The organism is Glaciihabitans arcticus (assembly GCF_004310685.1).
Taxonomy (GTDB): Bacteria; Actinomycetota; Actinomycetes; order Actinomycetales; family Microbacteriaceae; genus Conyzicola; species Conyzicola arctica.
Genome location: NZ_SISG01000001.1, coordinates 510,771 through 568,441, shown reverse-complemented (window position 1 = coordinate 568,441; position 57,671 = coordinate 510,771). Strand labels below are relative to the sequence as shown.

Below are 57,671 nucleotides of genomic sequence, written 5' to 3'. Positions count from 1 at the left end.
GTGCGGGAGACCACGCCGTGGCTCGTGATTCCCTGCGGCTTGTCGACGAGGAGGATGCCGCTGCGGCTGCCGGATGTCTCCTCGTTGCCGCTCTCGTCGTTCACCGTTCGAGTTTAGGCTGTCCCCATGCGGATCGGGGTCATCGGGGCGGGTGCCGTGGGCGGGGTTCTGGCCGCGCTCCTCGACCGCGCCGGGCACTCGGTCGCCGTGACCGCTCGCGGCGCGCACCTTGCGGCAATTCAGGACTTGGGCATCACCCTGAGCGGCGCGTGGGGGTCCCACGTGGCGCGGGTGGACGCGACCCCTGAATTGCCAACGGGGGTGGACCTGGTGCTCGTCACGACGAAGGCGCAGGATGCCGCCGCGGCTCTCGGCGCGCACGCTCATCTGGACGGGGTGCCGGTGCTCGTCATCCAGAACGGGCTGGAGGCGATCAGCACCGCGACCCGACTGCTGCCGCACTCCCCCGTCGCCGGCGGGCTCGCGCTGTTCGCGGCATCGTTCCTCTCGCCGGGAGTCGTCTCGGTTACCGCCGCGCAGCCGCTGTATCTCGGCGGCGCGGTCGCACCGTTCGTCGATCTGCTCTCTCCTCTTCTGCCGGTCACTGTCGTGTCCAACTTCGCCGGCGCGCAGTGGACGAAGCTCATCGTCAACCAGCTCAACGCGTTGCCCGCGATCACCGGGCTGAGTGTGCAGGAGACGATCGCACATCCCGGGCTGCGACGGGTGCTCACGGCAAGCATGCGCGAGGCGGTGCGGGTCGGTATCGCGGCCGGCGTGCGATTCGAGTCGCTTCAGGGTCTGACGGATGCCTCGCTCCGCCGTTTCGCGCGGCAGCCCCTCTGGGCGGCGCAGGCCCTGCCGCTCAGGTTCGCGCGGACGTTCGGCGACGTGCCCAACCCCGGGTCAACGCTCCAGAGCCTGCGCCGCGGGCAGCGCACCGAGATCGACTACCTGAACGGTGCGGTGGTGGCGGCCGGTAGTGCGCCGATCAACGCTGCGCTGGTGGCGCTGGTGCATTCCGTCGAGAAGTCGGGGGTGTTTCTCGCGCCCGCAGAAGTCGTTCAGCAGCTGTCGGCGAAGATGCGGCGTGGGTGGTCGTAGTCGGAGTTGTCGATGAGCGCGGTCGCGTGGGACGACGGCTTCGCCTCCTTCTTGTACAGCTTCTGGCCGTCGGAGTAGCGCGCGCTCACGCCGTTGTCCCCGTCCCGTTCGATGAGCCGCTCCATTGCGACCTCGGCAGGGACCTCGAGCCAGATCGAGTAGTTCCAGATGCCGCGCAGCTCCGGGCGGTTGAGGAAGATGCCGTCGACGAGCAGGATCGCGTCGGCCGGTGCAGTGATCCACTTCGGCTCGACCTGGTTGTTGCTGCGGTGGTCGAATGCAGCGGTGACGAACGCCGCGCTGCCGCCCATCCTGAAGGGCTCGATGAGCACGCGGCGGAAGGTCGCGTAGTCGTAGGAGTCGCGGTAGAAGCCCTCGGCCGAGTCGCGGCCGCGAGCGTGCCGCTTATCCCTCGGCCGGTGGAACCCGTCGATCGAGGCCTGCACCACCGCGTGACCCTTCGACTCGAGTGCGTGGGCGAGATCCGCGGCGAAAAGGGTCTTGCCCGCTGCATCCACACCGTCGATCGCAACGATCACGCGACCCTTGCCATAGTTGTGCAGGATGTCGTCGACCAGTGCTGCGAGAACGTCCTTCTTCTGCGGGGTCCACCTCATGCTGCTCAGTCTAGGTCGCGCGTTTCGGCAGACGCTGGGGCGTTTACTGTGGAATCGTGAACATTCCCGCGGCCGTCATCGACTGGTTCGCCGCCAACGGTCGCGACCTGCCGTGGCGCAGGCCGGGATATCCCGCGTGGGGCACCCTCGTCAGCGAGTTCATGCTGCAGCAGACGCCCGTGGTGCGGGTGATCCCGAGGCTCGCCGAGTGGCTCGAGCGCTGGCCGACGCCCGCTTCACTGGCGGCCGAGCCCTCGGGCGAAGCGGTGCGCGCGTGGGATCGCCTCGGCTACCCGCGTCGCGCCCTCAACCTGCACGCCGCCGCGGTCGCAATCACCGACCGGCACGGCGGGGTGGTCCCCTCGGACGTCCCCTCCCTCCTGGCCCTGCCGGGCGTCGGCGACTACACGGCTCGCGCCGTCTCCGTCTTCGCGTTCGGCGAGCGGCACCCCGTCGTCGACGTCAACACCCGGCGCGTCATCGCGCGCGCGATCACCGGCAACGGTGAGCCGGGGCCGGCACACAAGCGCGACCTCGCCGACATGGAGGCCATCCTCCCTGAAAGCGATCGGGATGCCCAGCTCGCCAACATCGCCTTTATGGAGCTTGGCGCGCTCGTCTGCACGGCCCGGTCACCACGCTGCGACGTGTGCCCGATCGTCGAGGCCTGCGCCTGGCGCAACGCGGGGTACCCGGAGTTTGCGGGAAAACGAGCGCCCACGCAGAAGAAGTTCGCGGGCAGCGACCGGCAGGTGCGCGGGCTCATCATGGCGGAGTTGCGCGCCTCGGAGGTTCCCGTCACGCTCGCCGAGATCGACGGTGTCTGGCCGGATGACGTGCAGCGCGCCCGCGCCCTCGCCGGACTGCTCGCCGACGGGCTCGTCGTGAGCGTGCCGGGCGGCTTCGAACTGCCGAGCTGACTCGAACGCCTCTGTAGAGCGTGCCGGGCTAGGCTCAACTCGTGCCGACACCCTCGCTCCGTCTCGCCCGAGCCGCGACCGGCGAGCTGGCAGCGGCTCTCGCCGCAATCCCGATCGAGCTGGGCCTGCCGCGCGACTTCCCGGCCGAAGTGCTCGCTGCGGTGCCGAGCCCGGCTCTCCCCGAGCTCGACCTGACCCACCTCGAGTTCGTGACGGTCGACCCCCAAGGAGCGACCGATCTCGACCAGGCATTCCTGCTCGAGCGCGCGGGTGACGGCTATCGGGTGTACTACGCGATAGCCAACCTCGCGGCCTTCGTCCAGCCGGGCGGGCCGATCGACGTGGAGGCGCGACGGCGCGGCCAGACGATTTATGCGCCGGACGGCCGCATCCCGCTGCACCCGCCGGAAATCAGTGAGGACGCGGCGTCGCTCCTCGCGGGCGTCGACCGCGGTGCCTACGTGTGGGACTTCGAGCTCGATACTGCTGCATCGGTCACCTCCTTTTCGGTCAGGTTAGCCACCATCCGATCGCGGATGCAGCTGACCTACGAAACTGTGGACATTCCACTGCTGGGCGAGATTGGGGAGAAGAGGATCGCTCTCGAACGGGCACGGGGTGGCGCGAGCCTCACTCTTCCGGAGACCGAGATCGTCGAGAGCAACGGCACCTACACGCTCGTGCGCAGGCGGCCGCTGCGCGCCGAGGCCTGGAACGCGCAGCTCTCGCTTTTGACCGGCATGGCCGCGGCGGAGCTTATGCTCGGGGCGGGCGTCGGGATTCTACGCACCATGCCGCCTGCGCCTGCGGAGGCCGTGGACGAATTCCGGCTGCGGGCGCGGGCGCTGGGACATCCCTGGCGCGAAGACATGCCGTACGGCGACTTTCTGCGGTCACTCGACCTCAATGACCCCGCCCAGCTGGCGATCATGCATGCTGCCGCGTCGCTATTCCGCGGAGCCGGGTACACGGTGTTCGACGGCTCTGCTCCGGGTGTCACCACCCAGGCCGCCGTCGCCGCGCCCTACGCGCACGCGACAGCGCCACTGCGGCGACTCGTCGATCGGTTTGTGCTCGCGGCGTGCGAGGCGATCTCTGCGGGACGCCCCGTGCCCGAATGGGTACGCGGAGCGCTGCCGTCGCTGCCGAGCCTGATGTCGGCTTCGGGCGCGCTGGCCGGACAGGTCGACCGGCTCGCGATCGATACCGTGGAGGCCGCGCTGCTCGCTCCCTCTATCGGCGCGATTTTCGACGCGACCGTGATCTCGGCACGGGCCACATCAGGCACGATCCAGTTGCTATCCCCGGCCGTTTCCGCCTCGTGCGATGGCGCGCTCGTCGCCGGGTCGCGCATCAGTGCCCGGCTCGACATCGCGGATGTCGCCACCGCCACGGTCCGCTTCACCGCGATTCAGGATGCCGCGGCGCCCGGATCACCCTGACTCGCCTTCCGCGGCTCCTCCTCCACCTCACGGTCGGCACGGAACCTCTCCACAGATGTCGAGAAGTCCATTCGAAGCTATGTTCGCGCGGCAAGAATTGTTGTATGACATCGACACCGGTTCTCGAGCCCCTCAGGGCAGCACTCGCCGCCCTCGAGGGTGCGCCGGCCCTGACGTTGCGCGATCTGTCGGATGATGACTTCGCCGAAGCTACCCGCTTGACCTCGGCCCTACTTCGGGCGGCGCAGGCGCGGTCAGCAGCGGTCGCCGGGGAGGTCGCGTATCGCTCTCGCCCGGAGCTGGGATCGGTGGGGCTCGCGCATCGGTTGGGGCATAGGACGCCGGAAGCAATGATCCGCGCCGTGACCGGTTCGACGACCAAGGAGGCCTTCACTGCCGTGCGCGTAGGGCGGCTGGTGGCGACCGACCCGGAGCGACCCTGGCTGGATCCGGTCGGTGCGGCAGTCGCCGACGGCACGCTCACTGTCTCTGGTGCGGATGCCATCTCGACCGGTTTGGGTGGTCTGGGTGGGGCGGTAGATGAAGCGTCCCTCGCGGGCGCTGCGGCCACACTCGCTACCGCCGGCGCGGACCTGGATGCGGACACCCTGCAGCGACTTGCCCGCCAAGCGCGGGACGACATCGACGAGGCCGGGATCGGAGATCGGGAAGCCGCCCGGTTCGCCCGCCGCTCCCTCACCGTCAACCGGCAGTCCGACGGCATGGTCAAACTCATCTGGCTCCTCGACCCGGAATCCGCCGCTACCGTCCTCGAGGTCTACGACCGGGCGACGTCGCCGCGGCGGGGAGGTCCGAGGTTCGTTTCCGGCCCGAACAAGGACCACGCCGACCGGATCACGGCCGACCCTCGCTCCACGGCTCAGATCGCCTCCGACACCTTTGTGCACCTGATCGACGCGGGCAGCACCGTCGATGACAGCCAGCTCCTCGGCTCCGGAGGTCCCGTGATCCGCATCCTCACGCCCTCAAGCATCAACGGCAGCAACGAGGAAGACAGTCACGGTTTCATTGAGGGACAGCCCGACCCGATCGGCTCGGACACTCTGGAACGCCTGGCCTGCACTGGCGCCACCACACGAGTCACCATCACCGACACCGGGCCGCTGGATGTTGGACGAGAGCAGCGCCTCTTCACCCGCAAACAACGCATCGCCCTCGCCGCCCGCGACGGCGGCTGCATGTGGCCCGGCTGCGACAGACCGGCATCCTGGACCGAAGCCCACCACATCGACCACTGGAAAGACGACCACGGATCCACCGACATCAACGACGGCATCCTGCTCTGCACGTTCGACCACCTCACCCTGCACAACAACAAATGGAAGATCATCCGCCACGGAACCACCTATGGGCTCATCCCACCACCCGACATCGACCCCCACCAAACTGCCATCCAACTCCACAGCAAAAGCCGCGCCTGGACCGAAGCCCAACGGACGGTCGCATGAGCAACTGGGGAGAGAGCTCTGCCCGTGCTTGGGAGAGCAGCGGCGCATGCGGTCGGACCTAGTGGCTGTGGCGAGCTTCCGGGTGGGTGGCCACGAGGATCGAAATGGGCCGACCATCGGGGTCGGCAGGCCGGTCCGCGAATTCGAGCAGCACCTGCGTCAGGCGCTCCTGCAGTTCGCGCTCACCCGCTTCGTTGAGCTTCACGCCCAAGCGGGTGATGTCCAGATCGTCGGCCGGGACATCCCGAATCTCTTCAAGAAAGGTCTGCACCAGCACCGGACCGATCTGCGGCACCGGAAACCGCCATGAACGTCGGGTGGCGGAATACGGGATCTCCAGTGCACCACGCTTGCCCACCCGGGCCGGTTCGGCGGCCAGGAAGCCCGTATCCAGGAGCGTGCGCACGTGGTGCAGGCTCGTCCCCGGATTGAGTTCGAATTCTGCCGCGATCTCGCGGTTCGTGTGGGCCTCGTGCAGGCAGAAGCGCAGGATGCGCATCCGTAGAGGAGAGGTCAGGGCGCGGGCCATCGCCTGCTGTTGTGCGTCATCCACATCCGTCATGAACCCAGCCTAGGCGAAGCAAGATGAGCCATTGGCATATCTCAATCACTCGTGCATAATGGTGCGATGACCAGACCGGAGTCGGGCGGGAACATCGATCCACCACCACGTCGGGCGGAGAGCCTGTGGCGGCACGGTGGCTTCCTGAGACTGTGGGGCGGCGAGACCACGAGCCAGCTAGGCGCGCAGCTGGGCGGGCTGGCAATCCCCGTGATCGCGGTGGTGGTGCTCCACGCCAGCGAGTTCGAGGTCGGGGTTCTCGGCGCGGCCGGTACTCTGGCCTTCCTCGTCGTCGGACTGCCCGCCGGTGCGCTCATCGACCGAATGCTCAAGCGCCGCGTGATGCTGCGCGCGGACCTCGTGCGGGCGCTGGCGATGGTCGCGATTCCGGTGCTCTGGCTGGCCGGACTGCTGCAGATGTGGCAGCTCATCGTGCTCGCGACCATCACCGGTATCGCCCGGGTGTTCTTTGATGTCGCCTACCAGAGCTATATACCCGTGCTCGTGAAACGGGATCAGATCGCCGACGCCAATTCTAAACTCGAGACCACGTCGCAACTCGCCGCGATCGGCGGCCCGGCCCTCGGCGGAGCGCTGCTCACCATCATCCAGGCGCCGCTGATCATCGCCGCGACCGCCGTCACCTACCTCGTGTCGTTCGGGATGCTGCTCAGCATTCGCGACACCGAGGTACCCGCACCGAAGGAGGGTCGCAGGCCGCTCGCCGTCGAGATCCGCGAAGGCGCGGCCTTCGTCTGGGACCAGCCGCTCCTGCGCCGCATCGTGAGCTACACCGCCCTGAACAACCTCTTCACGGGCTTGGCCTTCACCATGCTGCCCGTGCTGATCCTGCGCGAACTCGGGATGCCGGTCGCCGTGCTCGGCGCCTCCATCTCCGTCGCGGCCGTCGGTGGGCTGCTGGGCGCCGCATCATCCAACCGGCTCGGAGCCTGGCTCGGCGAGGGCACCATCATCGTCGTCTCGGCGGTCGGCAGCGGAATCGCCGCACTGGTGTTCGCCGCGATGACCGTCGTCCCGCCGGAAGCAGCCGTTCCCGTGTTCATCGCTGCCGAGTTCCTTATGAGTTTCACCGTCGTCGTCTACAACGTGTCGCAGGTGTCGTTCCGGCAGCGCATCTGCCCCACACCGCTGCTCGGGCGGATGAACGCGTCCATCCGCTTCGTCGTCTGGGGTGTGCTGCCGATCGGCGGATTCGCGTCCGGCGTGCTGTCGACCGCGATCGGGGTGATCCCCGTGGTCTGGATCGGTACGATCGCCGCATTCCTCGCCTGTGCGCTCGTTGTGTTCTCACCGTTGACCCGCATGCGCACCCTCCCCAGCGAGATCGTTGAACAGGCGGCGGACGTCGCTGCCGTCGTCCAACAGAACGCGGAAGCACACGACCGCGAGCCAGACGGGGACGCGCGGGAGAGCTAGTGCGGGGAACGAAAGCCCGTGCCTACAGCGGACGGGCCGACGGGATCTGCTCGGTCGCCTCGATCAGCACCACGAGCGAATCGACCAGCGCGCGCGATGAGCGCTGCTCGCCCGGCGCCCACTGTACGGCCTGCTCGGGTTCGAGCACGATGGTGCGGGGTGCGTCATGCGTATCGTCGGAGCCCGTCACCTCGACGAGACCCGACAGCACGTAGAACACCTGCCAGGTCTCGGCGGGATGCTCCCCCAGACCGCCACCGGCCAGGATCCGCACCGTGTTGATCGAACTCACTGCCGGACCGAGCAGGAAGCTCATGTCCACCCCCGAGCTGCCGAGTGCGCCCACGGAGCGCGAGGTGATCCGGTGCTCGATCATGATCGGTCCAGGTGGTTACGGGCGGGGGCCGGACTCGTACACGGCGTCGTCGTCATCATCGAGATCGTCATCCTCGTCGTCGTCATCATCAGAGATGACGCGAGGCTTGACGTACGGGTCTTCGTCACCGGCGTACTGGGCGGTCTTCGCGAGAGTCTCGACCTCCGTGTCGCGATTGCGCGCCTCGGCGAGCAGCGACTCGATGAGGGCGGCGTTCTCGGGGATTCCGTCCGCGATGAACTCGATCGACGGGGTGAGACGCGCGGTCAGGTTCTTGCCGACCTCGCTGCGGATCATGCCGGTCGCCGACTTGAGGGCGACAGCAGAGTCGAGGCGCTCCTCGTCGGTGCCGTAGACGGTGTAGAAGATCGAGGCGTGCTGGAGGTCGCCGGTGACCCGGACATCCGTGATGGTGACGAAGCCCAGGCGAGGATCCTTGATCCCGCGCTCGAGCACCTTCGCAACGATCACCTTGATGCGGTCCGCCATCTTCGCGGCGCGTGCTGCGTCAGCCATGTCTCTCTCTTCTCTCTTGCTTCTTCTTCTATGACGATGGGATGAAACTACACGCGTTAAGCGAAAGGAGGCTGGCGCCGGTATCGGGCTAAGCAGACTCGGGGTAGGGGTCCCGTTCTGCGTGCCCGATGCCAGCGCCAGCCGACACCCTGGGATTAAACCCGCGGCTTCTCTTTCATCTCGATCGTCTCGATCTCGTCACCGATCTCGATGTCGTTGAACTTGCCGAGGCCGATACCGGCTTCGAAGTCCGTTCGCACCTCGGTGACGTCATCCTTGAACCGGCGGAGCGACTCGATGGCGAGGTTATCGCCGACGACCACGCCGTCGCGGATGACGCGGGCCTTCGCGTTGCGCGTGATGATTCCACTGCGCACGATGACACCGGCGACGTTTCCGAACTTGGAGGAGCGGAAGATCTCGCGGATCTCCGCAACACCGCTCTGAACCTCTTCGTACTCGGGCTTGAGCATTCCCTTGAGGGCGTTCTCCACGTCCTCGAGGGCCGCGTAGATGACCGAGTAGAACCGCACGTCGACACCCTCGCGCTGGGCACGGTCGCGTGCCTTCGGGTCGGGGCGAACGTTGAAGCCGATGATGATGGCGTTGTCGACGGTCGCGAGGTTGACGTCGCTCTCTGTGACAGCACCGACACCGCGGTGGATGATGCGCAGCTGAACCGAGTCGTCGACATCGATCTTGAGCAGCGACTCTTCGAGTGCCTCAACGGCACCGGAGACGTCACCCTTGATGATGAGGTTGAGCGATTCGACCTTGCCGTCTTCGAGGGCCTTGGTGAAGTCCTCGAGGCTGATGCGCTTGCGGCTGCGAGCGAGGAGAGCGTTGCGCTCCACGGCTTCGCGCTTCTCGGCGATCTGGCGAGCGGTGCGGTCGTCGTCGGTGACGAGGAACGTGTCACCGGCGCGCGGCACGGACGTGAGTCCGAGCACCGACACGGGGCGGGCGGGCGTTGCGAACTCCACAACGTTGCCGTTCTCGTCGAACATCGCGCGAACGCGGCCGTAGGCCGTTCCGGCGACGATCGGGTCTCCGACCTCGAGCGTTCCCGACTGGATGAGCACCGTAGCAACGGCACCGCGACCCTTATCGAGCTTCGCCTCGATGGCGACACCGCGGGCGTCCTTGTTCGGGTTGGCGCGCATGTCGAGTCCGGCGTCTGCGGTGAGCAGCACAGCGTCGAGCAGTTCGCGGATACCGATGTTGTTGAGCGCCGAGACGTCCATGAACATCGTGTCTCCGCCGTACTCTTCCGCGACGAGACCGAATTCGGTGAGCTGCTGGCGAACCTTTGCGGGGTTGGCGCCGTCCTTATCGATCTTGTTCACGGCGACGACGATCGGTACACCGGCGGCCTGGGCGTGGTTGAGCGCCTCAACGGTCTGCGGCATGATGCCGTCGTCCGCCGCGACCACGAGGATCGCGATGTCGGTGACCTGCGCACCACGGGCACGCATGGCGGTGAACGCCTCGTGGCCCGGTGTGTCGATGAAGGTGATGGCGCGTTCGATTCCCTCGTGCTCCGTGACGACCTGGTAGGCACCGATGTGCTGCGTGATTCCGCCGGCTTCGGAGGCAACGACGTTGGCGTTGCGGATCGCGTCGAGGAGACGCGTCTTTCCGTGGTCGACGTGACCCATGACCGTGACGACGGGGGGACGGACTTCGAGGTCCTCGTCGTCTTCGTCTTCGAGCTCCTGGTCGAGGTCGATGTCGAAGCCGCTCAGCAGCTCGCGGTCCTCGTCCTCCGGGGAGACCATCTGGATCTTGAAGCCCAGCTCCTCACCGAGGATGTCGAAGGTCGCCTCATCGAGGGACTCGGTCGCCGTCGCCATCTGCCCCAGGTGGAACAGGACGGTGACGAGGTTTCCGGGACTCGTGTCGATCTTGTCGGCGAAGTCGGTGATCGATGCGCCGCGACGGAGACGGATGACCGTCGTGCCGTCACCACGGGGAACACTGACACCACCGAGCGACGGGGCTTCGCGGAGTTCGAACTCGGCGCGCTTCGTACGCTTCGACTTGCGGGCCTTACTCTTGCCGCCACCGCGACCGAAGGCTCCAGCGGTTCCACCGCCGGGTCCACGACCGCGACCGCCGCCGCCTGCGGGGCGGTTGGGTCCGAAGTTGGATCCGGGTGCACCGGCCGGTGCTCCACCGGGACGGAATCCGCCACCGGCTCCACCCGGACGCGCTCCTGCGCCACCGGGACGGAAACCGCCGCCGGCTCCACCGGGACGCTGGCCGAAGGCCGGCGGGCGAGGCGCCTGGCCGGGTCCACCGGGACGCGGAGCACCCGGGCGGGGTGCGCCGGGACGCGGGATGTTCGAGGCGCCGGCTGCTCCGCCGGGACGGGGCATGCCCTGGTTGCTCGAGAACGGGTTGTTGCCGGGGCGTGCGGCGCCGGGGCGCTGCATTCCCTGGTTGCTCGCGAACGGGTTGTTGCCCGGGCGGGGAGCGCCGGGGCGCGGGATGCCGGACGGGCTTGCTGCTGCATCCGGAGTCTCGGCGGCCGGAGCTGCGGGGGCTGCTGGGGCTGCTGCTGCAGCCTCGGCCTGGGCCTGGCGCTCGGCGACGGACAGCGGGGCTGCCTGCACCGGCACGTCGGATACGGGTGCGTCGTGCTCTACCTCGGCGACCGGCGCGGCGGGTGCTGCGGGGGCCGGGGCGGGCGCCGGACGCGCGGGTGCCTTTGCGGGCGCCTTGGCGACGGGTTCGGCCGGGGGCTTGATGCCTTCGGCCTCGAGCGCTGCCTTCACCTTGCGGGCGACGGGCGGTGCGATGCTGGAGGACGGTCCCTTGACGAACTCGCCCATATTCTTGAGTTGTTCGAGAACAACCTTGCTTTCAATGCCGAGTTCTGCTGCGATCTCGTGCACGCGTGGATTAGCCACAAATACTCCTGTCTGGGCCTGCACCCAGCGCTTGGAGAAGCGCAGCGGGGCAGGCGATTACTGGACGGAACTCATTTCGAGCCGCTCATTAGTTGTCCATAGGTCAATCAGCCTGTTCGTTCTGGGCACCACCGGTTGGTGTGCCTACCGTGGTCAGTAGCTGCTCTGGCGAAAGCGCGACGTCCGATCGCAGTGCACGCACAAAGGCGCGTCTTTTGATCGAAGCTTCGACGCATTCGGTGGTGGGATGAACCCACGCACCTCGGCCGGTCATGGTCGCGGACGGATCCGGGACGACGACACCATTACGCGCCACGACTCGCAGCAAAGCGGATCGTTCTGCGCGCGCACGGCAGCCAAGGCAGGTTCTAACGGGATCCATACTACCCCTTTCCCCCTACTCGGGTGCCGTGGTTCGGTAAACGCCAAGCCGTGGTGCTTTTCTGAGTCGTGGATGCAACAGCGCTCGTTACGCGTCGTCCTCAAGAATCGAGTCGGGCTGGATATCGATTCGTGCACCCGTCAGCTTCGCGGCGAGACGGGCGTTCTGGCCCTCCTTGCCGATCGCGAGAGAGAGCTGGTAGTCCGGCACAAGGGCCCGAACTGCTTTCGTCGCCGCGTCGATGACAAAGGAGCTCGTCACCTTGGCGGGCGAGAGCGCGTTGCCGACGAAGGTCGCGAGGTCCTCCGAGTAGTCGACGATGTCGATCTTCTCGTTGTTGAGCTCGGCGGAGACCGCGCGCACGCGCTGGCCGAGCTCGCCGATGCAGGCGCCCTTGGCGTTGATGCCGGCCTCGGTTGCGCGGACGGCCATCTTGGTGCGGTGACCGGCCTCGCGGGCGAGCGACGTGATCTCGACGAGCCCGGAGGCAATCTCGGGCACCTCGAGGGCGAAGAGCTTGCGCACGAGTGCGGGGTGAGTGCGGCTCACGGTGATCTGCGGACCCTTGAGTCCCTTCGACACGCTCGTGACGTAGACCCGGATGCGTGTGCCGTGCGAGTAGTTCTCGCCGGGAACCTGCTCCTCGGGAGGAAGCACCGCCTCGATGGTGCCGAGGTCGACCTGGATCATGCGCGGGTTGGGACCCTGCTGGATCACACCGGCGACGATGTCGCCTTCGCGCGCCTTGAACTCGCCCATGACCGCGTCGTCGGCGAGGTCGCGTAGGCGCTGGTTGATGACCTGCTTGGCCGCGAAGGCGGCGATGCGGCCGAAGTCGCTCGGGGAGTCCTCAGATTCGCCGATGACTGTTCCGTCTTCGTCGCGCTCGGCGACGAACACACTCACGTGACCGGTCTTGCGGTCCAGATGTACGCGAGCCTCCGAGGGCAGCACGTCTGTCTCCTTGCCTTCGCCTTCACCGGAATGCTTGAGATACGCGGTGAGGATGGCCTGCTCGATGATGTGTACGAGCTCTTCGAACGGGATCTCCCGCTCGCGTTCCATGAGTCGCAGCACGCTCAGATCGATGTCCACTGAGGGCCTCCACTATTAAAATGTCCGATGGCGCCACAACCGGTGGTCCGCCACCCTCTACGGTACCCGAGCGCGCGGGGGCTGACTACCAGCTACCAGGGCTTATCGGTGTAGCCGCTTCCCCCTTCACCCTCGCCGCGATCCCGGGCTTCGCCGTCGGCTTTCTCCTGGGCGCCCTGGTCTTCTTGGTCGCCGAGTTCGTCGAGTTTGTCGTCGGTCGACCCCTCGCCTTCCTGACCTTCGTTCTGGGCGTCCCGACGCGCTTCGGCGTCTTCTCGCTTCTCCTCGACGCGGTCGCCCGCGGCATCCAGGTCGTCACTCGACTGCTGCGGGGGCGTGCAGTCCTCGCCGCCCTCGGCGATCACCGCCTCGGCCGTCTCGTAGAGCAGCACGGCGCCCTGGAAGAAGCCGCCCTCCGCGTAGATGTCGCCGAGGGTCTCCCAGCTGAGGGCGAGATTGACCCGCACGTCGCACTTCTTCGCCTCGGGGGCGAGCTCGAGGGCCTTCTCGAAGTCATCGATGGATTCGACGTAGAACTCGGCGGCGGCGTACGCATCCCCTCGATTGAAATAGGGGATCCACGGTTCGATGATGTTCGTGTCGAGGAGCGACTCGGAGTACTGCGCGCTCGTCTCGAAGGCGCCGCGGTTGTAGGCGGAGATCGCGGACTGGGTCGTCACCGAGAGACCGATGAGCTTGAACGCGATGACGAGGAGGACGAGCACGAGCGGGATCGTCCAGAGGTACCATGCGAGTCTCTTCTTCACGACGTGGCCCGCTTCCTGCGCGGGGAGCGCAACTCGATGACGGCCGAGGCGATACGCGCGGCCTCGAACAGGGCGATCAGGCCGAACGGGATAGCGAAAATCCAGTACAGCTCGACGGGGCTGCCGGGCTCGCCATCGGCGACGGTCAGCTCTCCCACGTCGATGCCGGCGAGGGCCTCGTCGACGCTCGCGCCTGCTGTGCGATGCAGGTAGCTCAGTCCCAGCTGGCTCGCAATGGTGCCGAGCGCCGCTTCGTCGATGCGCGAGATCGCCTCTACCGGCGGTGTCACGGAGTAGTCCTGCAGGTAGGCGACCTCGGAGTCGTCGTCGGCGTAGCCGTCGAACTCGAGCATGGGCGCGCCCTGCTCGGTGCCGTAGCCGAGCACCGCTCCCCCGCTGAGGAAGGGCAGCAGGGTCTCGAATGAGCCGGGCTGGGTCGCCGTGGTCTGCTCGCCGTCGCCGAGGTAGAACAGCACGCGCTGCTGGCCCGGGTTCTCCTCACTCGCCTCGCCGAGCAGCTGCTCGAGCAGGGGCACCGCCTCGTCGATCGTGCTGCCGCGTGAGTAATAGGAGACCTCGGGGGTGATCACGGACGCGGCGCCCGCGATCGCCGTGGCGTCCGTCGTGAGCGGCACCCGCTGCACGGCGGCCGCGTCGAAGGTGACGAGGGAGAACTGCGCACCGGCCAGGGTCTCTGCGATGGCGGCGATGTCAGACTTAACCCCGACGAGGCGCGGCTGGCCGCCGTCCCAGTCCTCGGCCGACACGCTGCTCGTGGTGTCGACGACGAAGTAGACCTCGAGCCCGCCCGAGGCGCTCGGGCCGCTCTGGGTGGCCGGGATGACGGGTCGCGCGGCGATGACGACGAGCAGCAGCACGAGCACGATGCGCAGTCCCCACGACAGCTTCGCGCTACGGCCGCGCGCGACGATCAGCTGCCAGAGCGCGAAGCCGATGAGGATGACGGCGAACAGCACGAGCAGCACACCGGGAAGTACGGGCTGGAGGATCATCGGCGCAGCCTCCAGGCGAGAACGAACAGCCCCGCGACGCCGAGGAACGCGAGGAGTACGAAGAAGCCGGGCTCGTCGGTGCGCACGAGCTGCACGGGACCCTTCATGAGCGCCGCCTGCTCCGCGGTGATCGCGTCGACGATGGCCGGGATGTTCTCCGGGTCCTCGAGCGCGAAGTATCCCCCGCCGGTCGCCTCGACCACCTGCTTGAACTCCGTCGCCAGCTCGTCGAGGTACGACTTGGCGCTCGAGTCGCCCGGGTTGATGCCGTAGACGCGCACGTTCCGGTCCGCGGCGAGCTGCCCGGCCTCCGGCAGGGTGAAGATCTGCTCCCCGGCGATGAGGTTGTCGGTGACGAGGATGACGGAGCGCGAGCGCGGGTCATCCGGAGCATCGAACTTGGTGGCGCAGGAGGCCAGGCCGTCGCCGACGAGGGAGGAACCGTCACCGATCAGAGTGCCCTCGTAATAGGACTGGTCGGGCGAGACGAACTCCTCCTGCAGCTTGGCGAACTGGCGCTGGATGTAGTCGTAATCGCTCGTGAGCGGAAAGTACGTAACGGCCGACGCGTTGAAGATGACGAGGCTGATGCGCTCACCCTCGAACTCGTCGGCGAGGTCGCTGAACACGTCGACCACCTCGCTGTCGTAGTCGATCATCGACCCGGAGACGTCGAGACAGAGCACGATGTCCCGGCTCTTGAGCTCGGGCTGGCGCACATCGACCGAGGCGAAGCGCATCGTCAGGCCGATGCCGACGAGCAGCAGGATGACGATCGACGCGCAGACCCCGGCGAGCAGCGCACGGTAGCGGCGCAGCGCCCGCGCATAGCCGGGGAGGCTGGTGAGTCGCTCGCTGTTCGCGATCGGCAGGCTCGAGGAGTCCGCGCCCGCGCGCTTCCTGCGCAGCCAGAGCAGCACCGCCACGACTCCGGCGATGACGAGAAGCCAGAGCAGCGGCATCCACCAGAAAATCACTTCCATTCGGACACCAGCGTCTTCGCTCGCTCGACGGCCGCCGCAACGGGCTCACCCTCGAGACCCGAGAACGCGCCCGGGTAGAAGTCCTCGATCGTGTCGGCGAGGGGCTTGTGCCGCGTCGCCTTCAGCTCGTCGAGGTTCATGTAGGGCGCGCGCACACCGCGCGCCTCGAGCGCGAAGGAGCGCACGATGATGGACAGTTCGTGGTGCGCGTCGACGTAGCTCGTCTCTCCCGCAGCGTGCCGGGCACCGACTCCGTCGATGAATCCGAGGAAGCGCTGGCGCACCGTCACGGTCAACTGCGGAACGTGCTGAACAGCGGACGGCTCGATCGGTTCGGGCTTCTTGCGGGTCAGGAACCAGATCAGGAAGTAGCCGACCGCGATCAGAAGGAAGATGCCGATGCCGAGCAGCAGCCACAGCGGCGAGTACTGCACGGGCGGGTAGAAGACCTCATCGCCTTGCATGACGGTGCACCTCCAGCAAGCGGAACAGCCCGTTCACGACGTCCGCCTCGGCCGAGACGCGTCCGCTCGAGATGGCGAGCCCGTCGAACAGGTCGGAGTGGCTCGTGGTGCGCTCCTCGACCTTGGCTTCGAACTCGGCACGCAACTTCGGATCGGAGCGCAGGATGCCGGGCAGCGCGGCCGCGTGCTCCACGTCGTGCATTCGCTTGTCGGCCCAGTCGGCCTTCATCAGGTCGGCATCGGCGATGGTGAGCCAGAGCACCTCGTGCTGCACGCCCAGGCGCTTGAGCAGGCGCACCTCGGTCTCGCCGAGCTCGCGGTCGTCGGAGATCACGAACACGATCATGCGGCGACGGAAGGCGGTGCTCGCGTACTCGAGCTGGCGGGCGAGACCGCTCGCCGGGGACTCCGCGGTCGTCGACGAGTGGATGCGTTGCAGGATCCGCTCGAGATGGGCCTCTGTCGAGCCGGGCTTCACGAACACCGTGTGCTCGGTGTCGCCCGCGACGAGGGCGACCCGATCGCCGTGACGTGTCGCCATGTAGGCGAGGGTGCCCGCGGCCAACACGGACAGGTCGCGCTTGCTCTCCCCGCTCTCGGCGAGGGCGGCCATTGCGCGGCCGGTGTCGACGATGAGCAGGAGGGTGTGCTTGCGGGCGGCGATGAAGCGCTTGATCATCGGCGAGCCGAGGCGAGCGGTCGCCTTCCAGTCGATGTCGCGGATCTCATCCCCGGCCACGTACGGCCGCAGGTCGTCGAACTCGAGGCTGCGCCCGTGGAATACCGAGAAGTATTCTCCCTCGAGTAGTCCACGCACCCGACGGTGTGCGTGAATCGAGATCGTCGTCTTGACGCGACGGAGAAGACTGGTCATGGCGCGAAGTCAGGTGGCCGCTACGGCGCCTGCACGGAGTCGAACACGGCGTCGATGATCGTCTCGGGGGCGATGTCGTCGGCGATGGCCTCGAAGTTCAGGATGATGCGGTGACGCAGCACCACGTGACGCAGCGTCTTCACGTCTTCCGGGATCACGTGGTCCCGGCCGTTGATCAGCGCAAGCGCGCGGGCGGCCCGGCTGAACGCGATCGAGGCGCGCGGTGACGCCCCGTACTCGATGCATCCGGCGAGCTCGGGCGAGATGTACTGGGCGGCGTGACGCGTCACATAGACCGTCGACACGATGTAGTTGGTGATCGAGTCATCCACAAAAACGCGTTTGGCGGCCTCCTGCAGGAAGAGCACATCCTCGATCGAGGCCGTCGCGGCCGTGGCCCCGTCGGTGTCGTACACACCGGAGTCGATGCGCGCGATGATCTCGATCTCCTCGTCGAACTCGGGGTAGTCGAGCACTTCCTTGAGTAGGAAGCGGTCGAGCTGCGCCTCGGGCAGGTGATACGTGCCCTCCTGCTCGATCGGGTTCTGGGTCGCGAGCACCAGGAACGGATGCGGCACGGGGTAGATGGTGCCGCCGATCGTCGTCTGCTTCTCCTGCATGGCCTCGAGCATGGCGCTCTGGGTCTTCGCGCTGGAGCGGTTGATCTCGTCGAGCAGCACGAAGTTGGCGTGCACGGGGCCGAGCAGCGTGGAGAAGCTCGCCGTCGCCGCGTCGAAGATCTGGCTGCCGATGATGTCGCTCGGCAGCAGGTCGGGCGTGCACTGAACGCGTGAGAAGCTCGCATTGACCGCGTCGGCGAGGGCCTTCGCAGCCGTCGTCTTGGCGAGCCCTGGCACGCTCTCGAGCAGGATGTGCCCGCCCGTCATGATCGCGATGAGCAGGCTGCGGCGCAGTCCCTGCTGGCCGACGACCTTTTCCTCGTAGGCCGAGGTGATGGTCGAGAGGATGCCGGTCGCACGCTCGAGTTCGGCCGCGCTCAGTCGTTCGGTCATGCCTTGCTTCCCACCCTCGTGATCAGGTCTGCGACGGAGAGCTGTTCGCGCTCCCCCGTGCGGCGGTCCCACAGTTCGACGATCCCGTCGACGGCACTGCGGCCGACGATCACGATCGTGGGCACGCCGAGCAGCTCGGCGTCGCCGAACTTCACTCCGGGCGAGACCTTGGGGCGGTCGTCGAACAGCACGTCTTGGCCCGCGTTCTCGAGGCCTGCGACGAGCGACTCGGCGACCTCGTAGACGACCTCGTCCTTGCCTGCGGCGATGACGTGTACGTCGAAGGGTGCGACGTTGTCGGGCCAGATGAGGCCCTTCTCGTCGTTGTTGGCCTCCGCGAGCACGGCCATGATGCGGGTAACGCCGATGCCGTAGGAGCCCATCGTGACGGTGACGAGCTTGCCGTTCTCGTCGAGCACCTTGAGTCCGAGCGCTTCGGCGAAGAAACGGCCGAGCTGGAAGACGTGACCGATCTCCATGCCGCGCGCGAGCTCGACCGGGCCGGAGCCGTCGGGAGCGAGGTCACCGACGGTGACCTCGGCGACCTCGACGATTCCGTCGGAGACGAAGTCGCGACCGGCGACGAGTCCGAAGACGTGCTTTCCCTGCTCGTTGGCGCCGGTGATCCAGACGGTTCCCTCCGAGACGCGCGGGTCGAGAACGTAGCGAATCTTTGTGGATGACGCTTCGCCGAGCACGGCTCCGGCGGCACTCCACGGTCCGATATAGCCCTTGACGAGCCCAGGGTTCCTGGCAAAGTCACCCTCGTTCGCCGCCTCGACCTCATTCGGCGAGAAGGCGACCTCGGCGCGCTTCATGTCCACTCCGCGGTCGCCGGGCAGGCCGACGACGACGAGCGAGCGGTTGCCCTCGGGGTCGGTCAGGGCGAGCACAACGTTCTTGAGGGTGTCGGCGGCGGTGTAGCCGCGGTCGGTGTGCACCTCGTTCGCCACCGCGACGAGGGTGTCGATGGTCGGGGTGTCGGGGGTGTCGTGCACCTCGGCTGCGGGAAGTCCATCGAAGGGCACCGCGTCCGGTGCGACGGTGGTGAAAGCCTCGACGTTGGCCGCGTAGCCACCGGCGGAGCGCACAAAGGTGTCCTCGCCGACCAGCGTCGGGTGCAGGAACTCCTCACTGCGGGCGCCGCCCATCAGCCCGCTGTCGGCCTTGACGATCACGTACTCGAGCCCGAGACGGGTGAAGATGCGCTCGTAGGCGTCACGGTGCTGCTGGTAGCTGAGGTCCAGGCCGGCGTCCGTGTAGTCGAAACTGTAGGAGTCCTTCATGGTGAATTCGCGACCGCGCAGCAGGCCGGCGCGGGGGCGTGCCTCATCGCGGTACTTGTCCTGGATCTGGTACAGCGAGAGCGGCAGGTCCTTATAGGAGGAGTACAGGTCCTTCACGAGCAGGGTGAAGACTTCTTCGTGCGTGGGGGCCAGCAGGTAGTCCGCTCCCTTGCGGTCCTGCAGGCGGAAGATGCCGTCGCCGTACTTGGTCCAGCGGCCGGACTGCTCGTAGGGCTCGCGCGGCAGCAGTGCCGGGAAGTGCACTTCCTGTGCGCCGAACGCCTCGAGTTCCTCGCGGATGATGTTCTCGATCTTGCGGCGCACGCGCAGTCCGAGCGGCAGCCACGCGAACACACCGGGGGCCTGGCGGCGGATGTATCCCGCCCGCACCAGCAGGCGGTGACTGGCGACCTCGGCGTCTACCGGGTCGTCTCTGAGCGTGCGGACGAAGAGCTGTGAAAGGCGAGTGGACACGGGTGCAAGCCTATCCTCGGCGCGGCTGTGAGCTTACCTCCAGAGTTCTGGCAGGTCACCCGTTCGCGCCGACGCTCGCGTTGGCCCGAATACCGATGTTCGGAGCCGGATCACGCCGGACCTTTCCGATTGAATCCGCTTGCGCCCGACTGTGTCCGAAACGGACATCGGCCCGCCCGAGAAGGTCCGATCCGCGCGCCACCTTCGGGTCGCGGGCACGACGAAGGGGTCCGGAAAAATCTCCTCGCGGAGGCTCCGGAACCTACGAGGTGGTGACGACGGGCGAACCCGTCGCGCTCGCCGGCATCTCGGCCGCGAGACGGTTGGCCTCTTCGATGAGGGTGGCGACGATCTCGGACTCGGGCACCGTCTTGATGACCTCGCCCTTGACGAAGATCTGTCCTCGACCATTGCCGGATGCCACGCCGAGGTCGGCCTCACGCGCCTCGCCGGGACCGTTGACGACGCAGCCCATGACCGCGACGCGCAACGGCACAGTCATCTTCTCGAGACCCGCGGTGACATCGTTGGCGAGCTGGTAGACGTCGACCTGGGCGCGGCCACAGCTCGGGCAGGAGACGATCTCGAGCTTGCGCTCGCGGAGGCCCAGCGACTGGAGGATCTGCAGTCCGACTTTGACCTCCTGGGCGGGCGGGGCGGAGAGCGAAACACGAATGGTGTCGCCGATGCCCTCCCCCAGCAGCACACCGAATGCGGTGGCGCTCTTGATCGTGCCCTGGAACTCGGGGCCGGCCTCGGTCACACCGAGGTGCAGGGGCCAGTCGCCGCGCTCGGCGAGCAGCCGGTAGGCGCGCACCATGGTGACGGGGTCGTTGTGCTTGACCGAGATCTTGAAGTCGTGGAAGTCGTGCTCCTCGAACAGCGATGCCTCCCAGACGGCGCTCTCCACGAGCGCCTCGGGCGTGGCCTTGCCGTACTTCTGCAGCAGGCTGGGCTCGAGCGATCCTGCATTGACGCCGATGCGGATCGAGACGCCGGCTGCCTTGGCGGCGGCGGCGATCTTGCCGACCTGGTCGTCGAACTTGCGGATGTTGCCGGGGTTCACGCGCACCGCGCCGACACCGGCGTCGATGGCCGTGTACACGTAGCGCGGCTGGAAGTGGATGTCGGCGATAACCGGGATCTGGCTCTTCGACGCGATGATGTGCAGCACGTCGGCGTCATCCTGGTGCGGCACGGCAACGCGCACGATATCACAGCCGGTGGCGGTGAGTTCGGCGATCTGCTGCAGCGTCGCGTTGATGTTGGTGGTCTGCGTCGTGGTCATCGACTGCACGCTCACCTGCGACTCGCTGCCGACGCCCACCTTCCCCACGGAGATCTGGCGCGTCTTACGGCGAGGGGTCAGTGTTTCGGGAGCTTTCGGCAGACCCAGGTTGATTGCAGGCACGCACCGAGTTTACCGGTCGCGGCTGGGCGCCCGCTGGCCCCGCGCTGAACACGTAGGGAGCGCTAGAGCAGCGAGATCGGTTTGACGATGTCGGCGTAGATCAGGAGCAGGGACATCCCGCCCAGCAGAATGACCACGGCGAGCGTCAGCGGAATGAAGCGCGCGATGTCGACCGGCCCCGGATCGGGCCGGCGGAACAGCTTCGCGAAGAAGCGCCGGATCGCCTCCCACAGCGCACCCGCGACGTGCCCGCCGTCGAGCGGCATCAGGGGGACGAGATTGAAGACGAACAGCGCGATATTCAGCGAGGCGATGAGCTGCACAAGAGCCGCGGCGCGCTCGGCGACCGGAACGGTGTTGAGACTCGTGATCTCGCCCGCGATACGCCCGACGCCCACGACGCTGATCGGACCGTTCGGGTCGCGTTCCTCGGGGCCGAAGGCGGCGTTCACGACGTCGATAAGGCGCTGCGGCAGGTTGAGGATGAGGTGGAATACCCGGCTGATGTTGTCGCCAACCGCCGGGAGCACCGCGCTGGCGGGCTGCTGGGCGATCTCATTGGCGAAGGTGATGCCGAGAATACCGACGGTCTCGACGAGCGGGTCGCCGTTCTCATCCTCGGCGATCGAGCCGTCCTCGGCCTGCACGTACTTCTCGGTGAGCCGCGGCGTGGCCTCGATGGTGAGTGTCTTGCCGTCACGTTCGATGCCGAGGGCGAGCTCCTGGCCCGCCGAAGCGTTGATGATCGGTGAAGCCTCGGCCGCCTTGGTGACGGCCACGCCGTCGATGCTGACCAGCTTGTCACCGGGCAGCAGGCCGGCGGCATTGGCCGGAGCGGGCTCGGCGTCATCCGTGCACTCCTTGACCTCCTGCGAGGCGGGGACCAGGCACTCGTTGACCGTGCCGATCGTCGAGCTGGCCTGCGGGATTCCGAAACCGCACAGCAGGATCGCGTAGAGAACGAGCCCGATGATGAGGTTCGTGGTCGGGCCGCCGAGCATGATGACGATGCGTTTCCAGACGGGGAGCTTCCAGAACACGCGCTCCTCGTGACCGGGCTCGATGGTGCTCTCACTCGCGGTGCGGGCATCCTGCATCAGGGTCTGGAAGAAGCCGGTGCTCGACTCGCGGCTCTCGGTCTCACCCCTGGCCGGCGGGTACATGCCCGCCATGGAGATGTAGCCGCCCATCGGGATCGCCTTGAAGCCGTACTCGGTCTCGCCGAACTTCTTCGACCACAGGGTCGGGCCGAAGCCGATCATGTACTGACCGACCCGAACGCCGAACAATTTGGCGGGAAGCAGGTGCCCGACCTCGTGCAGCCCGATGGACAGGGCGAGGCCCACGACGACGACCAGAATGCCGAGGATATAGAGCAGAACGGTTTCCACCTGCTCACACTAGTGGCGCGAAACCTCGAATCCGCTGCATGCCCGGAGGCGCCGGATCAGCGCGCGAGGGAGCCGATCGTGTCATCCGCGAACGCACGCGCCCAGCGCTCGGCGTCGAGCACGCCCGCGAGGCTCAACTCCCCCGTGCTGTGCGCGTCAACGGTGCGCTCGACCACGTCGAGGATGTCGAGATAGCCGATGGCTCCCGCGTGGAAGGCGAGCACGGCCTGCTCGTTCGAGGCGTTGAAGACAGCGGGGAACGTGCCGCCCTGCACACCGACCCGCTTCGCGAGAGCGACGGCCGGGAACGCCTCCTCGTCGAGTGGCGCGAAGGTCCACTCGCTCGCTGTCGTCCAGTCGAGCGGGGCGCCCACGCCGGGCACCCGGTTCGGCCAGTCCAGACCCAGGGAGATCGGCAGCCGCATGTCGGGCGGGCTGGCCTGGGCGAGGGTCGATCCGTCGGTGAACTCGACCATCGAGTGCACGATCGACTGCGGGTGCACGGTCACGTCGATGTTCTCGTAGGTGACGTCGAAGAGGTAGTGGGCCTCGATCACCTCGAGTCCCTTGTTCACGAGCGTCGAGGAGTTCGTGGTGACGACGAGCCCCATGTCCCAGGTGGGATGCGCGAGGGCCTCCCGCGGCGTGACATCGCGCAGCGACTCGCGCGAGCGACCGCGGAACGGACCGCCGGATGCGGTCAGCACGAGGCGACGCACCTCCCCGGCCGTGCCTGAGCGCAGCGCCTGTGCGATGGCCGAGTGCTCGGAGTCGACCGGCACGATCTGGCCGGGTGCGGCGATACCCGTGACGAGCTCACCGCCGACGATCAGGCTCTCCTTGTTCGCGAGCGCGAGGGTCTTTCCGGTCTCGAGCGCGGCGAGGGTGGGGCCGAGGCCGACCGAGCCGGTGATGCCGTTCAGCACAACGTCGGCGTCGACGGAGCGTACGAGGCGCGCTGCGTCATCCGCCCCCAGGGCAGTCTCGGTCACGCCGAACGCAGCCGCCTGCTCGGCGACGAGCGCACCGTTCGTTCCCGCCGCAAGACCCACGACCTCGAACCGGTCGCGGTTGGCGGCGATCACGTCGAGCGCCTGCACGCCGATCGACCCGGTGGAGCCGAGGATGATGACGCGACGCATGGTGCTCCCTGGGATGGGCTACTTGACGGAGACGATCTCGATCACGAAGACGAGGGTATCGGTGCCGCCGATGGCCTCACCGTTTCCGGCGCTGCCGTAGCCGTCCTTCGGGGCGATGATTGCGACGAGGCGCGAGCCGACGGTCTGGCCCTCGATGGCCGCACCGAAGCCCGGGACGACCCCACCGGTGTTGAAGTCGGTCGGTTCGCCGCGTGCGTAGCTTTCGTCGAAGATCTCGCCGGTGTTCCAGTTGATTCCGCGGTAGTGCACGGATACGTCGGCGTTCTTGCCGACGACCTCGCCGTCGCCCTTCGAGATCAGACCGATCTCGGTGACAACGGGTGGGTCGGTCTCGGGGATCGTGACCGTGGGCTCGCCGTCATCGGCGAAGGTGACCTTGGGGGCGTTCTCGAGGTCCTTATAGTCGACGACCTCGAGCGGCGGGGTGATTCCCACGATGTCGACGACGAAGACGAGTGCGTCATCCACCTCGCTGCCGACCTGGCTGGCCTGCTCGGTGTTGCCCTCGCCCCAGGAATCTGCGGGCGGGATGACGCCGACCACGCGCGAGCCGACCGTCGAGCACTGGATCGTCTTGACAAGACCGCTCAGGAAGAGCTCGTCGTCGACGGCCAGGGCCGCCTCCTCGCCCTTCTTGTACTCGGTCGAGGTGACAACCTCGCCGGTGGTGGCGTTGAGCAGCTGGAAATCGACGGTGATCTCGGCGCCGTCGGTCGCGACGGCTCCATCACCCTCGATGACGACGGTGCGCTCGGTCGTGCTCAGGGTGAGCGGTCCATCCACGGTGACCTTGGGGGCCGTGCCGAAGTCGCCCTCGACCTTGACCGCGTCGGAGATCGCGCCGGATTTCGTGGTCGTGCAGTCGGCCGACGCGGTGTCGTTGGTGGACTGGTTCGAGGCGGGCGAGCACGCGGCGAGGGACAGAGCCAGGCTGGCGGCGGCTATGAGGGCTACTGCAGTGCGCACGACGCACCCTTCGTTTTGTTGGTGGGAGGACTCAGGACATTCTGGCCGATGCTGGCTGTGCAAACGGTGCACGCTGGCTCTGTGCGGGTCGGGCTGCTAGCGGGTTCGGGTTCGTGCGACGAGCGCGCCGAGCAGGATGAGCAGCCCGATCACCGCCCAGCCGACGATGAGACTGCCGAGTGGAACACCGAGCACGCTCACCAGACGAACGACTTCGCGGGTCGGGATGACGTTCTCCGCCGTTCCGGCCGGCACGATTGCGATGTCGGTAGTCACCTGGATGGCCGGCACCTCGTAGCGCAGGTCGACGACGGTGAGATAGGTGCCGCGATCGGTCAGCGCGGGGTCGGTCACGTCCCCGGCCCAGACCGTCTTGCGGCCGGCGTTGAGCGGCCCCGCCGCCGCGCCCTCTGCGGCCTTCGTGACGTCGACCCGCTCCTTGTCGAGGATGTACAGGCGCAGCGCCTGCGGCGTCTCCGCGCCCTGCGAGAGGCGCATCGGGTAGACGAAACGGGTCGTGTCGAAAGTGAGGCGGATCGGATCGACCGAGCCGGAGAGCGGCACGTCGTTGGCGATCCGAACGGCGACGAACGACCACTTCTCCTTGATGTACCGGTTCAGCACCTTTGACGTTGCGGGCGATAGCGCAAAACCGTTCGAGTTCAGCCAGGTGGACAGCCCGCGGGAGTTCGTGGCAGCCAGCGTGACAGCTTCGAGCGGTCCGATCTCGACCCGGTCGAGCACCGTGACACTCGGCAGGGCGGGTGCGCCATCGCGTCCGGTGCCGAAGCCCCACCAGTCGTCGGCGTAGACGGGACGGGGGCGAATGGTCTCTTCGAGGGTCTCGAACAGTGCGCTGTCACCCGCGGTGACGGTGGCCGGCGTGGGGGTCGGGATGACGATCGCGGCCGCATCGGTCTTCGAGACCAGGTCGAGCATCAGGTCGATCTGCTCGGTCTCGCCGTCCCAGGAGACGACCGCACGCTCTCCGCTGACCGAGATCTCGGCGTCCGGCTGGGTCGCGAGACCACCACACCCACAGGCGCTCGCGGGGGCTGCGGCCTGCAGTCCCACGAGCACGAGGGTGAGGAAACCTACGGCCCAGATACGTCGCACCTAGCCATGGTGCCACACCGGGGCGGGGCGACCGCGCGGCTCTCAGCCGCTGACGAGGATTTCCGGTTCATGCAGCACGGGAAAGTTGACCGAGTTGGCGATGAAGCAGAGGGCGCTGGCCTTTGCGTGCAATTCGCGGGCGAGCTCCGGGTCGCCGACTGAGATCGTCACGCGGGGGCGCAGCGTGACGCTCGTGAAGTGTCCCCCACCGTCTGCGGTCTGCTGCATCGTTCCCGTGGCGTCATCCCGATAGTCGACGACGACGACCCCATTGGAGGCCGCGACGTGGAGGTAGCTGAGCAGGTGGCACTCGCTGAGGGCGGCGATGAGCAGCTCCTCCGGATTCCAGCGGTCGGCGTTGCCGTGAAACACGCGCGCGGCCGAGCCGTCGATGGAGAGCTTGCCCGCAGCGGAGACCGTCGTCTCGCGGCCGTAGGCGCGATAGTCGCTTGTTCCGGTGCCGCGATTGCCGGCCCACTCGACGGCGACGGCGAAATGGTGGTCGAGCTGCATCGGGGCCTCTTCATTCGTGCGGGCAATCGGTACAGTTATTCCACCATGACTGACATCATCGCCGCTGCCGCACTCGGTTCCGAGATCACTCCGGAACGCCGCATTCTGACCGCCATTCCCGGCCCGAAGTCGATCGCGCTGCAGGCACGCAGAGCGGCGGTTGTGCCGGTCGGAGTCTCCTCGGCCCTGCCCGTCTACGTCGAGCGTGCGCACGGCGCGATTGTCGTCGACGTCGACGGCAACCAGTTCATCGACCTCGGGTCGGGCATCGGCGTGATGACCATCGGTCACACCAACGAGGCGGTCATCGAGGCGGCCACCGCCCAGCTCGGCCGCGTCACCCATGCGATGTTCACGATCACCGGCTACGAATCGTACGTGCGCGTCGCCGAGCTGCTCTCCGAACACACGCCGGGCGACTTCCCGAAGAAGACGGTGCTGCTCAACTCGGGCGCCGAGGCCGTCGAGAACGCCGTCAAGATCGCCCGCAAGTACACCGGTCGCACGGGAGTTGCCGTGCTCGACCATGCGTACCACGGGCGCACCAACCTGACCATGGCGATGACGTTCAAGGCCATGCCCTACAAGCTCGGTTTCGGCCCCTTCGCGAGCGAGGTGCACCACGCCCCGAACTCCTACCCGTTCCGTGACGGACTGAGCGGCAAGGATGCCGCCGCACGCACCATCACCTACCTCGAGAAGTCGGTCGGAGCGAGCGACCTCGCATGCGTGGTGGCCGAGCCGATCCAGGGCGAGGGCGGCTTCGTCGTTCCCGCGGAGGGCTACCTCGCCGCGCTGCAGGAGTGGTGCACGGCGAACGGCGTGGTGTTCATCGCGGATGAGATCCAGAGCGGCATGGCACGCACGGGCGCGTGGTACGCCTCCGAGCACTTCGGGGTGGTGCCCGACGTCATCCTCACGGCGAAGGGAATCGCCGGCGGCCTGCCGATCGCGGCCGTCACCGGCCGTTCAGAGATCATGGATGCCTCGCACCCCGGTGGGCTCGGCGGCACGTTCGCCGGCAACCCGGTCGCGGCCGAGGCGGCCATCGCGGTCTTCGCGGAGATCGAGTCGCGCGGCCTGCTCGCGGAGGGTGCCCGAATCGAGGGCATACTCAAGCCCGCGCTGCACGCGCTCGCCCTCAAGTACCCGATCATCGGCGACGTGCGCGGCATCGGCGCGATGCTCGCGATCGAACTCGTGCAGCCCGGTGGTATCGAGCCCAACGCCGCAGCGGTCTCCGCGATCACGGCCTACGCGGCGCAGAATGGTGTGCTGCTGCTGAGTGCGGGCACGCTCGGCAACGTGATCCGCTTCCTGCCGAGCCTCGCCATCACCGAGGAGCAGCTTCGGGATGCGCTCACCGTGCTCGACGACGCGTTCGCGAGCCTCTAGGCGCCAGGACCTTTCACGAGTACAGGCTCGCAACCGCCTCGCGGAACGCGAGCGTGTGCCGCTCGACGTCGGCGGACGTGGTGTCGGGGCACATGAGCGCCATGTTGTGGAACGGCGTGATGAGAATGCCGCGGTTGAGTGCGTGCAGGTGCAGGTACTGCTGCAGTTCGAAGTCGTCCGCGTCGGCCGCCTCCGTGCCGTCCCTGGGCGGGGTGGCGCGAAAACTGTACTCGGCTCGCGCGCCGAGTTGCGTGACCTGCCACGGCACCCCGAACTCGTCGAGGGCCGCCTGCACTCCCGCGGTCCACTCGGTCGCGCGCTCGATCATCGCGGGGTAGACCTCGGCGGTCAGCACCTCGCCGAGGGTGGCACGGATTCCGGCCATCGAGGCCGCGTTGCCGGCCAGGGTGCCGCCGACTCCCCCGACATCGATGTCTTCGAGCTCAAGGCTGGACCGCACGCGAGCCGCGAACTCCTCGGTCATGCCGTGGGCACCGGCCGGGATGCCACCGCCGATCGTTTTGCCGACGACCACGGCATCCGGTCGCAGGTTGTCACGCTGCGTCATGCCGCCCGGCCCCGCACAGAGCGTGTGCGTCTCGTCGATGATCAGGATCGTGCCGGTCTCGTCGCAGAGCGCACGGAGCGCGTCGTGCCAGCCGGGGGCCGGAAGCACGATGCCGATGTTGGTCATGGCGGGCTCGATGAGCACCGCTGCGACGTCGAGCTCGCGCAGCGCGCGCTCGAGCGCCGGAACGTCATTGAACGGGACGACCACCGTCGTGGCGGCGGGTGGAACGGGTGGGCCGATGTTGCCGCGGCGTTCGACGACCGCGCCGGTCTCGTCGAGGGTCGCGAAGGCCTCGTCGACGGAGCCGTGGTAACAGTGGTCGATCACGAGGATCTTCGGGCGCTCCGTCACGTGCCGCGCGTAGCGGATCAGGCTGCGGTTGGCGTCGGTCGCGGAGAGCGAGAACTGCCAGGACGGCAGCCCGAAGCGGTCGGCGAGAAGTCCGGCCGCGATCGCTGCGTCGGCCGTGGGCAGCATGTAGGTCGAGCCGCGGCCGAGCTGCTCGGCGATCGCCGCGACGGACGCGGGCGGCGCGTGACCGCACATGGCACCGGTGTCGCCGAGGCACAGGTCGACGTGATCCAAGCCGTCGACGCAGGAGAAGTGGGCTCCGCGGGCGTCATCCACATAAACCGGCCAGGGACCGGGCCACTTGGCCATCCAGAGCATGGGCACCCCGTCGGGCATCGACGGGAGGGCCGCACGCCACAACGCCTCGGACCGCGGTCGCGCGGCGCGGTACAACTCGACCTCGCTCGCCCAGAGCGCGGTGAGCCGCTCTCTGTTCTCGTAGCCCATCAGCCCTGCAGCGCGAGCCGCTTGCGGCGGGCCGCGGCGCTCAGCTGCGAGACGACAACGAAGATGATCGCGATGAAGAACACCGCGGAGGCGATCACGTTGGCCTCGGCCGGAATGCCGCGAGCGGCCGCCGTGTAGACGAACTTCGGGAACGTCACGTACGCGCCCGAGTTGAAGTTCGTGATGATGAAGTCGTCGAAGCTGAGCGCGAAACTGAGCAGTGCAGCGGCGATGATGCCGGGCATCAGCAGCGGCAGCGTGACCCGCACGAAGACCTGGCTGGGCGAGGCGTACAGGTCGCGACCGGCCTCCTCGAGCGCCGGGTCGAGGCTCGCAACGCGCGCTCGCACCGTGACGACGACGAAGCTGATGCAGAACATCGTGTGCGCGAGGATGACGGTGAGCGCGCCCTTCTGCACCCCCGCGGTCAGGAACTCGGCGGCGAGGCCCGCTCCGAGCACAACCTCGGGCGTCGCCATCGGCAGGAACAGCAGCAGGCTCGTGGCGTTGCGGAACGGGAACCGGAAGCGCACGAGGGCGATCGCGATCATCGTGCCGAGCACGGTCGCGAGCACGGTCGCGGAGAGACCGACGACGATGCTGTTGCCGAACGCCTCGCACACGCCCTGCGCGTCGCAGATGCCGAGCCAGTTGTCGAGGGTGAACCCGCGCCAGGCGATGTTCGAGCGGCGGGAGTCGTTGAACGAGAACGCAATCGTGTACGCGATCGGGATGAGCAGGAACACGAACGCGATGGTGCTGTAGATCCACAGCGCGTACTTGCCGAACCAGCGGGTGACCGGTGCCATCAGATCAGCTCCTCTGTTCCGCTGCGCTTCACGTAGATCGCGACGAGCACGAGGATCGTCGCCATCAGCACGATCGAGAGTGCGGCGGCCGCCGGATAGTTCTGCAGCACAAGGAAGTTCGCCTCGATCACGTTTCCGATCATGGGCGTCTCGGTACTGCCGAGGAAGTCCCGGCTGGCGTTGACGTAGTCGCCGGCGGCCGGGATAAAGGTGAGCAGCATGCCCGAGATCACACCGGGCGCCGAGAGCGGGAGCGTGATCGCGAAGAACGTGCGGGCGGGGCTGGCGTAGAGGTCGTTGCCGGCTTCCACGTAGCGCAGGTCGAGCTTCTCGAGACTCGTGTAGATCGGCAGCGTCATGAACGGGATGAAGTTGTAGGTGAGTCCGAAGATCACGGCGATCGGCTCACCGGTGATGTGGGCATCCGGAGCCATCAGCGACACGGCTTTGAGGCTCGTCACGAAGAAGCCGTCGTCGGAGAGGATCTGCTTCCAGGCCAGCGTGCGCAGCAGGAAGCTGATGAAGAACGGCGCGATCACGAGTGTCAGGGCCAGCGCCTGCATCAGCGGGAACGGCCGCAGCTTGACGCCGATGAAGTAGGCGAGCGGGTAGCTGAACAGCAGGGCCGCGATCGTCGCTATCGCCGCGTAACTGAACGAGCGCACGATGTGCTCGCCGTACTGGGTGATGACCGTCGTGTAGTTCTCCCAGCGGAACGCGGTCTCGTACGCGCCGATGTCGCCGGTGAGCGACGGCTGCTGCAGCGAGGTGAGGATCAGTGAGAACAGCGGCGCCAGGAAGAACAGCGCGAGGTAGAGGATTCCGGGCAGCAGCAGGAACAGCGCAACGGGGCTGCGGCGGCGAACCGCAGGCTCGACCGGTACGGCCGAGGTCGCTGTCGAACCGAAGGCTCCGAATGCCACGCTACGCGCCTTCCAGTTCCGCCTCGAGCTTCTCGCGCTTCTGAGTCGCGAGAGCCTGGGTGTCGGTGTCTTCGACGAAGCGCGCGCCATCGGCCGGGTCGTCGGCTAGGCCAAAACCGTGGTCGGTGGTCCAGGTCAGCCAGACCTCGGCGCCGGCGGTGACGACCGGACCGAAGACCATGTTCTGCGCGAAGACGACGAGCGAGCCGAGGCCGGGAACGGATACCTGGTACTGCGTGCTCACCCCGCTGAACGAGACGTCGGTGACGCGACCGGGACCGACGATGTTACTGCCGGCCTTCGCCTTGGGCGCCGACGTGTGCAGCATGAGTTTCTCGGGGCGCACGCCGATCGTCACCTCGCCGGCGTGACGCTGCGCTCGCTCGCGCGGCACCTCGATCTTGCGGCCCGCGATGTCGACGATCATGGATGACGCACTCGTCGAGGTCACGTGTCCGGTGAAGAGGTTCGACTGGCCGAGAAAATTGGCGACGAAGGCCGTCTTCGGCAGCTCGTACAACTCCTCGGGGGCACCCATCTGCTCGATGCGGCCCTTGTTCATCACCGCGACGGTGTCGGCCATGGTCATGGCCTCCTCCTGGTCGTGCGTGACATGCAGGAAGGTGAGTCCGACATCCTGCTGGATGTCCTTGAGCTCGAGCTGCATCTGGCGACGGAGCTTGAGGTCGAGGGCGCCGAGCGGCTCGTCGAGCAGCAGCAGGGCGGGTCGGTTCACCACGGCGCGCGCGAGTGCAACCCGCTGCTGCTGCCCGCCGGACAGCTGCTGCGGCTTGCGCTGCGCGAGGTGGTCGAGCTCGACGAGCTTGAGAGCCTCGTGTGCCCTCGGGATGGCGTCCGAGATCCTGCGACGCTTGAGGCCGAAGGCCACGTTCTCGAGGATGGTCATGTGCGGGAAGAGCGCGTAGCTCTGGAATACCGTGTTGACGGGGCGCTTGTACGACTTGGTGTGGGTGACGTCCTTGCCTCCGATGAGGATGCGCCCCTCGGACGCATCCTCGAGGCCGGCGACAAGCCGAAGCGTCGTCGTCTTGCCGCAGCCGGACGGGCCGAGCAGGGCGAAGAAGGAGCCCGCCGGAATGGTCAGGTTGAGGTCCTCGATGGCGGTGAAGCCGGGGAAACGCTTGCTGATTCCCACGAGTTCGAGGTCTGCGCCGGCCTCGGCGAAACTGCCTTGCGTCACTGTTCGTACTCCTTATCGCCGGCGCTACGCGCCGAGCAGAACGCCCTGGAACTGGGCCTGGAAGTCGTTCTCCTCAGCGCCGGTGAGCGTGCGGAACATCTTCACGGTCGAGAGGGTCTCCTCGTTGGGGAAGATGAGCTGGTTCTCGGCGAGTTCTGGGTCGATCGCCTCCGCGGCCTCCCTGGCTCCCTCAACCGGCGTGATGTAGTTGACCCACGCGGCGACCTCTGCGGCGACCTCTGGCTCGTAGTAGTAGTTCATGAGCTTTTCGGCGTTCGCCTTGCGCGGGGATCCGATCGGTACAACGAAGTTGTCGTTCCAGATGGTGCCGCCGGCGTCGGGGATCACGAAGCCGAACTTGTCGCCGGCCTCACCGTTGACGAGGGTCACGTCGCCCGACCAGACGATCGCGGCGATGGTGTCGCCGTTGGCGAGGTCGTCGACGTAGGAGTTGCCCTTGACGTTGCGGATCTGGCCGCTCTCGACCTGCTCGCGGAACACGTCGATCGCCTTCGTGAAGTCTGCGGCGGTGAAATCACCGGAGATGTCGATGCCCTCCTGCAGCATGATGAGGCCCATCGTGTCGCGCATCTCGGAGAGCACGCCGACTTTGCCCTTGAGCTCGGGCGCCCACAGGTCGCTCACGCTCTTGAGGCCGTTCGGCAGCTTCTCCTTGTTCCAACACAAGCCCGCGAAGCCACCCTGCCACGGCAGCGAGTTGGCACGGCCCGGGTCGAAGTCCGGGTCCTGCAGGCTCGGGCTCAGGTTGGCCAGGTTCGGGATGTTGGCGTGGTCGAGCTCCTGCGTGTAGCCGAGTCGGATCAGGCGCGAGACCATCCAGTCGGTGAGGCACACGGTGTCGGCACCGATGTCCTGGCCGAGGGCGAGCTGGTCGCGCACCTTCGCGTAGTAAGAGTTGTTGTCGTCGACGTCGACGTTGTAGGTGACCTTGATGCCCGACTCCTGCTCGAAGCGCATCAGCGTCGGGTAGTTCTTGTCGTCGTCCTCGTCCATGTAGCCGGGCCAGTTCGACCACTTGAGCGTCTTGTCGGTGGCCGAGTTGTCCTTCGCGGGCTTCGGGGCCTCGGTGGTGGGAGCACACGCGGCGAGGGCGAGCGCTGCGGCAAGACCACCGGATCCGGCGAGCATCGTGCGGCGGGACACCTGGGCCTTGCGGGCCTGCAGAACGAGGCTACGAATCAGCGGGTCTTCGGGAAGTGCACGGCTCATTGTGGGCTCCTCAACGATCAATTCGCGGCCCTCGGGCCTCGACGTGGCTAGGTGTTGATCGATACTTGCACACGGAGGGGCGGCCGCACGAGAAAAACCGAGCAAAACGACGACCCTGTAACAAGAATGTCACGAAATCGGCACAAGAACGCCGCTTAATTGTGCGGAATCCGTGGTGTCGCGCCGCTACGCTGAGAGCCATGAAGGTCGCCGTTCCGAAAGAGATCAAGAACAACGAATTCCGCGTCGCCATCACCCCCGCGGGGGTGCATGACCTCGTGGCCCACGGGCACGAAGTACTCGTCGAGACGGGTGCGGGACTCGGGTCATCCATCAGCGATGCGGCCTATGTCGAGGCCGGTGCCACCATCTCGCCGGACGCCGCGAGCACCTGGGCCGCCGCCGACATGCTGCTCAAGGTCAAGGAGCCGATCGCCGCGGAGTACGGCTACCTGCGCGACGACCTACTGCTCTTCACCTACCTGCATCTTGCTGCGGAAGCGGAACTCACGGCCGCCCTCATCTCGTCCCGCGTGACGGGTATCGCCTATGAGACGGTGCAGCTGCCGAACCGCGCGCTGCCGCTGCTCGCCCCGATGAGCGAGGTGGCCGGACGGCTCGCCCCGATCGTCGGCGCCAACGCGATGCTCAAGCCCTACGGCGGCCCCGGCCTCCTCGTGCCCGGGGTTCCCGGAACCTATCCCGCAAAGATCGTGGTTCTGGGCGGCGGCGTCGCCGGCACCAACGCGGTCTCCGTGGCCGTCGGCCTCGGCGCGGATGTAGTAGTGCTCGACACCAACCTGCAGCGCTTGCGCGAACTGGACGCCCTGTACGCGGGACGGGTGCGCACGGTGGCCTCGAACGGCTTCGAGATCGAGCGCGCCTGCCTCGACGCGGACATGGTGATCGGCTCGGTGCTGGTTCCCGGCGCCAAGGCACCCAAGCTTGTGAGCAACGAACTTGTGTCGCGCATGAAGCCAGGCAGCGTTCTCGTCGACATCGCGGTGGACCAGGGCGGCTGTTTCGCCGATTCCCGGCCGACAACCCACGCGGATCCGACGTTCACGGTGCACGGCTCGCTGTTTTATTGCGTGGCCAACATGCCGGGCGCCGTGCCCAATACCTCGACCTACGCGCTCACGAATGCGACCATGCCGTACGTGCGCGCGCTTGCCAACCAAGGCTGGAAGGCGGCCCTGCGAGCGGATGCGGCTCTCGCCCTCGGACTCAACACCCATGCCGGGCAGGTCGTCAACGAGGCTGTTGCGGTGGCGCACGGGCTCGAGCACGTGTCGCTCGCGAACGTGCTCGCCTAAATACCCAGTTCTGCACGTCGCACGCTCCCTTCGGGGGTGAGCAGCCAGAGCTGCGCTGTGCCGGTTCGCAGGGGCGGCGGCAGCTCCCGCTCGCGGGTGAGCGACCGGTAGTCGGCGAGACTGCAGCCGTCGAACAGGATCGGCACCCGCCCGCGCAGAGTCGAGATCGCACCCCAGTGTGACTGCCAGGTCTCGGAATCCGCGAGGAGCACCCGCCGCTCGCCCGCGCCGACCGTAAGCCCTGTCGTCTGTCCAGGGTTGAGCGCAGAACCGTCTCGCGTGATCGATCCGGGGTCGACTCCGGCGGCTACCAGCCGGCGGGCCGTATCGTCGGGTCGCGCGGCGACCACCGCGAACATGGGATGTTCGGCGGGATCGAAGCGCTGGATCCGCTCCCGGGCATCCGGTTCCCTCGGCTCGCCCATCGCCACCTGCACCCGGTGTCCCTGCCAGAGTCCGGCGCCGGGTGGCAGCCGATCGCGATAGGTCTCACCGGTGCCGCCTGCAAGCACGTGTTCCTGCCGGTCGGGCAGTCTCAACAGCAGTCGGGAGCCGGCCAGCGCCGCGACGGATCCGAGCGATCCGGTGGTCCGCTGCAGCGCAATCGCGATCCGGATGCCGGAGGCCGACCCCTCCCGCAGCAGCGCGCACAGCCTGTCGACCAACTCGGCGCGGTGATCCTCTCCGAGTCGGGCGAGAAGCGCGTCGAGGTCGTCGATGAGCAGAGTGGTGGGCGCAGATCCTCCGAGGCGTGCTTGTTCGTCGCGGCGCAGGTGCTCGACGTCGCGCGCCCGCACGCCGCCGCGCGCCTGTTCGAGGAGGGTCGTCACCGCATCCCAGGCGGCTTCGGCCGACCCCGCCGACAGCCGCACGGCGCCCGTCGCTCCACTCGCGATCGTGTCGAGGGCGGTGCTTCGCCCGGAAGCCGCCGCCCCGATCACGAGCAGGTGGCCGTGGTCGGGGGCGTTCCACCGCGCGACGGGTTGCGCCTGCTCCGCGGGATGGTCGGCGAGCCCGAACGGGATTCCCGGCCCGGTCACCGGCCCCGGAACGGTCGCCGACTCCAGCCCCTTCGCCGTTTCCGGCCCCGACTCCGTCTCGGGTTCCGCCAGTGACCGCAGCTCGCGCAGGGCGATCCGCGCGGGGAGCGGATTACGCCAGGGACGCCTCGGCCGCCAGTCGCGGGAACGCCAGGCGGCGAGCACGGAGTCCACGTCTGCGGGTGTAGCGAGGGCGAGCTGCACCGCGACCGGCTTCTCGCCGTGGGCCGAGAGCAGGGCGCGCCCGCGGGCGGCGGCGGGGACGAGCGCCGCGTCATCCACACCGATGACGGCAGCGCTGTCGGACCGGTTGTTCACCCGCAGGGAAATGCGCAGGCCGCTGTTGGCGAGGATGGCGTCGCGCACCACACCCGATGGCCGTTGCGTGCACAGGATCAGGTGGATGCCGAGCGAGCGTCCGCGTGCCGCCAGGTCGGAGAACAGGGCATTCAGGTGCGGGTGGCCCTGCGCGACAGCCGCGTACTCGTCGACGACGATGACCAGGCGAGGCAGCTCGGGGAGCTGCTCGATCGAGCGCACGCCTGCCTCGGCGAGGGTGCGCTCCCGGTAGCGCAGCTCCGCCGCGAGGCTCTCGAGGGCGCGCTCGGCGGTGTCGTCGTCGAGGTCGGTCACCAGCCCGACGCAGTGCGGCAGCGCGGACAGCGCACCGAAAGCAGCGCCTCCCTTGAAGTCGACGAGCAACAGTGTCAGCTGATCGGGTGAGCGGGTGTCCGCGAGAGCGAGCAACCAGCTGATGAGCAACTCGCTCTTTCCGCTGCCGGTAGTGCCGCCGACAATCGCGTGCGGTCCGTCGCGCACCAGATCGACCACGACGGGACCGTCGTTGCCCCTGCCGATGGCCGCGGCGAGCCCTGTTGTGGGCTGTATGAGTTCGTCGAGGGCGACCCGGTCGGGAATCTGCACCGCGGATCGCAGCAGCCCGCGCTCGGCGGCCAGCCGGGCGAGCTCCGCCGCACGAGCGCGGGCCTCCTCGGCCGAGAACCGCTCCGGATTCCCGATCGCCTCGCCCGCCAGATCGACGATCGTCGCGAGCCCACCGGGCAGCTCCCTCCGCTCGCGCCCCAGGGAGACAGTGATCACCCGCTCGGCCGACAGCCAGCGCAACACGGCGCCCTCAGCCGCAGTAGCTCCGTGCTGAACCTCGTGCGGCAGAGCTTCGAGCCACGACCAGCCGCCACCCCGTGCCTCCAGCCGCCACTCGGCCGGTGAGAGCCGCGCGGCAAGTTGCAGCAGCAATGAGCGGGCGAGGGCGACCGCGGCCAGCTGCGGCCCCACCACCCCGATGCCGCCAAGGGCATCCGCGACCACCGGCGCGTCGGCGAGCTCGACGCTCGAGCGACGAAGCTGTTCAAGCTGCAGCGCCTCCGCCGAGGGCGACCGGCTCGCGGGCGGTACCCCCTCGAGCCGCACCGGACTCGACACAACGCCCGAGCCCAGTCGTAGCGGCAGCGGCCCGTCGCCCAGCTCAGTCCAGCGCGGCGCGGGCGGTTCGCGAGGGTGCTCCGCTTCTCGTTGAGCGCGCTCAACCCCGTGCGCCCGCTCAACCTCGGCCCGCGCGGACTCGAGTTCGCGACGGAAACGGGCGCCCTCACGCCCGCGTCTTCGGCGGGACTGGAGCCGGGCATCGAGCAGGCTGCCGATGGCGATCATCGGACCGAGCGCGGCGAACACGAGTGACAGCACCGACTGCGTGAGCCACCAGGCGACCCCGCTGAGCGCGACCGGCGCCAGCGTCGCGACGAGTGGGAACGTGTATGGCGCGCTCGTCTCAGGCAGGGTCGGTGCCGGGATACGCGGCGGGCTCTCGAAGGTCATCTCCCCAGACAACAGCACGTGATCGAGGCGCGGTGAGACGGAATAGCGATCGGTGCATAGCCGGCCGATCGGTCACACCCTGAGGGAGAAGTCAGCTCACGATGAAGAACTGGTCACCGATGTCGACCCGAGCGCCGCGCGGCACCAGGTATCGCTTGCCGGCATCGCAGCGCACCTGCGGCGCGTCCGGCTGGCGGATGCTCGTGCCGTTGCCCGAGTGCCGGTCGTTGACCCAGAAGTTGCCGTCGTCCTGCCCGAATTCGAGGTGCGTCTTCGAAACCGACTTGCTGGGGTCGACGATCGGAATGCGCAGGTCGAAGTACTCGCCCGGCTCCGGCGCCGGATTGCGCCCGATGATGCCCGTGCCGACGACGGTCACCGACTCCCCCGTGCTGAATTGCAGGATGAACCGGGCCATCGGTTCCGGCGTCGGCTCGGCGAAGGGCGGCTCGGGTTCGGGTTGCGCGGCGGCGGGCGCGTCTACAGCCGGCGCTTCGAAAGCGGGCGCTTCGACAGGCTCAGCGACCGAGGCGACCGAAGCGACCGAGACGGCCGAGGCCACCTTCGCCACCGGCGGTCGCGCCACCGCGGTGCGAGCCGTCGAGACAGCGCGACCGCACACTCCGCAGAGCATGGCACCCTGCGGTAGCTCTGTGCCGCAATACCTGCACGTCACTCGAACAGCCCCTAGCGTTTGAACAGCCTGCTGACACTATATCCACCGAGTGATCGCGTCGAGATGGCCGCCTTGAGCCGCTGCCAGCGCGTCGCGCCCGTGTCGAGCGACGCGTTCAGCTCGACGACCGCACGCCAGACCTTGTCGGCGTCCTCCACGGCGACGTCTGCGGGGGCGAAGACGGCACGGTCGGTGACGGCCGCGAGGACCGCGGCCTTGCCTCCGCCGACCTTCGCCGCGACCTCGCGTCGGGTGGCGGTCGGCGCCGGTTCGAATCCGTGGTCGAGCACTGCGTCGCGATACTCGTCCCAGCCACCGCGGATGCGGGCCAGCGCGGTCGGCGCGCGACGACGCGCGCGACGCCTGCGCGACTTGGCCGCGAGAATCGCGAGGAAGGGCGAGATCAGCACAGCGATTGCGAGCAGGACCCAGCCGAGGATGCGGGCCACGGTGAGCAGGATGACGACCCACTCCTCGAGTTCCTCCTGCTCCTCCTGGGTGCTGTCGAGGGGGGTCTCGTCGGGTGCGGCGACATCGTCGGGGGTCTGAGGCGGTGTCGCCTGCTGCGGCCGGGATACCACGGTCGGCTCTTCGGGCAGCTCTTCGGGGATCTCGCGCACGGGTGGCGTCGGGTCGAGCGTCACCCATCCGTAGCGCTCGGTGTCGACCTCGATCCAGGCGGAGACGTCTTCGCCGCGCACGGCCACCGGACCGTCGCCCGCAGCCCCGGTGGGAACGAAGCCGAAGACGACGCGCGCCGGGAAGCCGAGCTGGCGCGCCATCAGCGCCGCGGTGACGGCGTACTGCTCGGCGTCGCCGATCATCCGCTGGTCGGTGAGTAGCTGGGTGACGCGGTCGGCGGAGTGGCCGGAACGACTCGGAGGGTCCTCCTCGTTGATGCCGTGGCTGATGTATCCGTTGAGTCGAAGGCCGTCGAGCATGGCGACGAGCCGTCGGCCCGCACCCTCCACGCCCGTCGTGTACTCCGACAGCACGAGTTCGAGTTCGGCGGGCAGCACCCCGAGGCTCGGCAGGTTGGTGGACCCCGGAGTGAGGTCGCCGAGCTGCGATTCGGCCGGCTGATCGGGCACTACGGCGCGGAGCTGGTAGCCGTCGCCGGGCTCGAGTCCACCGACTATCGCGCCGGTTCCGCCGTTGTCGTTGTAGTAGAACGAGTCGCGCAAACGTGTCGTCTCGTCGCCGGTGAACTCGACGCTCTCGAGTTTGCCGAGGGTGGGCATCCAGACACCGCCGTAGCCGACGATCTCGACACCGAGGTCGACCTCGTCGCCGGCCACAGCGGACTGGTCGAAGCGCTGCGGCACACGGGTGAACGATCCGGAGTCGCTGTTGACCTCCTCGCTACCGACCGAGTAGACCACGCCGTCGTAGGTGTCGAGGGTCGCGATGCGCACGCGGCCGTCGAGCGGAAGTCCGGTCACGGTGAACAGCACCTCGTTGTCAGTGGGCTGCTGCAGGTAGCGACGGAAACCGGATAGCGGGGAGGGGTAGTCGCGCGGGTCGAAGGGCTGCTCGATGGTGGTGCGCAGCACGGTCCTGCGCCCCTCCGGCGGCACGAGTACGGCGGCGGCCGCAGCCGCACCGCCGGCGATCGCGAGAATCAGAACGGCACTGATCACCGTGCGCAGGCCGAAGATGCGATGGTCGGATGCAACGGCTCGCGCCTGGCCGGTGCCTCCCGCTCCGCCGGAACTCGCACCGGCGAGCTGGTCGATCGCCACTCGTCGGCGGTACCAACGGCGCCACATGAGCCAGAGCAGGCACACCACGACGAGCGTGAGCGTGATGAGGAGCGGCCTCGTGGTGTAGTCGGGGCCGAAGGCGATGCCGAACACGAAGACGAGCAGCGGTGCGAGCACGGCAAGGTCGCCTCGGCGGGAACGCAGGGCGAGGCTGAGTCCGAGTACCGTCGAGAAGAGCACAAGCGTGAAGACGGGAACCAGCAGCGCCTGGTAGGTGCCGACCGGCAGGGTGATGGTGAGCAGTTGCTTCCAACCGAGTGCGACGCCCACAAACAGCTGCCGCAGTCCTTCGATGCTCGGCAGCACACCGAACGCCGCCTCCTGCGGTACGGCGAGCGGCACCCCGAGTACCGTGAACATTGCGATGGACGACAGCAGAACGGTCGCCGACGACCAGCCGAAGCGGGCGCCGGCGATGGCGATCACGGAGCCGGCGAGGATGCTCGCGACAAGAAGCACGATGAGCGACTCGCTCTGGTAGATCGGCCAGACCAGGAGACTCGCGATGGCGAGGGTGGTCCAGAGCAGCAGCGTGTTGACCAGCACGAAGACGGTGGTCGGTCGGGTCGCGGTCGTCATCCTGCCGTCGCCTTTGCCAGAGAACGGGTGAGGTCGCCGAGGTAGCCGATCGTGAGCACGCTGAGACCGGCGACGCGTCGAAGTTCGGGCAGGGCGCCGGGGTCGCAGACGACGGCGATGACCTCGACACCGACCGGGAACCGGGTCGAGGCAGCGCGCAGCTCGGTCGGAGTCGGCCCGGACCCGCAGACCAGGAACGCCAGCGAGACACCGGCCGCCTGTGCGCCGGCAACGCGCGCGATGTCGACGGTGGCAAGGGCCGTCTCGGCCTTCTCGACCACGGCGAGTTCGTCGAGCAGCCGACTTCGGCTGAGCGTGGAGAGCGCGCGCACCGCGAACACCTTGCGCTTGGCGAACTCGGGGGTGCGCTCGCCGACCACGATCGACAGGTCGCGCACGTCGCGGATCGCGCGTGCACCGAGCGAGCCGGCAACGCTCACGGCCAGCTCGAACTCCTCGTCGCTCGCGTAGTCGACCGCCGCGAGGCTGAGCGCGATGATGAGGTGGCTGCGGCGCGTCTGCTCGAACTGGCGCACCATGGGCGTGCCGGTCTTCGCCGTCGATTTCCAGTGGATGTAGCGGCGCTCGTCCCCGCGCTGGTACTCGCGCAGCGCGTGGAACGACACGTCGCTGTTGGTCAGCTCCTTGGTCGGGCTGCCCTCGAGGTCGCGCACGAGGCCCGTGCTGAGGCTCGGGATGCCGATCGTGCGCGGATGGATGTAGAGCTCGACCGGTTCAGTCCAGACGTATTCGCGGCGCACAAGACCGATCGGGTCTGCACGCACGGTGCGCACGGGTCCGACGCGCACGGTTCCCCGCCGGGTCGCCGGGATCGAGAAGCGCTGCTCCGACTCGGCGCCGCGCGCGAGGCCAGGAACGGCGAGGTCGACGAGACCGGAGCCGACCGGGACTTCGACTGTCACACCGAGTGTGCGCGCTCGTCCGGGATTACGCACCACGACGATTCCCTCGGCGGACTCCCCCACCGTCACCCTCGGGTGCACGAGGCGCAGGTCGATGTCCACCGTCGTGCGCCCGACGAGGTACACGCCGGCGACGATCAGCAGCACGACTCCCGCCCAGCCGGCGATCACGAACTCGAGCCAGGCCAGCGAGTAGCCCACAACAAGCAGGATCGGCACGAGCACGAGGATCGACCAGCCGAGCGGCGTGACCACCGATGCCACCCGGGCTCCCGCCGTGCGGAACGCCCCGCCGAGAGCCGTGCCGAGGCGCGCGAGAGCGACCACCGTGTCGGCCCAGAAGCCGGTGCGATTGCCGACGATGCGGGTTCGGGTGTTGGTGAGACCCTCGGTGGCCGTCGGGAAGTGGGTGTCGGTTCGCAGCGTCACACGGCTTGCCGATCGCTCGGCGGGGGCGTCTCGATGAGGATCTGGCTGAGGATACTTGACGCGGTGACGCCGTCGAACTCGGCCTCGGGGTCGAGGACGAGTCGGTGCGCGAGCACCGGTTCGGCGAGCGTCTTGACGTCATCCGGAATCACGTAGTGGCGACCGGCAGCCGCGGCGAAGGTCTTGGCGGCGCGCACGAGTGCGAGGGCACCGCGCACGCTGGCCCCGAGGCGCACCTCGCCGGCGGAACGGGTCGCGTCGACGAGGCGCGAGACGTAGTCGTTGACCGACGGGTCGACGTGCACGAGGCGTGCGACGCGGGCCATCTCGATCACGACGTCCGCCTCGACGATCGAGGGGACCACCGTGTCGTGGGCGCGGGTTCCCGCACCCTCGAGAATCCGCAGCGTGGAGGCGTGGTCGGGGTAGCCGATCGACGCCTTCATGAGGAACCGGTCAAGCTGCGCCTCGGGCAGCCGGTAGGTGCCGGCCTGCTCGATCGGGTTCTGGGTCGCGATGACCATAAACGGCACGCCCACGCTGTGGGTGACGCCGTCGACAGTGACCTGGCCCTCTTCCATGACTTCGAGCAGGGCCGACTGGGTCTTGGGGCTCGCGCGGTTGATCTCGTCGGCGAGCACGATGTTCGCGAAAACCGGTCCCTCGTGGTACTCGAATCCGCCGGCCTTCTGGTCGTAGATGCTGACGCCGGTGATGTCGCCGGGCAGCAGATCCGGAGTGAACTGGATGCGACTGCTCGTGCCCTTGACGCTCTGGGCCATGGCGCGCGCGAACGAGGTCTTGCCGGTGCCCGGGTAATCCTCGAGCAGCAGGTGGCCCTCGCTGAGCAAGGCGGTGAACCCGAGACGGATGACGAAGGTCTTGCCGAGAAGCACGGTGTCAACATTGGCGACGAGCCTGCCGAAGATCTCGGCGAACCACGCAGCCTGCTCGGGCGTCATTGACGAGTCGTCGGGCGTGGTGGTCTCCACCGGGTTCTTGCTGTTGCTGCTCGTGGTCATCCGCACTGCCTGGCCTCTCCTGCTTCGGGATTCTGGTCGACGTAAGTATTGCCGTTCACCGTGACGGCAGCTTCCGCCCTGGCAGCGGTGGCCCCAGAGGGCACATTATCGGACGACTGGTAGGTGAAGGGCGACCAGACCTGGACGATGAGGTCGAAACGGTAGGAGAAGCGGTAGCCGTAGGAGGCCGGGCCGGCATTGATCGGCTCCTGCGCGACGGGCGGGATGCCGACGACGCAGCTTGCGACAGAGGCACGCGTGTTGACCGGTATCAGCGTCGCCGCCACCTCCGAGGGACCGCAATAGTTCTCGGTCTGGTCGCGGCACGCCCTGTACGCGACCGTCGTACTTACCGCGTAGTGCGAGGCGTCACCGAGGCTCGTAAGCCACTGGCCACCCGACACATCGCTCCACGCCCCGGAGCCGTCGAGCTGGAACTGGTACTTCGCGACGATGCCGGAGGCCTGGAAGGCGTTGCCCGCGCGGATGTCGTACTGGCCGTCGCCGCTCCACGCCACTGTCGCTGATCCGGAGGCGGCACCGGGAGGGCGCTTGCTCTCGGTCGGCCCGGTGGTGCTGGCGGTGCAGTAGGTACCGTTGTCGGCGTACACGATGTACGTGTAGGTGGCACCGTCCTCGGTGTTGGTGTCGATCCAGCCGGAGGTCACCGCGCCCGGGCCGCTGCCGTTCGACTCGTGCGGCTTGTCGGGACCGCTGGTGCAGCTCGGAGTCGCGATGGTGCCCGTGGCGCGACCGACCGTGTAGCTGACCGTTCCGGCGCCGTTCGGGTCGCTTGCCGACCAGGTCACCCGGATCTCGCCGTTGGAGTTCGCCGAGTTGATGGCCGCCTGCGGTGCGGGGCTGCCCGGGATCGGCGGTCCGATGGTCGTGACGGTGCGGGTGGTGCGACGCCAGTCGGAGACGGACAGGACCTGGGCGCTGTTGCGCGCGTAGACCGAGACCGTGTAGCTCGTGTTGTTGCTCAGCTGGCCGCCCGCGGTCGTGACGAAAGGAGAGGTCGCCGTCGAGCTGTAAGTGACGCCCGGTCCCTTGATTTCTACGGTGTACCCGACGACCGGTGTTCCCAGCGCGGGGTCGGGCACGTCCGACCAGTCGACAGTGATCGACCCGCCGTTCGGTGCGTCGCTCGCCGCGCTCGACTGCGCCGTCACCGTCGCGGGTGCCGCGGGACGGTAGTCGACCGTGTAGGCGTCACTGAGCGGGCTCGGCGCACTGTCTCCGATCGCGTTCGTGGCGATGACCGAGAATCGGTATTCGGCACCGACCGTGAGACCGGTCAGGCTGCAGATGAGGGTCGTTCCGCAGTCGTGGCTGTAGCTGCCCTGGCTGGTGCTGACCACGCGGTAGGACGTGACGGGGGCGTTGTTCGGCTGCGGTGGGGTGATGCGCAGCTTGAGCTCGCCGCCGACGAACACGTCGGCCTGGCGGGTGGGACGCACGGGCGCATCGGGCACGTCCTGTACCGAGATGGTCACGGTGCCCCAGACGTAGCGATCGGGATCGCGTGTCGCGTCGGCCACCTGGTACTGGAAGCTGGTGTCGATCGGCTCGGCCGCGTCGCTGATCGTGATCGTGACCCGGCGCTTGTCTGCGCTCGCACTCACCGAGATGCCGGGCGGAAGCGACGAGCCCTCGATGCCCGCGACGTCGACGACGCGCAACGGCCTGCCCGGGAACGGGTTGGTGGCCTCGTCGTTGGCGAGCACGTCGATCACCGTCGTCTGGCCGCGTCGCGTGATGGCGTTGTCGGGCACGAGGCTCGCGAGCGGACGCGTCGACGGCACCACGCGCAACTCGATGCGACCGGCCTTGCCCGCGGTCACGGCATCCTGAACACCGAGGCTTATCGCGGAGGAGCTGCCCTTGACCGCCTCCTCGTTGGCGCGGATGCTGAGCAGCTGCCCCTCGAGGTCCCAGGTGAAGCCGACGGGAGCGGGGTCGAGCACCGTGTACACGAGCTCGTCGAGGTCGTCGGCGGCGTAGTTGGTGAGTTCGGTGAGGTCGAGCACCTTCTGCTGGCCCGGCTCGAAGTCGATGAGCGCGCCGTTGAACTCGGGCGGCTGGTTGTCGCGCGCCTCGACCCGGATCGGCAGAACGAGGTTCGCCTTGCGACCCTCGGGGTCGCTCGCGCTGGTGCCGTCGGTCACCTCGAACGAGATGGACGCCTGGCCGAAGTACAGGTCGGCAGAGGTGAAGCGCAGGGTGTCGGCGTCGACCACAAGAGAGGAGCCGTCCGCGTGCGTCGCACGCACCGTGCTGGAGTCGGTGAGTCGCACCTTCCGGCCGCCGACCGCGATGACGTAGTCGTTGAGGTCGATGTCGACGCTCTCCTCGCTGTTCACCACGATCGAACCGGCGCGGCGGTCCAGTTGCGGCAGGGCGTCGTTGAAGCCCGGCACCCAGATGAAGGCGTATGAGCGGATGGACGGATCGTCGGGGTGGGCGACCGCGAACGGGATGATCTGGCGGGTATCTCCGATCGTCACCCTGATCTTCTTGTCCCCGAGCACTTCGGCGGACTGGCCGTAGCCGGAGAGCACCGAGAGGCCGAGATCCCGCGAATCGCCGTCGGCGAAGAACACGTTCTGCAGCACGTCGACGTCGATCGTGTCGCGGTCGAGCACGTCGGAGAGGGTGAGCACGGCGTCGCGCGCGACGGGATAGGAGAGCGGCGCATCCTCGTCGACGATGACGCGGATGAAGGCCGAGCTCGTGCCGCCCAGCGAGTTTTGGATCGTGTACTGCAGCCCGTACTCCCCCTCCGTCTCGGGCGAGACGACGTCGACGATCGTGCCGTCGATGATCGTCGCCGTGGTGTCGTCGGTGTTGGGCTCGACGCTCACGACGCTGAGCGGGCTCCCGTCGGGGTCGGAGTCGTTGAGAAGCACCTGCACAGAGACCGTCGAACCGGGGCGCACGCGCACTTCGTCCTCGATGGCGACGGGGTTGCGGGCACCGTCGAGACGCGGGCTTATTCCGACCCGCACCGTGCCGGTCGCGCGCGCTCCGAGCGCATCCATCACGGTGTAGGTGAAGGTGTCGGTTCCCGCGGAATAGTTGCCGGCCTCGTAGACGATGACGCCCGATTCGACCCGGATGACCCCACCCTTCTCCGGGTTGGTCTCCTGTCCGAGCAACTGCACGGAGTCGCCGTCCGGATCGATCCCGTCGAGTGGAACGTCGATCTGCACGCGCTCCCCCGCAAGCACCCGCGCCGTCACCGTGGCGGGCACCGGTGGATGATTCGTCTCGAGGTTGGGCTCCCGCACCTCGATGCGCACCTGGGCCTGAGCGGTCTGTCCGAGCGGCCCGAGAATCTGGTACTGCGCTGTGAAGTCACCGGTGTGGTCGGGCGCGAGATAGCGCAGCGAGTTGCCCGAGGCGAAGAGCAGACCGGAGTCGTCGCCGAGCTCGCCCACGAGCACAGGGTCGAGACGGATCGACTCGCCGTCGGGGTGCTCGTCGTTGGCCATCACGTCGATGGTGATAGCGTCGCCGACCCGAACGGTGGCCGTGTCATCCCGGGCAATAGGCGGTTGCAGCTTGTCGGGCCGCGCAATCTCGATCACCGTGATCGTGCCCTCGGCGTCAGCGAGGCCGTTGCTCACGCGATAGCCGAACACAACGGACCCGGCGAGCGGCCTGGTGAGACTCACCCGCACCGAACGCTGCTCGAGCACCTCGGCGCGCACTCCCGCGCCGGCCGGAAGATCGAGCACACCCGTCACGAGTAGCACGCCCCCTGAGGGGTCGATGTCGGTGGCCGCCACGTCGACGATGCGGCTGCTCAGCGAGGTGACGAAGACGGTCTTGGGGATGGTGATGGGTGCGGTGTTGGTTCCGGGCGGCGCGGAGACATCAACGCGAACCAGGCCGGTCGCCGTCGTCTCGTCATCGGTCACCACGTACTCGAGGTAGTACGTGCGCACTTGGTCGCTCTCGAAGCGGAAGCTGCCCGTCTCGTAGCTCGGCGTGATGGTCACACCCGGCTGGGACTGCACCGCGTTCAGTCGCACCGGTCCGCTGCCGCCGCGCACGTGGTCGAGGGGTGCGATGGTGAGTTCCTGGCCCGCGTAGGCAAGCACAACGAACGGGTCGGCGACGATCGGTACCGCGCCCCTGTCGCGAACGGTGATTGCGAGGATGCCCGTGCCGTTCGCCACCCCGTCAGACACGATCAGCGCGACCGACCTCGTCCCGCCTCCTGCCCCCGATTCGGTGAAGATGACCGTTCCCTCGGGTTTGTGACTCACCACGTCGCCGCCACCGCCTGTTGCGGCGGCGAGGTAGAACGGGTCACCGTCGGGATCCACCCAGTCGCCGAGCACCGAGGTCGTGACGCGCCCGCCTGCCTCGACCACCGTTCGCGTGGTGCGCACCTGCTTCGGCGCGGCATTCTCGCCGGTCGAGCGCACGTCGACGCTCACGTTCGCCGTCGCCGTGCCGCCGCGTCCGTCGGTGATCGAGTAGGTGAAGGCGATGGTGCCGCGCGCATCGGCGGCGAGGGTCAGCTGCAGCTGCTGGTTGGAGTCGATGACGTCGATGCGCCCGACGGCGGGGTCGATGGACGACACGGTCGATACGACGACCACGTCACCGTTCGGGTCGTAGTCGTTGAGCAGCACGGGGAGCAGGCTCGTGCGGCCTGGACGCGCACCGAATTCGTCGTCGACGGCAACAGGCGGCAGTTGGTTCTTCTCGGTCTCGGGAGGGGTGTTCTCATCGTTCTCCTCGACCTCCTCCTGGTCCTCCTCGACCGCGATGAGGTCATCCCAGTTGTCGATGAGCTGGCCGTCGTCGCTGACGGCCCAGGACTCCCCGCTCGAGCGGTCGTTGAGCACAACGCGCGACTGGTTCACCTGGAAGGACAGCGCAGCGCCGGGAGCCACCGACTCGAGGCTCAGCAGGCTTCCGCCGGGCACGGCATCGGAGCAGTCCCGCCAGGCCGAGCCGCCCGACCACGCGGCGTAGGCGCAGCCACCCACGACGACGGGCGCCGCCGCGGTGCCGCCACCCGAATCGACGGCCAGCTGTGCCTCGCCCGAATCCAGCGCGACCCGGATGACGCCGCCCGAGAACCCGACCAGCACGCTGTCGCCGGTCACGGCGGGCTCCTGCAGCACGAGTCCGGATCCGCCGTCGACGAGGGCGTCGAGCGAGACCAGCCGCCCGCCGAGGTCGAGACGGCGGGTCGTTGCGTCGAGAACGGCCCAGGTGGAGCCCACGGAGGTGATGCTCGACTGTCCGGCCGCGGTCTTGAGCACCGTCTCGCTCGTCTCGTCGAGGGTCTGCGTCTGTGAAGCGTCGACGCGGTAGACCTTGCCCGCGGTCGACGAGAACCCGAACAGCATTCCGGCGGAGTTGACACTCACCACGGTGTCGGCGCCGAGGTTGAGAGCGGGCTCGCGTTCAGCGTCGAAACTCGCGAGATCCGCGCGCGGCAGGATCCACAGCTCGCCCGTGCCCTGCGAGTAGATAACGACGTTGCCACCGGCGAGGAATACGTCGGGCTGGTTGGGCGGAAGCGGCACGCTCTCGACCACCTCGGAGGTCGCGGGGTCGATGATGTCGAGGGTCGCGTCACTGCGGTCGACCAGCAGGATGGTCGACCCCTCCTGCACGAGGTCGAGGTCGTTCCCCTCGCTCGCGACGACTGTGTCGAGTTCGAGCACCGCGGTGTTCGCGCGTCCGACAAAGCTCTGGTCGCCGTTCGCGACCCAGACGGAAGCGTCGTTCAGGTCGGTGCGCTGGGCCGTGTAGCCCCCCGAGGTGATGGCGAGAGTCGCCACGAGGGCAGCGACGAGCGTCGCGCTCGTCGTGGTGACGGCAAGCGACCGGTGTCCCGACAACCAGCTTCTAAAGCCCACGGCGGATCACTCCGGCACGTCCACGCACTTGGGGTTGCTGGGGTCACCGAGGCGCCCATCGCGGCTCACCCGCACGGTGATGCAGGTGTGGTCACCCGGCGCCGTGTTCACCACGAACGCCGGTTGCGACTGCACGCTCACACTGCCGCCGTCGACCGAGATCTGGTACGCGTCATCGTCCGCGAGCCCCGGGTCGTCCCAGCCGAAGCGCACCGTGTCGGTCTCGAGCTCCGCGCTGATGTCCGAGACCACGGGGATCTCGTTCGAGTTCGCGCGGATCAGCACAAGAGTCGCCGTGGCCCCTAGTGCGACGACGAGCACCGCGACGGCGACGAGGGTCCAGGCGAGCAGTTGCATCCCCTTGCCGCGCGGACTGCCCGCGGCGTTTGCGCTGCGGGTCGATCCCTCGCGGATGATGGTGCCGATCGCGTTGTACTCGGCGGCGGCCGCAGCCTTGCGGCGGCGACGGCGGCGTGCTGAGGGAGCGGCGGAGGATCCCGCAACGCCGCGCACGCGGGTGCGGTCCTCGAGGTCGGCGACGGTCGCCATGGCCCAGTCGTCCATAGCGACCTCGACCGGTGTCTGCACAACACCGAGCTCGGTCTCGACGGCCTGCAGCTCGTGCAGGAACTCGAGCACACTCGCGTGCCGGTTCTCGGGCTTCTTCGACATCGCCTTGGCAAGGCTGCGCTCGAGGCTCGCGGGAACGTCGGTGCGTCCGATCGGCTCGGTTTTCGCGCGATTGATTCGCCCGACGAGATCACTCGACGAATTGGACTGTCCGGGGATCTCGAACGGCGAGCGGCCCGCGAGCAGCGAGTACACGGTCGCGGCGAAGGCCCAGACCTCCGACTCGATGGTGCCGGCCGTCTCGTCCATGAGCACCTCGGGCGCCGACCACGGGATCGACATGCCCACAGCCTGCTGCTCCCCCGACTCGCCGAGGGTCGCGGCGATGCCGAAGTCGGAAAGCACGGGATGGCCGTACGCGGTCACCAGGATGTTCGACGGCTTGATGTCGCGGTGCAGCACGCCGGCGCGGTGGGCCGTCTCGATGGCGCTGCCGATCTTCACGGCGATGCGCAGCACCTCGGGCACCGGGAGACGCTGGGCGCGATAGCGCTGGCTGAGCGAGGAGGAGCAGAGTTCCATCACGAGGTACGGTCGCCCGTCGGAGGACACGCTTGCCTGGTAGACGGTGAGGATGGACGGGTGTGAGCTCAGCTGGGCCATGAGATTCGCCTCGGCCTGGAACATCTGCCGCACCTGGTCGTTAACCACTTCCGCGAGCATGACCTTGACCGCGACCTGCCGACGTGGCATGTTCTGCTCATAGAGGAAAACGTCGGCGAAACCCCCCGAACCGAGCACGTGAACGTGCGAGAATCCGGGCAGGATCGGAGGACGTGAAGGCAGCCGACGCGCCACGATTACCCCCTCGCTGTGTTCGGGTTTTCCTAATTGTAGACAAAGCGCGCCCGCGGGCAGCGGGGTATCTTCGCGCGGCACCCTCTGCTAGTGAAAAAAGGCGGTCAGCGCGCTAGTTCGATGGGCTGTCCACAACCTCGATGACAACGACCGTGACGTTGTCGCGGCCGCCCGAGGCGAGGGCCGCATCAACGAGTGAACTCGCCGTCTCCGACACACTGAGCCCCGCCGCGAGGTGCAGCCGAATGCGCTCGTCACCGATCTCGCCGGTAAGCCCGTCGGAGCACAGCACGAGGCGCATCCCCGCGCGAGCGGGCAGCATCCAGTAGTCGGGCTGCGGCTGGGCCTGGAAGCCGACGGCACGCGTGATGACGTTGCCCTCCGGGTGGTTAATCGCCTGGGCGCTCGTGATGAGGCCGCTGTCGACGAGCTCCTGCACGAGCGAGTGGTCGACGGTCACCTGCACGAGCTCGTTGCGTTCGAACCGGTAGACCCGGCTGTCGCCGATGTTGAAGACGGCGAAGTGAGGATGCCCGTCCTCGAGTGTGAGCACGGCACCGGTCACCGTGGTCCCGACGCCGAGCTCGCTACCGGCAGATACCACCTCGATGTCATCCGTCGCGAGCACCAGCGCACCCTCGACGGTGGCCGGATCGATGAAGTCGGGGCCGCGCAGCTCCGCGAGGCGGCTGACAACGGCGTCACTGGCCCGATCGCCCGCGAGGTGGCCGCCCATGCCGTCGGCCACGGCGAAGATGGGCGCATCCGCAATCAGGCTGTCCTCATTGGCTTTGCGCTTGCGCCCGACGTCGGTCGCTGCCGCCCAGACGATGCTGAGCTTCGAGTCCGCGCCCGGGATCTCGATGTCCGCCCGGCCGTTCGCCGGTCCGATGACTGTCACTGTGCACTCCCCCTGGCTGTCACGTCGACTCCCGACGGGACCGGCGGTGCGACGACGCGGGGCGACAAGACCTCGAGTCGGTTTCCATCACCGATATCGATGAGCGTACCCGGAGTCACGACGAGCGATTCGCCCTGCCGCAGCTGCCGGGGTGCGGAACCCGGGATGACGACCACCGAGCCGTTCGTCGAACGCTGGTCGGTCGCCACCACGCTCGCGCCCACCTGGCGCAGCTCGAGATGGGTCGAGGAGACCTCGGATGTCGGTGACACGACGGACACGAGCCGGGGTGGCAACGGGAACGGGATGCGCGGAGCGGCCGGACGCCGCCCGATGATCACGGGACGGTCGAGCGCGATGCGCTCCCCCTCCACGCCGATGCGGAACGAGTACACCGGTTGCACGTGACTGGGCTCCGGCTCGATCGAACCGGGCAGCAGGCCCACGGCAGGGCCGATGCGGGTGTCCTCAAGATCGGGATCGACCCACGAGTGCGCGGGCACACCGCTGGACGAGCGCGTGTCGTCGTCGTCCTCGGGGTGCACGGGTAAAGCCTAGGTCTGTCCCCTCACCAGGAGCGACATACTGTGCTTATTTTGTGATGAGTTTCATCGGCGCCGACCCTGAGCATTCCGAGATCTAGCCGATGAAACTCATCACGTGCTTCACCCGCGTGTAGTCCTCGAAGCCGTACGACGACAGGTCCTTGCCGTATCCCGAGTGCTTGAAGCCGCCGTGCGGCATCTCCGCGACGAGCGGGATGTGCGTGTTGATCCATACGCAGCCGAAGTCGAGGTTCTTGGCCATGCGCATGGCGCGGCCGTGATCCTTGGTCCAGACACTCGAGGAGAGGCCGTACTGCACATCGTTGGCCCAGGCCGTGGCCTGGGTCTCGTCGGTAAACTTCTGCACGGTGATGACCGGTCCGAAGATCTCGCGCTGCACTGCCTCATCGGTCTGCAGCAGGCCGGAGACGATCGTCGCCTCGTGGAAGTAGCCCACGTCGCCCTGGCGCTTGCCGCCGAGCTCGATCACGGCGTTGGAGGGAAGGCGCTCGATGAATCCCTCGACCTGCGCGAGCTGGTTGGCGTTGTTAACCGGACCAAACAGGATGTCGGTCTCGCTGGGGGCTCCGGTCTTCGCGTTGTCGCGAGCGTAGGCGGCGAGCGCGGCCACGAACTCGTCGTGGATACTCTCCTGCACGAGCACACGGGTCGCAGCCGTGCAGTCCTGCCCGGCGTTGAAGTAGCCGGCGATGGCGATGCCCTCGGCGGCTGCTGCGATGTCGGCGTCCTCGAAGACGACGACGGGGGCCTTGCCTCCCAGCTCGAGGTGCACACGCTTGAGGTCGCTTGACGCGGCCTTCGCGACCTCCATGCCGGCGCGTACCGAACCGGTGATGGAGACCATCTGCGGGGTCTTGTGGTCGATCATCGCGGCACCGGTCGTGCGGTCGCCGGTGATGACATTGAGCACACCCTTGGGCAGGAACTCGGCGGCGACCTCGGCGAGCAGCAGCGTCGACGACGGTGTGGTGTCGGAGGGCTTGAGCACGGTGGTGTTGCCCGCGGCGAGCGCGGGGGCGAACTTCCAGACCGCCATGTTGAGCGGATAGTTCCACGGCGTGACCTGCCCGATGACACCGATCGGCTCGCGGCGGATGAAGGAGGTGTGATCCTTCATGTACTCGGTGCTCGCCATACCGCTCAGGTGGCGTGCCTCACCGGCGAAGAAGCGGATCTGGTCGACGGAGAGCATGATCTCGTCGTCGACGAGGGATGCCCGGGGCTTGCCGGTATCTTCCGACTCCCTGTCGGCGAACTCCTCGGCGCGCGCCTCCATGGCGTCGGCGATCCGGAACAGCGCGAGCTGGCGCTCCGCGGGGGTGGTCTCGCTCCACTCCTCGAAGGCTGCCGCAGCTGCACCGAAGGCGGCATCCACGTCGGCCGCCGTGGAGACCGGCGAGCTCGCATAGGTCTGCTCGGTTGCCGGATCGATAACGTCGAAGGAGGAGTCCGCCTTCGCGTCGACGTACTCACCGTTGATGAAATTACGAATCTCGCGTGCGCTCATGCTCCCAACATACCGAAGGACACCGTCGTCTTCCACGGTGTACTCCTACTGATTTCGTCGGTGAAACTGGCAGATGCATACGGAATCGCTTGTGAGCGCCTGCTCGGGCTGACAGAATCAACCCATGAGCGCAGACCCGAAGGGCAAGGCAGGTGCCCGGCCGACACCCAAGCCCATGCAGCTCGACGACGTGTCGAAGGCCATCATCGAGCAACTGCAGGCCGACGGACGACGCTCCTACGCCGAAATCGGCAAGGCCGTGGGCCTCAGCGAGGCAGCCGTGCGCCAGCGCGTGCAAAAACTCACCGACTCCGGGGTGATGCAGGTCGTCGCCGTGACCGACCCCATGCAGCTCGGCTTCTACCGCCAGGCCATGATCGGCATCCGCGTCGCCGGCGACACCACGAAGGTCGCCGAGGCACTCGGACGCATCTCCGCTGTGGACTACGTCGTGCTCACGGCCGGCAGCTTCGACATGCTCGCGGAGGTTGTCTGCGAGAACGACGACGACCTGATCAACCTGCTCAACAAGGAGATCCGGGCGATCGAGGGCGTGCAGTCCACCGAGACCTTCGTCTACCTCAAGCTCATCAAGCAGTTCTACAACTGGGGCACCCGCTAAGCGGGAGCCCTCCACACGAAAGCGCAGTGAAATCATGACCGAGTACAACGAGGCAGACCTCCAGCGGAAGGCCAAAGACCACCTCTGGATGCACTTCTCGCGCCAGTCGGTGCTCGAGGAGCACGGCGTTCCGATCATCGTCAAGGGTGACGGTCACCACATCTGGGACTCCAAGGGCAAGAAGTACTTCGACGGGCTCTCCGGCCTGTTCGTGGTCAACGCCGGTCACGGTCGCAAGCGCCTGGCACAGGCCGCAGCCAAACAGGCCGAGGAACTCGCCTTCTTCCCGATCTGGTCCTACGCGCATCCCAACGCCATCGAACTGGCCGACCGGCTCGCCGAGTACGCGCCCGGCGACCTGAACCGCGTGTTCTTCTCCACCGGCGGCGGCGAAGCCGTGGAGACGGCCTTCAAACTCGCCAAGTACTACTGGAAGCTCCAGGGGCGCCCCACCAAGCACAAGGTGATCTCGCGCAATGTCGCGTACCACGGCACCCCTCAGGGCGCACTCGCGATCACGGGCATCCCTGCCATGAAGGAGATGTTCGAACCCATCACCCCCGGTGGCTTCCGTGTGCCGAACACCAACTACTACCGCGCGGCCGAGATGGGCTTCACGGGCTCAGAGGCCGAGTTCGGCCTGTGGGCCGCGAACCGCATCGAGGAGATGATCCTGTTCGAAGGCCCCGAGACGGTCGCCGCCGTCTTCCTCGAGCCGGTTCAGAACAGTGGTGGATGCTTCCCGCCCCCGCCCGGCTACTTCCAGCGAGTGCGCGAGATCTGCGACCAGTACGACGTGCTCCTGGTCGCTGACGAGGTCATCACCGCGTTCGGCCGCATCGGCAACATGTTCGCCTCGACCACCTACGGCATCGAGCCCGACATGATCACCTGCGCGAAGGGCATGACGAGTGGCTACTCGCCCATCGGCGCCACCATCATCTCCGACCGCATCTACGAGCCCTTCCGCCACGGCACCACGGCGTTCTACCACGGCTACACGTTCGGTGGTCATCCCGTGTCGTCCGCCGTCGCGCTCGCCAACCTCGACATCTTCGAGGAGGAGAAGCTCAACGAGAACGTGCGCGAGAACTCGCCGATCTTCCGCCAGACGCTCGAGAAGCTCAAGGACCTGCCCATCGTCGGCGACGTGCGCGGCGACGGCTACTTCTTCGGAATCGAGCTGGTGAAGGACAAGGACACCAAGGAGACCTTTAACGACGACGAGTCGGAGCGCCTGTTGCGCGGCTTCCTCTCCAAGGGCCTCTACGACGCGGGCCTGTACTGCCGCGCCGACGACCGCGGCGACCCCGTTATCCAGCTCGCTCCCCCACTCACCATCGGGCCCGCCGAGTTCGACGAGATCGAGGGCATCCTGCGCGGCGTGCTCACCGAGGCGTGGACACGACTCTGAACTACCGCGGCCTGAGCTTCTGGCATGATTCGGTGCCGGATTCGCTCCAGCCGCGCGCTCCCCTGCCCGGGGACGGCCGCACCGACGTGGCCATCATCGGCGGGGGCCTTACCGGGCTGTGGACGGCGTACTACCTGCTCGAGCGAGCGCCGGGCATCCGGATCACGATCCTCGAGAAGGAGATCGTGGGCTTCGGTGCCTCGGGGCGCAACGGCGGCTGGTGCTCGGCGTTGTTCCCGGCCTCCACGGCAGCGCTCGAACGCGCCCACGGGCGGCAGGCGGCACTCGCCATGCGGCAGGCGATGGTCGACACCGTCGATGAGGTCGGGCGCGTGGCATCCGCCGAGAGAATCGACTGCGACTTCGCCAAGGGCGGCACGATCTCGATGGCGCGCAGCGCCGTGCAGCTGCGCGCGGCCGAGGGCGAGGTCGCCGAGGCGGCGCGCTACGGCGTCGACGCGATCACGCTGCTCGACGACGCACCGGGCGGCGCACTCGCCGCGACGCTCGACCCGGCCTGTGCGCGCCTGCACCCTGCGAAGCTCGTGCGCGGTCTCGCCCGGGTGCTCGAGCGGCACGGCGTCGAGATCCGCGAGGGCACCGAGGTGCTCGACTGGGCGCCGCACTCGGTCGCCACCACCAGGGGAACGCTCGAATGCGACTTCGTCGTCGTGGCGACCGAGGGCTACGGCGCGACCCTGGCTCAGACCCGGCGTGCAGTGCTCCCGCTCTACTCGCTGATGATCGCGACCGAGCCGCTGCCCAACGCCTTGTGGGACGAGATCGGCATCGCCCACGGCCAGACCTTCACCGACTTCCGGCACCTGCTCATCTACGGGCAGCGCACCGCCGACAACCGCTTCGCGTTCGGCGGACGCGGCGCCCGTTACCACTGGGGAAGCGCGATCCGCCCCGAGTACGACCGGGTGCCGCGCGTGTTCGAACACCTGCGGAACACGCTCGTCGACCTCTTCCCCCAGGCGCGGGATGCCGCGATAACCCACACCTGGGGCGGGCCTCTCGGTGTGCCGCGCGACTGGCACGCCACGGCGAGCCTCGAGGCATCGACGGGCATCGCCCGCGCGGGCGGCTACGTCGGCGACGGCCTCAGCACCACGAACCTCGCCGGCCGCACGCTCGCCGACCTGATCACGGGTCGCGACACCGAACTCACCGCCCTCCCGTGGGTCAACCACTCGTCGCCGCGCTGGGAGCCCGAGCCTCTGCGCTTCATCGGATCCAACCTGGGGCTGCTCGCGATGACCGTGGCCGACGCCGAGGAGCGGGTTACTCGAAGGCCGTCGGTTGCTGCAAGACTGATGGCGCCGCTCGTCGGGCACTGACACAGCTATGGAGATCACGTGAGCCTTCCCCCCGAGTACCCGCCGCCGGCCGCGCCCTCGGCGTTCCCCCCGCCTGAGCCTGTCGCGGAACCAGTCGCTCCCGTCACGCCGAAGCGCCGCCGCTGGCTCGCACCGGTCATCGCGGGCGGCACCGTGTTCCTCCTGCTCATCGTGGGAGCGGTCGTCGCGGTTGTGCAGCGCGAGAACATCCGCGACCTCTTCACCGTGTGGAACTACGAGCCGTCGAAGACGATCGTCGGCTACATCGACCGATCCGATATGAGCGACCGCGGCGAGTTCCTGTTCAAGGCGAGTGAGCCGGTCATCGCCGGGCCCACCGAGTTCAACGACACCTGCGGCGCCCTCGAGGAGGGCACCGGTGTGCTCGGCTGTTATCTGCCCACGACCCGCGGGATCCTTCTCTTCGACGTGACCGACGAGCGACTCGACGGCGTCGAGGAGGTCGTCGCCTCCCACGAGATGCTGCACGCGGCCTGGCACCGGATGAGCCGGGGCGACCGGACGGCTCTGGAGCCGCTGCTCGAGGCAGAGGCGGAGAAGCGCGAGGACGACGAGGCGTTCACGGCTCGAATGGAGCTGTACGAGCGCGTCGAGCCGGGTGCCCGCCTGAACGAGCTGCACTCGATCGTGGGCACGGAGCTGGAAGACATCTCGCCCGCTCTCGAGAAGCACTACGCGGAGTACTTCACCGACCGCTCCATCGTGGTCGACCTGCACGTCACCTCGGAGGCAGTACTGAAGGACATCGAGGAACGCACCACCGCCCTCGTCGAACAGCTCGACACGCTCTACGACGAGATCGAGGCCGATTACGAGAGCTACAACACCGGATACGACAAGCTGAACAAGGCCGTCGCCGGCTTCAACGCGAAGAACAACGCTTACGGCTTCACGAACCAGAGGGAGTTCGACGCCGAGCGCAACGCGCTGATCCTGCGCGAGATCAAGCTCGAGAAGCTCTTCACTTCGATCCAGAAGCGATCGAAGGTCTACGACGGCCTGATCGCCGACCTCAAGGAGCTCAACTCGCAGTCCGAGGCCCTGAACAAGGAGCTCAATATCGTGCCGCGCGAGAGCGACTTCTAGACGGCATTTTCCGCTGGGCGGGATTGCTGCGAGAATTGTGGTGCCTCTCACCGACCGCGTCGGTCTGCGGAGCGGCAGAAAATCACCATGAGCCTGTACGCAGCCCCCGAGTTCCCCC

The 57,671-nt window shown here is 67.6% G+C and carries 48 protein-coding genes (2 of these 48 cut by a window edge); 12 read left to right on the top strand and 36 right to left on the bottom strand.

Annotated elements, in window-relative coordinates:
- Positions 1-104, bottom strand: the 5' end (the start) of a protein-coding gene (gene truB, locus EYE40_RS02590; protein ID WP_130980483.1) for a tRNA pseudouridine(55) synthase TruB. 874 nt of this gene lie to the left of the window's left edge; only the first 104 of its 978 coding nucleotides appear in the window; its start codon is at positions 102-104; the stop codon falls past the left edge of the window.
- A gap of 22 nt (positions 105-126) precedes the next feature.
- Here truB and EYE40_RS02585 point away from each other — a divergent pair, with 22 nt between their 5' ends.
- Entirely contained in the window at positions 127-1,104 is a 978-nt protein-coding gene (locus EYE40_RS02585; protein ID WP_130980482.1) for a ketopantoate reductase family protein, read from the top strand.
- Here the strand turns inward: EYE40_RS02585 and EYE40_RS02580 are convergent.
- Complete coding sequence (locus EYE40_RS02580) at positions 1,065-1,721, bottom strand: nucleoside/nucleotide kinase family protein (RefSeq protein WP_130980481.1); 657 nt, start codon at positions 1,719-1,721, stop codon at positions 1,065-1,067. The two genes, EYE40_RS02585 and EYE40_RS02580, sit on opposite strands and share 40 nt — an antisense overlap.
- Before the next feature lie 53 nt (positions 1,722-1,774).
- On the opposite strand from EYE40_RS02580, the gene EYE40_RS02575 reads away from it, so the two are divergent.
- The 3 genes from EYE40_RS02575 (at position 1,775) to EYE40_RS02565 (ending at position 5,552) form a co-directional block, all read left to right on the top strand.
- Positions 1,775-2,641, top strand: a complete 867-nt coding sequence (locus EYE40_RS02575) for an HhH-GPD family protein (protein ID WP_240034832.1) — start codon at positions 1,775-1,777, stop codon at positions 2,639-2,641.
- 41 nt (positions 2,642-2,682) lie between these two features.
- Positions 2,683-4,083 carry an RNB domain-containing ribonuclease gene (locus EYE40_RS02570; protein ID WP_130980480.1) on the top strand — a complete coding sequence of 467 codons (1,401 nt, stop codon included), beginning with the start codon at positions 2,683-2,685 and terminating at the stop codon, positions 4,081-4,083.
- Positions 4,084-4,187: 104 nt separating this feature from the next.
- Complete coding sequence (locus EYE40_RS02565; protein WP_130980479.1) at positions 4,188-5,552, top strand: HNH endonuclease signature motif containing protein; 1,365 nt, start codon at positions 4,188-4,190, stop codon at positions 5,550-5,552.
- Between the two features lie 58 nt (positions 5,553-5,610).
- Here EYE40_RS02565 and EYE40_RS02560 read toward each other — a convergent pair whose 3' ends face one another.
- On the bottom strand, positions 5,611-6,114 hold the full coding sequence (locus EYE40_RS02560; RefSeq protein ID WP_130980478.1) for an ArsR/SmtB family transcription factor: 504 nt from the start codon (positions 6,112-6,114) through the stop codon (positions 5,611-5,613).
- 66 nt (positions 6,115-6,180) lie between these two features.
- Between EYE40_RS02560 and EYE40_RS02555 the strand changes: the two genes are divergently transcribed.
- Positions 6,181-7,551, top strand: a complete 1,371-nt coding sequence (locus EYE40_RS02555; RefSeq protein ID WP_130980477.1) for an MFS transporter — start codon at positions 6,181-6,183, stop codon at positions 7,549-7,551.
- A gap of 22 nt (positions 7,552-7,573) precedes the next feature.
- On the opposite strand, the gene EYE40_RS02550 is transcribed toward EYE40_RS02555, so the two are convergent.
- From EYE40_RS02550 to EYE40_RS02465, 18 genes are all read right to left on the bottom strand, one after another.
- Positions 7,574-7,927 carry a hypothetical protein gene (locus EYE40_RS02550; RefSeq protein ID WP_130980476.1) on the bottom strand — a complete coding sequence of 118 codons (354 nt, stop codon included), beginning with the start codon at positions 7,925-7,927 and terminating at the stop codon, positions 7,574-7,576.
- 15 nt (positions 7,928-7,942) lie between these two features.
- Complete coding sequence (rbfA, locus tag EYE40_RS02545; protein ID WP_130980475.1) at positions 7,943-8,443, bottom strand: 30S ribosome-binding factor RbfA; 501 nt, start codon at positions 8,441-8,443, stop codon at positions 7,943-7,945.
- 155 nt (positions 8,444-8,598) lie between these two features.
- Positions 8,599-11,355 carry a translation initiation factor IF-2 gene (gene infB, locus EYE40_RS02540; protein WP_130980474.1) on the bottom strand — a complete coding sequence of 919 codons (2,757 nt, stop codon included), beginning with the start codon at positions 11,353-11,355 and terminating at the stop codon, positions 8,599-8,601.
- Between the two features lie 103 nt (positions 11,356-11,458).
- Positions 11,459-11,737 (bottom strand): YlxR family protein, encoded by a 279-nt coding sequence (locus tag EYE40_RS02535; protein WP_130980473.1) that lies wholly within the window; start codon positions 11,735-11,737, stop codon positions 11,459-11,461.
- An 87-nt stretch (positions 11,738-11,824) separates the two neighbouring features.
- The gene (gene nusA / locus EYE40_RS02530; RefSeq protein WP_130980472.1) at positions 11,825-12,832 is read right to left on the bottom strand and encodes a transcription termination factor NusA; all 1,008 of its coding nucleotides are present in this window, start codon (positions 12,830-12,832) and stop codon (positions 11,825-11,827) included.
- A 92-nt stretch (positions 12,833-12,924) separates the two neighbouring features.
- A complete protein-coding gene (locus EYE40_RS15420) occupies positions 12,925-13,599 on the bottom strand; it encodes a tetratricopeptide repeat protein (RefSeq protein ID WP_161972335.1) in 675 nt (224 codons plus the stop codon).
- Complete coding sequence (locus EYE40_RS02520) at positions 13,596-14,612, bottom strand: vWA domain-containing protein (protein ID WP_130980470.1); 1,017 nt, start codon at positions 14,610-14,612, stop codon at positions 13,596-13,598. The genes EYE40_RS15420 and EYE40_RS02520 overlap by 4 nt, the downstream gene beginning before the upstream one ends.
- On the bottom strand, positions 14,609-15,595 hold the full coding sequence (locus tag EYE40_RS02515) for a vWA domain-containing protein (RefSeq protein WP_130980469.1): 987 nt from the start codon (positions 15,593-15,595) through the stop codon (positions 14,609-14,611). The genes EYE40_RS02520 and EYE40_RS02515 overlap by 4 nt, the downstream gene beginning before the upstream one ends.
- Positions 15,586-16,059, bottom strand: a complete 474-nt coding sequence (locus EYE40_RS02510; RefSeq protein ID WP_130980468.1) for a hypothetical protein — start codon at positions 16,057-16,059, stop codon at positions 15,586-15,588. Before EYE40_RS02510 ends, EYE40_RS02515 begins: the two co-directional genes overlap by 10 nt.
- Complete coding sequence (locus tag EYE40_RS02505) at positions 16,046-16,933, bottom strand: DUF58 domain-containing protein (RefSeq protein ID WP_130980467.1); 888 nt, start codon at positions 16,931-16,933, stop codon at positions 16,046-16,048. Before EYE40_RS02505 ends, EYE40_RS02510 begins: the two co-directional genes overlap by 14 nt.
- 20 nt (positions 16,934-16,953) lie before the next feature.
- The gene (locus EYE40_RS02500) at positions 16,954-17,946 is read right to left on the bottom strand and encodes an AAA family ATPase (protein ID WP_130980466.1); all 993 of its coding nucleotides are present in this window, start codon (positions 17,944-17,946) and stop codon (positions 16,954-16,956) included.
- Entirely contained in the window at positions 17,943-19,706 is a 1,764-nt protein-coding gene (locus EYE40_RS02495) for a proline--tRNA ligase (protein ID WP_130980465.1), read from the bottom strand. Before EYE40_RS02495 ends, EYE40_RS02500 begins: the two co-directional genes overlap by 4 nt.
- A 262-nt stretch (positions 19,707-19,968) precedes the next feature.
- Positions 19,969-21,117 (bottom strand): flavodoxin-dependent (E)-4-hydroxy-3-methylbut-2-enyl-diphosphate synthase, encoded by a 1,149-nt coding sequence (gene ispG / locus EYE40_RS02490; protein WP_130980464.1) that lies wholly within the window; start codon positions 21,115-21,117, stop codon positions 19,969-19,971.
- A gap of 62 nt (positions 21,118-21,179) precedes the next feature.
- A complete protein-coding gene (locus tag EYE40_RS02485) occupies positions 21,180-22,508 on the bottom strand; it encodes a M50 family metallopeptidase (protein WP_130980463.1) in 1,329 nt (442 codons plus the stop codon).
- A gap of 56 nt (positions 22,509-22,564) precedes the next feature.
- Positions 22,565-23,650: a 1-deoxy-D-xylulose-5-phosphate reductoisomerase gene (gene dxr, locus EYE40_RS02480; RefSeq protein WP_130980462.1), complete on the bottom strand. Its 1,086-nt coding sequence runs from the start codon at positions 23,648-23,650 to the stop codon at positions 22,565-22,567.
- A gap of 18 nt (positions 23,651-23,668) precedes the next feature.
- Entirely contained in the window at positions 23,669-24,637 is a 969-nt protein-coding gene (locus EYE40_RS02475; RefSeq protein WP_130980461.1) for an FKBP-type peptidyl-prolyl cis-trans isomerase, read from the bottom strand.
- A 96-nt stretch (positions 24,638-24,733) separates the two neighbouring features.
- Complete coding sequence (locus tag EYE40_RS02470; protein ID WP_130980460.1) at positions 24,734-25,753, bottom strand: DUF2330 domain-containing protein; 1,020 nt, start codon at positions 25,751-25,753, stop codon at positions 24,734-24,736.
- A 42-nt stretch (positions 25,754-25,795) separates the two neighbouring features.
- The gene (locus tag EYE40_RS02465; RefSeq protein WP_130980459.1) at positions 25,796-26,266 is read right to left on the bottom strand and encodes an OsmC family protein; all 471 of its coding nucleotides are present in this window, start codon (positions 26,264-26,266) and stop codon (positions 25,796-25,798) included.
- A 45-nt stretch (positions 26,267-26,311) separates the two neighbouring features.
- Here EYE40_RS02465 and gabT point away from each other — a divergent pair, with 45 nt between their 5' ends.
- Positions 26,312-27,661, top strand: a complete 1,350-nt coding sequence (gene gabT / locus EYE40_RS02460) for a 4-aminobutyrate--2-oxoglutarate transaminase (protein ID WP_130980458.1) — start codon at positions 26,312-26,314, stop codon at positions 27,659-27,661.
- A gap of 13 nt (positions 27,662-27,674) precedes the next feature.
- On the opposite strand, the gene EYE40_RS02455 is transcribed toward gabT, so the two are convergent.
- Genes EYE40_RS02455 through EYE40_RS02435 form a run of 5 tightly spaced genes read right to left on the bottom strand, consistent with a single transcriptional unit; the run spans position 27,675 to position 33,193 of the window.
- Positions 27,675-29,030 carry a transaminase gene (locus tag EYE40_RS02455; protein WP_130980457.1) on the bottom strand — a complete coding sequence of 452 codons (1,356 nt, stop codon included), beginning with the start codon at positions 29,028-29,030 and terminating at the stop codon, positions 27,675-27,677.
- Positions 29,030-29,839: an ABC transporter permease gene (locus EYE40_RS02450; RefSeq protein ID WP_130980456.1), complete on the bottom strand. Its 810-nt coding sequence runs from the start codon at positions 29,837-29,839 to the stop codon at positions 29,030-29,032. Before EYE40_RS02450 ends, EYE40_RS02455 begins: the two co-directional genes overlap by 1 nt.
- Positions 29,839-30,762 (bottom strand): ABC transporter permease, encoded by a 924-nt coding sequence (locus tag EYE40_RS02445; RefSeq protein ID WP_240034682.1) that lies wholly within the window; start codon positions 30,760-30,762, stop codon positions 29,839-29,841. Before EYE40_RS02445 ends, EYE40_RS02450 begins: the two co-directional genes overlap by 1 nt.
- Position 30,763: 1 nt before the next feature.
- A complete protein-coding gene (locus tag EYE40_RS02440; protein WP_130980454.1) occupies positions 30,764-31,963 on the bottom strand; it encodes an ABC transporter ATP-binding protein in 1,200 nt (399 codons plus the stop codon).
- 24 nt (positions 31,964-31,987) lie between these two features.
- Positions 31,988-33,193, bottom strand: coding sequence for an ABC transporter substrate-binding protein (locus EYE40_RS02435; RefSeq protein WP_130980453.1), 1,206 nt, complete (start codon positions 33,191-33,193; stop codon positions 31,988-31,990).
- A gap of 200 nt (positions 33,194-33,393) precedes the next feature.
- On the opposite strand from EYE40_RS02435, the gene ald reads away from it, so the two are divergent.
- Positions 33,394-34,509: an alanine dehydrogenase gene (gene ald / locus EYE40_RS02430; RefSeq protein WP_130980452.1), complete on the top strand. Its 1,116-nt coding sequence runs from the start codon at positions 33,394-33,396 to the stop codon at positions 34,507-34,509.
- Here the strand turns inward: ald and EYE40_RS02425 are convergent.
- The 10 genes from EYE40_RS02425 to EYE40_RS02380 form a co-directional block, all read right to left on the bottom strand.
- A complete protein-coding gene (locus EYE40_RS02425) occupies positions 34,506-37,385 on the bottom strand; it encodes an FtsK/SpoIIIE domain-containing protein (RefSeq protein WP_130980451.1) in 2,880 nt (959 codons plus the stop codon). The genes ald and EYE40_RS02425 overlap by 4 nt on opposite strands.
- Before the next feature lie 91 nt (positions 37,386-37,476).
- A complete protein-coding gene (locus EYE40_RS02420; RefSeq protein WP_130980450.1) occupies positions 37,477-38,019 on the bottom strand; it encodes an FHA domain-containing protein in 543 nt (180 codons plus the stop codon).
- A 53-nt stretch (positions 38,020-38,072) separates the two neighbouring features.
- Positions 38,073-40,403: a transglutaminase-like domain-containing protein gene (locus EYE40_RS02415; protein WP_130980449.1), complete on the bottom strand. Its 2,331-nt coding sequence runs from the start codon at positions 40,401-40,403 to the stop codon at positions 38,073-38,075.
- Positions 40,400-41,755, bottom strand: a complete 1,356-nt coding sequence (locus EYE40_RS02410) for a DUF58 domain-containing protein (RefSeq protein WP_240034681.1) — start codon at positions 41,753-41,755, stop codon at positions 40,400-40,402. Before EYE40_RS02410 ends, EYE40_RS02415 begins: the two co-directional genes overlap by 4 nt.
- The gene (locus tag EYE40_RS02405; RefSeq protein WP_130980448.1) at positions 41,752-42,777 is read right to left on the bottom strand and encodes an AAA family ATPase; all 1,026 of its coding nucleotides are present in this window, start codon (positions 42,775-42,777) and stop codon (positions 41,752-41,754) included. The genes EYE40_RS02410 and EYE40_RS02405 overlap by 4 nt, the downstream gene beginning before the upstream one ends.
- Complete coding sequence (locus tag EYE40_RS02400) at positions 42,774-48,665, bottom strand: Ig-like domain-containing protein (RefSeq protein ID WP_130980447.1); 5,892 nt, start codon at positions 48,663-48,665, stop codon at positions 42,774-42,776. The genes EYE40_RS02405 and EYE40_RS02400 overlap by 4 nt, the downstream gene beginning before the upstream one ends.
- A gap of 6 nt (positions 48,666-48,671) precedes the next feature.
- Entirely contained in the window at positions 48,672-50,093 is a 1,422-nt protein-coding gene (locus EYE40_RS02395) for a serine/threonine-protein kinase (RefSeq protein WP_130980446.1), read from the bottom strand.
- A 112-nt stretch (positions 50,094-50,205) separates the two neighbouring features.
- Entirely contained in the window at positions 50,206-50,994 is a 789-nt protein-coding gene (locus EYE40_RS02390; RefSeq protein ID WP_130980445.1) for a PP2C family protein-serine/threonine phosphatase, read from the bottom strand.
- Positions 50,991-51,539 (bottom strand): FHA domain-containing protein, encoded by a 549-nt coding sequence (locus EYE40_RS02385; protein WP_130980444.1) that lies wholly within the window; start codon positions 51,537-51,539, stop codon positions 50,991-50,993. The genes EYE40_RS02390 and EYE40_RS02385 overlap by 4 nt, the downstream gene beginning before the upstream one ends.
- Before the next feature lie 94 nt (positions 51,540-51,633).
- A complete protein-coding gene (locus EYE40_RS02380) occupies positions 51,634-53,067 on the bottom strand; it encodes a gamma-aminobutyraldehyde dehydrogenase (RefSeq protein ID WP_130980443.1) in 1,434 nt (477 codons plus the stop codon).
- A 124-nt stretch (positions 53,068-53,191) separates the two neighbouring features.
- On the opposite strand from EYE40_RS02380, the gene EYE40_RS02375 reads away from it, so the two are divergent.
- The 5 genes from EYE40_RS02375 to EYE40_RS02355 form a co-directional block, all read left to right on the top strand.
- Positions 53,192-53,689: an Lrp/AsnC family transcriptional regulator gene (locus EYE40_RS02375; RefSeq protein ID WP_130980442.1), complete on the top strand. Its 498-nt coding sequence runs from the start codon at positions 53,192-53,194 to the stop codon at positions 53,687-53,689.
- A 34-nt stretch (positions 53,690-53,723) separates the two neighbouring features.
- Complete coding sequence (locus EYE40_RS02370) at positions 53,724-55,103, top strand: aspartate aminotransferase family protein (RefSeq protein ID WP_130980441.1); 1,380 nt, start codon at positions 53,724-53,726, stop codon at positions 55,101-55,103.
- A complete protein-coding gene (locus tag EYE40_RS02365) occupies positions 55,088-56,446 on the top strand; it encodes an NAD(P)/FAD-dependent oxidoreductase (protein WP_240034680.1) in 1,359 nt (452 codons plus the stop codon). The genes EYE40_RS02370 and EYE40_RS02365 overlap by 16 nt, the downstream gene beginning before the upstream one ends.
- 18 nt (positions 56,447-56,464) lie before the next feature.
- Positions 56,465-57,553: a hypothetical protein gene (locus tag EYE40_RS02360; protein ID WP_130980440.1), complete on the top strand. Its 1,089-nt coding sequence runs from the start codon at positions 56,465-56,467 to the stop codon at positions 57,551-57,553.
- A gap of 87 nt (positions 57,554-57,640) precedes the next feature.
- Positions 57,641-57,671: the beginning of a hypothetical protein gene (locus tag EYE40_RS02355; RefSeq protein ID WP_130980439.1), read on the top strand. The gene runs 1,028 nt beyond the window's last position; the window shows 31 of its 1,059 coding nt (coding positions 1-31); its start codon is at positions 57,641-57,643; the stop codon falls past the right edge of the window.

Excerpts from the sequence above, each read along its gene's own strand:
- EYE40_RS02585 (WP_130980482.1), top strand. The coding sequence starts at position 127 with ATGCGGATCGGGGTCATCGGGGCGGGTGCCGTGGGCGGGGTTCTGGCC.
- EYE40_RS02580 (WP_130980481.1), bottom strand. The coding sequence starts at position 1,721 with ATGAGGTGGACCCCGCAGAAGAAGGACGTTCTCGCAGCACTGGTCGAC.
- EYE40_RS02565 (WP_130980479.1), top strand. The coding sequence starts at position 4,188 with ATGACATCGACACCGGTTCTCGAGCCCCTCAGGGCAGCACTCGCCGCC.
- EYE40_RS02560 (WP_130980478.1), bottom strand. The coding sequence starts at position 6,114 with ATGACGGATGTGGATGACGCACAACAGCAGGCGATGGCCCGCGCCCTG.
- EYE40_RS02555 (WP_130980477.1), top strand. The coding sequence starts at position 6,181 with ATGACCAGACCGGAGTCGGGCGGGAACATCGATCCACCACCACGTCGG.
- EYE40_RS02550 (WP_130980476.1), bottom strand. The coding sequence starts at position 7,927 with ATGATCGAGCACCGGATCACCTCGCGCTCCGTGGGCGCACTCGGCAGC.
- rbfA (WP_130980475.1), bottom strand. The coding sequence starts at position 8,443 with ATGGCTGACGCAGCACGCGCCGCGAAGATGGCGGACCGCATCAAGGTG.
- EYE40_RS02535 (WP_130980473.1), bottom strand. The coding sequence starts at position 11,737 with ATGGATCCCGTTAGAACCTGCCTTGGCTGCCGTGCGCGCGCAGAACGA.
- EYE40_RS02520 (WP_130980470.1), bottom strand. The coding sequence starts at position 14,612 with ATGATCCTCCAGCCCGTACTTCCCGGTGTGCTGCTCGTGCTGTTCGCC.
- EYE40_RS02515 (WP_130980469.1), bottom strand. The coding sequence starts at position 15,595 with ATGGAAGTGATTTTCTGGTGGATGCCGCTGCTCTGGCTTCTCGTCATC.
- EYE40_RS02510 (WP_130980468.1), bottom strand. The coding sequence starts at position 16,059 with ATGCAAGGCGATGAGGTCTTCTACCCGCCCGTGCAGTACTCGCCGCTG.
- EYE40_RS02505 (WP_130980467.1), bottom strand. The coding sequence starts at position 16,933 with ATGACCAGTCTTCTCCGTCGCGTCAAGACGACGATCTCGATTCACGCA.
- EYE40_RS02500 (WP_130980466.1), bottom strand. The coding sequence starts at position 17,946 with ATGACCGAACGACTGAGCGCGGCCGAACTCGAGCGTGCGACCGGCATC.
- dxr (WP_130980462.1), bottom strand. The coding sequence starts at position 23,650 with ATGCGTCGCGTCATCATCCTCGGCTCCACCGGGTCGATCGGCGTGCAG.
- EYE40_RS02465 (WP_130980459.1), bottom strand. The coding sequence starts at position 26,266 with ATGCAGCTCGACCACCATTTCGCCGTCGCCGTCGAGTGGGCCGGCAAT.
- gabT (WP_130980458.1), top strand. The coding sequence starts at position 26,312 with ATGACTGACATCATCGCCGCTGCCGCACTCGGTTCCGAGATCACTCCG.
- EYE40_RS02455 (WP_130980457.1), bottom strand. The coding sequence starts at position 29,030 with ATGGGCTACGAGAACAGAGAGCGGCTCACCGCGCTCTGGGCGAGCGAG.
- EYE40_RS02450 (WP_130980456.1), bottom strand. The coding sequence starts at position 29,839 with ATGGCACCGGTCACCCGCTGGTTCGGCAAGTACGCGCTGTGGATCTAC.
- EYE40_RS02435 (WP_130980453.1), bottom strand. The coding sequence starts at position 33,193 with ATGAGCCGTGCACTTCCCGAAGACCCGCTGATTCGTAGCCTCGTTCTG.
- ald (WP_130980452.1), top strand. The coding sequence starts at position 33,394 with ATGAAGGTCGCCGTTCCGAAAGAGATCAAGAACAACGAATTCCGCGTC.
- EYE40_RS02425 (WP_130980451.1), bottom strand. The coding sequence starts at position 37,385 with ATGACCTTCGAGAGCCCGCCGCGTATCCCGGCACCGACCCTGCCTGAG.
- EYE40_RS02420 (WP_130980450.1), bottom strand. The coding sequence starts at position 38,019 with ATGCTCTGCGGAGTGTGCGGTCGCGCTGTCTCGACGGCTCGCACCGCG.
- EYE40_RS02415 (WP_130980449.1), bottom strand. The coding sequence starts at position 40,403 with ATGACGACCGCGACCCGACCGACCACCGTCTTCGTGCTGGTCAACACG.
- EYE40_RS02405 (WP_130980448.1), bottom strand. The coding sequence starts at position 42,777 with ATGACCACGAGCAGCAACAGCAAGAACCCGGTGGAGACCACCACGCCC.
- EYE40_RS02380 (WP_130980443.1), bottom strand. The coding sequence starts at position 53,067 with ATGAGCGCACGCGAGATTCGTAATTTCATCAACGGTGAGTACGTCGAC.
- EYE40_RS02375 (WP_130980442.1), top strand. The coding sequence starts at position 53,192 with ATGAGCGCAGACCCGAAGGGCAAGGCAGGTGCCCGGCCGACACCCAAG.
- EYE40_RS02370 (WP_130980441.1), top strand. The coding sequence starts at position 53,724 with ATGACCGAGTACAACGAGGCAGACCTCCAGCGGAAGGCCAAAGACCAC.